38 protein-coding genes and 1 riboswitch are annotated in these 50,450 nt (G+C 64.1%); of the genes, 11 read left to right on the top strand and 27 right to left on the bottom strand.

Going from position 1 to position 50,450, the window contains the following annotated elements; genetic code table 11:
* The 12 genes from H0W47_RS06400 to def form a co-directional block, all read right to left on the bottom strand.
* Positions 1-2,265: dihydropteroate synthase (locus tag H0W47_RS06400; protein WP_296922012.1), on the bottom strand; the 2,265-nt coding region annotated here is incomplete at its 3' end.
* Between the two features lie 37 nt (positions 2,266-2,302).
* Positions 2,303-2,395, bottom strand: a riboswitch (S-adenosyl-L-homocysteine riboswitch).
* A 33-nt stretch (positions 2,396-2,428) separates the two neighbouring features.
* Positions 2,429-3,337 carry a phosphoribosylaminoimidazolesuccinocarboxamide synthase gene (locus H0W47_RS06395; RefSeq protein WP_296922010.1) on the bottom strand — a complete coding sequence of 303 codons (909 nt, stop codon included), beginning with the start codon at positions 3,335-3,337 and terminating at the stop codon, positions 2,429-2,431.
* On the bottom strand, positions 3,334-3,729 hold the full coding sequence (locus H0W47_RS06390; RefSeq protein ID WP_296922007.1) for a PIN domain-containing protein: 396 nt from the start codon (positions 3,727-3,729) through the stop codon (positions 3,334-3,336). The genes H0W47_RS06395 and H0W47_RS06390 overlap by 4 nt, the downstream gene beginning before the upstream one ends.
* Positions 3,726-4,040, bottom strand: a complete 315-nt coding sequence (locus H0W47_RS06385) for a type II toxin-antitoxin system VapB family antitoxin (RefSeq protein WP_296922005.1) — start codon at positions 4,038-4,040, stop codon at positions 3,726-3,728. Before H0W47_RS06385 ends, H0W47_RS06390 begins: the two co-directional genes overlap by 4 nt.
* A gap of 45 nt (positions 4,041-4,085) precedes the next feature.
* The gene (fba, locus tag H0W47_RS06380) at positions 4,086-5,150 is read right to left on the bottom strand and encodes a class II fructose-bisphosphate aldolase (RefSeq protein ID WP_296922003.1); all 1,065 of its coding nucleotides are present in this window, start codon (positions 5,148-5,150) and stop codon (positions 4,086-4,088) included.
* Positions 5,151-5,252: 102 nt separating this feature from the next.
* Complete coding sequence (locus H0W47_RS06375; protein WP_296922001.1) at positions 5,253-6,137, bottom strand: alpha/beta hydrolase; 885 nt, start codon at positions 6,135-6,137, stop codon at positions 5,253-5,255.
* Positions 6,138-6,256: 119 nt separating this feature from the next.
* Positions 6,257-7,690, bottom strand: coding sequence for a pyruvate kinase (gene pyk / locus H0W47_RS06370; protein ID WP_296922016.1), 1,434 nt, complete (start codon positions 7,688-7,690; stop codon positions 6,257-6,259).
* Between the two features lie 355 nt (positions 7,691-8,045).
* Positions 8,046-9,239, bottom strand: a complete 1,194-nt coding sequence (locus H0W47_RS06365; protein WP_296921999.1) for a phosphoglycerate kinase — start codon at positions 9,237-9,239, stop codon at positions 8,046-8,048.
* 180 nt (positions 9,240-9,419) lie between these two features.
* The gene (locus H0W47_RS06360) at positions 9,420-9,755 is read right to left on the bottom strand and encodes an AzlD domain-containing protein (RefSeq protein ID WP_296921997.1); all 336 of its coding nucleotides are present in this window, start codon (positions 9,753-9,755) and stop codon (positions 9,420-9,422) included.
* Entirely contained in the window at positions 9,752-10,426 is a 675-nt protein-coding gene (locus H0W47_RS06355; protein WP_296922014.1) for an AzlC family ABC transporter permease, read from the bottom strand. The genes H0W47_RS06360 and H0W47_RS06355 overlap by 4 nt, the downstream gene beginning before the upstream one ends.
* Before the next feature lie 56 nt (positions 10,427-10,482).
* Entirely contained in the window at positions 10,483-11,463 is a 981-nt protein-coding gene (fmt, locus tag H0W47_RS06350; protein ID WP_296921995.1) for a methionyl-tRNA formyltransferase, read from the bottom strand.
* 219 nt (positions 11,464-11,682) lie between these two features.
* The gene (gene def, locus H0W47_RS06345) at positions 11,683-12,177 is read right to left on the bottom strand and encodes a peptide deformylase (RefSeq protein WP_296921993.1); all 495 of its coding nucleotides are present in this window, start codon (positions 12,175-12,177) and stop codon (positions 11,683-11,685) included.
* 223 nt (positions 12,178-12,400) lie between these two features.
* On the opposite strand from def, the gene H0W47_RS06340 reads away from it, so the two are divergent.
* The 3 genes from H0W47_RS06340 to H0W47_RS06330 are packed head-to-tail and all read left to right on the top strand — an operon-like array spanning position 12,401 to position 15,316.
* Positions 12,401-13,582 (top strand): LysM peptidoglycan-binding domain-containing protein, encoded by a 1,182-nt coding sequence (locus H0W47_RS06340; RefSeq protein ID WP_296921991.1) that lies wholly within the window; start codon positions 12,401-12,403, stop codon positions 13,580-13,582.
* A 32-nt stretch (positions 13,583-13,614) separates the two neighbouring features.
* Positions 13,615-14,736: a DNA-processing protein DprA gene (dprA, locus tag H0W47_RS06335; protein WP_296921989.1), complete on the top strand. Its 1,122-nt coding sequence runs from the start codon at positions 13,615-13,617 to the stop codon at positions 14,734-14,736.
* Between the two features lie 55 nt (positions 14,737-14,791).
* The gene (locus H0W47_RS06330; protein WP_296921987.1) at positions 14,792-15,316 is read left to right on the top strand and encodes a DUF494 family protein; all 525 of its coding nucleotides are present in this window, start codon (positions 14,792-14,794) and stop codon (positions 15,314-15,316) included.
* 173 nt (positions 15,317-15,489) lie between these two features.
* Here H0W47_RS06330 and H0W47_RS06325 read toward each other — a convergent pair whose 3' ends face one another.
* The 5 genes from H0W47_RS06325 to H0W47_RS06305 all read right to left on the bottom strand — a co-directional run bounded on the left by H0W47_RS06325 (position 15,490) and on the right by H0W47_RS06305 (position 25,185).
* Positions 15,490-18,108, bottom strand: coding sequence for a DUF1631 family protein (locus H0W47_RS06325; protein WP_296921985.1), 2,619 nt, complete (start codon positions 18,106-18,108; stop codon positions 15,490-15,492).
* 26 nt (positions 18,109-18,134) lie between these two features.
* A complete protein-coding gene (gene secF, locus H0W47_RS06320; RefSeq protein ID WP_296921983.1) occupies positions 18,135-19,091 on the bottom strand; it encodes a protein translocase subunit SecF in 957 nt (318 codons plus the stop codon).
* A gap of 25 nt (positions 19,092-19,116) precedes the next feature.
* Complete coding sequence (secD, locus tag H0W47_RS06315) at positions 19,117-21,018, bottom strand: protein translocase subunit SecD (RefSeq protein WP_296921981.1); 1,902 nt, start codon at positions 21,016-21,018, stop codon at positions 19,117-19,119.
* 76 nt (positions 21,019-21,094) lie between these two features.
* Positions 21,095-21,427 carry a preprotein translocase subunit YajC gene (yajC, locus tag H0W47_RS06310; RefSeq protein WP_296921979.1) on the bottom strand — a complete coding sequence of 111 codons (333 nt, stop codon included), beginning with the start codon at positions 21,425-21,427 and terminating at the stop codon, positions 21,095-21,097.
* 176 nt (positions 21,428-21,603) lie between these two features.
* Positions 21,604-25,185, bottom strand: coding sequence for an indolepyruvate ferredoxin oxidoreductase family protein (locus H0W47_RS06305; protein WP_296921977.1), 3,582 nt, complete (start codon positions 25,183-25,185; stop codon positions 21,604-21,606).
* A 176-nt stretch (positions 25,186-25,361) separates the two neighbouring features.
* On the opposite strand from H0W47_RS06305, the gene H0W47_RS06300 reads away from it, so the two are divergent.
* Positions 25,362-25,850 carry an Lrp/AsnC family transcriptional regulator gene (locus H0W47_RS06300; protein ID WP_296921975.1) on the top strand — a complete coding sequence of 163 codons (489 nt, stop codon included), beginning with the start codon at positions 25,362-25,364 and terminating at the stop codon, positions 25,848-25,850.
* Between the two features lie 208 nt (positions 25,851-26,058).
* Here H0W47_RS06300 and H0W47_RS06295 read toward each other — a convergent pair whose 3' ends face one another.
* The 4 genes from H0W47_RS06295 to H0W47_RS06280 form a co-directional block, all read right to left on the bottom strand.
* Positions 26,059-27,477, bottom strand: coding sequence for an efflux transporter outer membrane subunit (locus H0W47_RS06295; protein WP_296921973.1), 1,419 nt, complete (start codon positions 27,475-27,477; stop codon positions 26,059-26,061).
* A gap of 24 nt (positions 27,478-27,501) precedes the next feature.
* Positions 27,502-30,735, bottom strand: coding sequence for an efflux RND transporter permease subunit (locus H0W47_RS06290; protein ID WP_296921971.1), 3,234 nt, complete (start codon positions 30,733-30,735; stop codon positions 27,502-27,504).
* A 52-nt stretch (positions 30,736-30,787) separates the two neighbouring features.
* Positions 30,788-32,014, bottom strand: coding sequence for an efflux RND transporter periplasmic adaptor subunit (locus H0W47_RS06285; protein WP_296921969.1), 1,227 nt, complete (start codon positions 32,012-32,014; stop codon positions 30,788-30,790).
* A gap of 104 nt (positions 32,015-32,118) precedes the next feature.
* Complete coding sequence (locus tag H0W47_RS06280) at positions 32,119-32,967, bottom strand: alpha/beta hydrolase fold domain-containing protein (protein ID WP_296921966.1); 849 nt, start codon at positions 32,965-32,967, stop codon at positions 32,119-32,121.
* 261 nt (positions 32,968-33,228) lie between these two features.
* Here H0W47_RS06280 and H0W47_RS06275 point away from each other — a divergent pair, with 261 nt between their 5' ends.
* The 3 genes from H0W47_RS06275 (at position 33,229) to H0W47_RS06265 (ending at position 36,610) form a co-directional block, all read left to right on the top strand.
* Positions 33,229-34,242: a LysR family transcriptional regulator gene (locus H0W47_RS06275; protein WP_296921964.1), complete on the top strand. Its 1,014-nt coding sequence runs from the start codon at positions 33,229-33,231 to the stop codon at positions 34,240-34,242.
* 138 nt (positions 34,243-34,380) lie between these two features.
* Positions 34,381-35,601, top strand: a complete 1,221-nt coding sequence (gene argE, locus H0W47_RS06270; RefSeq protein WP_296921962.1) for an acetylornithine deacetylase — start codon at positions 34,381-34,383, stop codon at positions 35,599-35,601.
* A 25-nt stretch (positions 35,602-35,626) separates the two neighbouring features.
* Positions 35,627-36,610, top strand: coding sequence for a tripartite tricarboxylate transporter substrate binding protein (locus H0W47_RS06265; RefSeq protein ID WP_296921960.1), 984 nt, complete (start codon positions 35,627-35,629; stop codon positions 36,608-36,610).
* Positions 36,611-36,626: 16 nt separating this feature from the next.
* Here the strand turns inward: H0W47_RS06265 and H0W47_RS06260 are convergent, their stop codons facing one another.
* Complete coding sequence (locus tag H0W47_RS06260; RefSeq protein WP_296921958.1) at positions 36,627-36,944, bottom strand: hypothetical protein; 318 nt, start codon at positions 36,942-36,944, stop codon at positions 36,627-36,629.
* Between the two features lie 17 nt (positions 36,945-36,961).
* Positions 36,962-38,182, bottom strand: coding sequence for an MltA domain-containing protein (locus tag H0W47_RS06255; RefSeq protein ID WP_296921956.1), 1,221 nt, complete (start codon positions 38,180-38,182; stop codon positions 36,962-36,964).
* Between H0W47_RS06255 and H0W47_RS06250 the strand changes: the two genes are divergently transcribed.
* On the top strand, positions 38,115-38,264 hold the full coding sequence (locus tag H0W47_RS06250) for a hypothetical protein (protein ID WP_296921954.1): 150 nt from the start codon (positions 38,115-38,117) through the stop codon (positions 38,262-38,264). The two genes, H0W47_RS06255 and H0W47_RS06250, sit on opposite strands and share 68 nt — an antisense overlap.
* On the opposite strand, the gene H0W47_RS06245 is transcribed toward H0W47_RS06250, so the two are convergent.
* The 4 genes from H0W47_RS06245 to H0W47_RS06230 are packed head-to-tail and all read right to left on the bottom strand — an operon-like array spanning position 38,259 to position 45,989.
* Positions 38,259-38,885, bottom strand: coding sequence for a response regulator (locus H0W47_RS06245; RefSeq protein ID WP_296921952.1), 627 nt, complete (start codon positions 38,883-38,885; stop codon positions 38,259-38,261). The genes H0W47_RS06250 and H0W47_RS06245 overlap by 6 nt on opposite strands.
* A gap of 9 nt (positions 38,886-38,894) precedes the next feature.
* Complete coding sequence (locus H0W47_RS06240) at positions 38,895-40,985, bottom strand: ATP-binding protein (RefSeq protein WP_296921950.1); 2,091 nt, start codon at positions 40,983-40,985, stop codon at positions 38,895-38,897.
* Complete coding sequence (locus tag H0W47_RS06235; protein ID WP_296921948.1) at positions 40,982-41,788, bottom strand: carbon-nitrogen hydrolase family protein; 807 nt, start codon at positions 41,786-41,788, stop codon at positions 40,982-40,984. The genes H0W47_RS06240 and H0W47_RS06235 overlap by 4 nt, the downstream gene beginning before the upstream one ends.
* A gap of 1 nt (position 41,789) precedes the next feature.
* On the bottom strand, positions 41,790-45,989 hold the full coding sequence (locus tag H0W47_RS06230; RefSeq protein WP_296921946.1) for a YhdP family protein: 4,200 nt from the start codon (positions 45,987-45,989) through the stop codon (positions 41,790-41,792).
* A gap of 57 nt (positions 45,990-46,046) precedes the next feature.
* On the opposite strand from H0W47_RS06230, the gene glnE reads away from it, so the two are divergent.
* The 3 genes from glnE to H0W47_RS06215 form a co-directional block, all read left to right on the top strand.
* Positions 46,047-49,046 (top strand): bifunctional [glutamate--ammonia ligase]-adenylyl-L-tyrosine phosphorylase/[glutamate--ammonia-ligase] adenylyltransferase, encoded by a 3,000-nt coding sequence (gene glnE / locus H0W47_RS06225; protein ID WP_296921944.1) that lies wholly within the window; start codon positions 46,047-46,049, stop codon positions 49,044-49,046.
* Positions 49,047-49,137: 91 nt separating this feature from the next.
* Positions 49,138-49,845, top strand: a complete 708-nt coding sequence (locus H0W47_RS06220) for a CerR family C-terminal domain-containing protein (protein WP_296921942.1) — start codon at positions 49,138-49,140, stop codon at positions 49,843-49,845.
* Positions 49,842-50,450, top strand: a 609-nt coding sequence (locus H0W47_RS06215) for a TolC family protein (RefSeq protein ID WP_296921940.1), incomplete at its 3' end; no start/stop codon positions are given. The genes H0W47_RS06220 and H0W47_RS06215, both read left to right, overlap by 4 nt.

The following is a 50,450-nucleotide window of genomic DNA, read 5'->3' as shown; positions in this document are numbered from 1 at the left end:
GAACATGCCCACGTAATCTTTTGCCACGCCCCTGGGCGCGACGAAGTCCGCCAGGCAGCGACTGGGGCGCATCACACCGTCAATCGCCTGCATCTCGGTCTGCTGGCGCAGACCCCACCAGGTCATGGCCACCTGGTCGCGCGATTCGTCGGTGTAGAGCGCGATGTCGTCGTCATTCACGGTGTTGGCCGGCCAGAAGCCCATCACCCCGCTGGCTGTGAGCCAGCGCCCCTCGATCAGGCGCTTGAGCATGCGCTTGGCGTCGCCGAACACCCGCACCGCCTCTTCGCCAACCACCTCGTCTTTCAGGATGGCCGGGAAGGGACCGGCCAGGTCCCAGGTCTGGAAGAACGGCCCCCAGTCGATGTAGTCCGCCAGTTCGGCCAGATCAAAGTTCTTGAACACGCGCCGGCCAATGAATTTCGGCTTCGGCGGTGTGTAACTGGCCCAGTCAATGGGCGTGCTGTTGGCCCGCGCTTTGGCCAGCGGCCACATCGGCGTCTGCTTCTTGTTGGCGTGCTGGGTGCGCACCTTGTCGTAGTCGGTGTTGAGCTCGTCAATGTATTTGGCGGCCTGGTCACTTAACAAGCTCTGCGCAACGCTGACGCTGCGGGACGCGTCAGGCACATAAACCACCGGGCCCTCGTAGTGCGGCGAAATCTTCACCGCGGTGTGCACCCGGCTGGTGGTGGCGCCGCCAATCATCAGCGGGATTTTTTTGATGCGGAAGTGGTCGTCCTTCTGCATTTCGCCGGCCACGTACTGCATCTCCTCGAGGCTGGGCGTGATCAGGCCAGACAGGCCAACGATGTCCGCACCTTCGACCTTGGCGCGCGCCAGAATCTCATGGCAGGGCACCATCACGCCCATGTTGACCACGTCGAAGTTGTTGCATTGCAAGACCACGGTCACGATGTTTTTGCCGATGTCGTGCACATCGCCCTTGACCGTGGCAATGATGATCTTGCCCTTGGTCTTGACGTCGCCGCCTGCCGCTTCCAGCAGCAGTTTTTCAGCCTCGATGTAGGGCAGCAAATGCGCCACCGCCTGTTTCATCACACGCGCACTTTTGACCACCTGCGGCAAAAACATTTTGCCCTGGCCAAACAGGTCACCGACGACATTCATGCCGTCCATCAGCGGGCCTTCAATGACATGCAGCGGGCGTCCGCCTTCGGCCTTGATGGCCTGCCAGACCTCCTCGGTATCGGTCACGATGTGTTCGTTCATGCCGTGCACCAGCGCGTGCGACAAGCGCTGGCGCACCGGCAGGGCGCGCCACTCGTTGCGCTTGCTGTCGTCCCTGGCGCCGCTCTTTGCAGTCTCGGCGACCTCGATCAAGCGCTCGCTCGGGCTCAGCTGCTCTTCGCCGTCCTTGTACACCGGTGTGCGATTGAGTACCACGTCTTCGACGCGTTCGCGCAGCGTAGGCTCCAGGTCGTCATAGACCCCGACCATGCCGGCGTTGACGATGCCCATGTCCATGCCAGCCTGGATCGCGTGGCAAAGGAAGACCGTGTGGATGGCCTCACGCACCGGATCGTTGCCGCGGAAGGAAAAACTCACATTGGACACGCCGCCCGACACCTTGGCGCCGGGCAGGTTCTGCTTGATCCAGCGCGTGGCGTTGATAAAGTCCACCGCGTAGTTGTTGTGCTCTTCAATGCCGGTGGCAATCGCAAAAATGTTGGGGTCGAAGATGATGTCTTCTGGAGGGAAGTCGAGCTCGTCAACCAGCACGCGGTAAGCGCGTTCGCAGATCTCGACCTTGCGCTCGTAGGTGTCGGCCTGGCCTTTTTCGTCAAAGGCCATGACCACGGCGGCGGCGCCGTAACGCTTGAGCAGTTTCGCCTGGTGCTTGAAGGGCTCCAGACCTTCCTTCATCGAGATCGAGTTGACGATGCCCTTGCCCTGGATGCAGCGCAGGCCGGCCTCAATCACGCTCCACTTGGAGCTGTCGATCATGATGGGCACACGCGCGATGTCGGGCTCGCTGGCGATCAGATTCAGGAAACGCACCATGGCGGCCTGGCTGTCCAGCATGGCCTCGTCCATGTTGATGTCGATGATCTGCGCGCCGTTTTCCACCTGCTGGCGCGCCACGACCAAGGCCTGCTCGTACTCGCCATTGAGGATCATGCGCGCAAAGGCCTTGGAGCCGGTCACATTGGTGCGTTCCCCGATGTTGACGAACAAAGTGCCTGCGCCTATGGCAACCGGCTCAAGGCCGGACAACTTCATGGGGGGAACCTGGATTTCGGACATTCACTCACCTTGGGTAAGAAAGCTTTGAACAGACTTTCTGAGGTGAGCGCCGTTGCAAAGGCAGGCCGCGTGGGCACTGCTGTCACCCAAGCCTGACGAAACGAGGTTCGCTGCAACGCTCCTTGGGTTGGGCGTATTTTAAACCACGGCCCGGGTCAAAGACTCAAGCCGTCAGCCGCGTCAGCGCTTCCTGATACTTGGCGGCGGTTTTCTCGATAACGTCCTGCGGCACGCGCGGCGACGGCGGAGTTTTGTCCCAGGGCTTGCCATTGACCAGGGTCTGCTCCAGCCAGTCGCGCACAAACTGCTTGTCATAGCTCGGGGGGTTGCTGCCTGCGGCAAACGCCGCCTGGTAACCCTCAACCGGCCAGTAACGCGAGGAGTCGGGCGTCAGCACCTCGTCCATCAGGGTCAGCGTGCCGTTTTCGTCCAGCCCGAACTCGAACTTGGTGTCGGCAATGATGATTCCTTTGGTCAGGGCAAAAGCTGCCGCCGCCTCGTAAATGCGGATGCTGATGTCCCGGATTTGCGCGGCCAGCTCCGGGCCAACGATTTTCACCACTTGCTCGTAGCTGATGTTCTCGTCGTGTTCGCCAACCGCTGCCTTGGCGGCAGGCGTGAAAATGGTCGCCGGCAGCTTGCTGGCATTTTTCAGTCCCGCCGGCAGCGGCACACCACACACCGACTGGCTGTCCTGGTATTCCTTCCAGCCGCTGCCAGCTAGGTAACCGCGCACCACGGCCTCGACCGGGATCGGTTTAAGGCGTTTGACCAGCATGGAACGGCCGGTGACCTGCGGCACCTCGGCAGCGGTCACCACACTTTCGGGCGCCTCGCCGGTCAGGTGGTTCGGGCAAACGTCACCGAGCCGGTCGAACCAGAACAAGGCCATTTGTGTCAGCAACACGCCTTTGCCTGGAATCGGTTCGCCCATGATGACGTCAAAAGCGCTGAGCCGGTCGCTGGCAACCATCAGCAGACGGTCTTTGCCGACGGCGTAGTTGTCACGGACCTTGCCGCGGGCCAGCAGGGGCAGGGAAGTCAGGGCGGAGGTGTGCAGGGCGTTGTTCATGCGAAGGTCAGTTTGGGCTCGATGGAGGCAATGTGCTCGAAGTCGCGGTTGGCATGTAGCAGGGGCTCGCCGGCCTCAATGGCGCAGGCGGCGATCAGGCAGTCGTTGGGGCTGCGGATGGTGATGCCGCGCCAGCGGCAACGTGCGTAAAGCAGGGCGGCATGGCGCGCCGTTTCCTTTCCGTCGTCAGCCACCCAGGGCGTCGCGGCATCGAGCAGGGTTTGCAACTGCAGAAAGTGAGCGGGACTGGCGGCGCCTTGCAGCACTTCCTGGTACACCGCGTCGGGCATCCACACCGTTTTCCGCTGCGCCAAGGCTTCGCGTAAGCACCGATTGGCGTGCGAACCGGTAGCGCGCAGAAATTCAATCCAGGCCGTAGAGTCGGCCATCATGGCTGCGGCTTGGAACGCGCCAGGGGCTTACGCGCTGCCCGGCCATCCTTCAGGTACGGCGGGCGTTCTTGCGCTGCATCAGGCGCCGGCCAGCCGGCACGCTGTCCGTAAAGCTCCTTGGGATCATAGTCATCAGCAACCAGCCGGCTGCCTTCAAGTGCCAGAAGGCTTTCGTAGTCGGGCTTTCGGCGTTTCATGACAAATGCCTTGAGCGCTGCTTCCACGGCGGCCTTCTTGGTCGTAACGCCAGCCTGCTTCATGGCTTGGGCCACGAGCTTGTCGTCAAGAATAATGTTGGTTCGCGTGTTCATTTGCATACACCTTCCGTGTGTATGCAAATTATGCCACCACCTCGCTCAATGAACCACCTGGGCCAGCTCGCCTTTGGCGTAGCGCGCAGCCACAACTTGCAGCGTGTCGCCCTTGATCCTGGCGCCCTGGCCTTCGCAGCCGAACTCGATGTAGCGCTGTTTGCAAATCGCCTTGGCGGCCTCGCGTGCAGGTTTGAGCCATTCGCGGGCATCAAACTTCTCGGGGTTTTCAGCCAGAAACTTGCGCACCGCCGCTGTCATTGCGAGGCGGATGTCGGTGTCGATATTGATCTTGCGCACGCCGTGTTTGATGGCTTCCTGAATTTCCTCCACCGGCACCCCGTAGGTTTCCTTCATGTTGCCGCCGTACTGGCGAATGATGGCTAGCAGGTCCTGCGGCACGCTCGACGAGCCGTGCATCACCAGGTGCGTGCTGGGGATGCGTTTGTGGATTTCCTTGATGCGGTCAATCGCCAGGATGTCGCCGGTGGGCTTGCGGGTGAACTTGTAGGCGCCGTGGCTGGTGCCAATGGCAATGGCCAGCGCGTCGATCTGGGTTTGCTTGACGAAGTCGGCAGCCTGCTCCGGGTCGGTCAGCAGTTGCTCGCGCGTCATGGTGGCGTCGGTGCCGTGGCCGTCTTCCTTGTCGCCTTTCATGGTCTCCAGCGAGCCGAGGCAGCCAAGCTCGCCTTCGACCGTGACGCCGACCCTGTGCGCCAATTGCGCGACCTTGCGCGTGACATCGACGTTGTACTCGTAGCTTGCAATCGTCTTGCCATCGGCTTCGAGCGAGCCGTCCATCATCACGGACGAAAAACCCAGGTTGATTGCGCCCTGGCAGACATCCGGGTTCTGCCCATGGTCCTGGTGCATGACCAGCGGGATATTTGGGTACATCTCGATGGCCGCTTCGATCAAGTGCTTGATGAAGGGCTCGCCGGCGTATTTGCGGGCGCCGGCACTGGCCTGCAGGATCACCGGGGCGCCGGTTTCCTTGGCGGCTTCCATGACGGCCTGGACCTGCTCGAGGTTGTTGACATTGAAAGCTGGAATGCCGTAGCCGTTGAGCGCTGCATGGTCCAGCAGCTCGCGCATGGAAACGAGTGCCATAGATAGATCCCCGGGGAAGTTGGTAACTGGTTGGTAACTGCCAGCATTTTACCTGCAGGGTGTGGGCGCTGCCGTGCATCTCCCGCGAAGACCCCGGCACACTCAGGCGCGCGGCTTGCGGACAAACGCCTCGATGTCGTCCAGCACCGGCGCCAGGCCGCGCAGCGGTGTGGCCAGCGCGGCCACCAGCGTGACATGGTTGACCCGCTCATAGATATGCAGACCCACTAGCACCCCGGCGGCCTGCAGGCGGCGCGCCAGCGCTTCGGTGTTGCGCACCGGGTTCACGGTGGTGTCGCCGTGCGCGGCCAGCAGCAAGGCTGGCGGGGAATTTTTCGACGCATGCACCATGGGCTGTGAGTCGGCAGGCGTGCCCGGCCAGTCAAACGCCACCTGCACATCCCGATTGCCTATCGGCAAAAAGTCATACGGTCCGGCCAGGCCAATCCAGCCCGCCAGCTGCGCGGGACTCAGACCGGTGCCGGCCAGCCAGCGCGTGTCCAGCGCCAGCATGGCGGCGTTGTAAGCGCCGGCGCTGTGGCCCATGACAAACACCTGCCGCGGGTCAGCGCCCAGTTCGCCCAGATGGTCCATGGTCCAGCGCATGGCCTGCGCGCTGTCCTGCAGAAACACCGGGTATTTCACCGCCGGGCTGAGCCGGTAGTCGGCCACCACCACGGCAATGCCGCGCGACGCCAGCGCCTCGCCGACAAAACGGTAGCTCGCGCGCTCGCCGTTGGTCCAGCTTCCGCCGTAGAAAAACACCACCACAGGCCCGGGCGTGCGCCGCTCCAGCGGCAAATAGACGTCGAGGCGCTGGCGCGCCTGCGGCCCATAAGCCACGTCAGCGCGCAGGCTGTAGTTGTCACTGGGCACCAGGGCATTGAGCGCGCCGGAAGCCGAGCAGCCGCTCAGCGTGGCCAGGCCGGCGACCGACAGCAGGCCCAGCCAGCCACGGCGGGAAAACGGGGGAATTTCCAGAGTCATCCCCTGACTACGCCGCCGGAGCGCCTCCGGATTCAGGGACAGGCCGTCGCCAGGTTCAATTTAGCTATGATTTTGATAGCTGTTTGCGCATACTGGACGAGGGCTAGAGGCTGATTTCATCACTCAACGCGGCAGATTTTCAGCATGTTGGTGCCACCCGGCGCGCCCATGGGTTCGCCGCAAGTGATGGCGTAGACGTCACCGCTGGCCACAATGCCGCGCTTTTTCAGGTGCAGTTCGGCCTCGCCCAGCGCCATGTCGCGCTCGACGCTCTGGTCCATCAGCAGCGGCCGCACATTGCGGTACAGCGCCATCCTGCGCTGGGTCGCGAGTTTGGGCGTCAGCGCATAGATCGGGATGTGGATGCGATGGCGGCTCATCCACAGCGCCGTCGAGCCCGAATCCGTCAGCGCCACGATGGCCTTGCAGCCCAGGTGGTAGGCGGTGAACAGCGCGCCCATGGCAATCGACTGGTCGATGCGCCCGAAGGTCATGCCGGTGAAGTCGGCGTCGAGCTTCACGTCCTCGGCCTTTTCGGCCTCGGCGCAGATGTTGGCCATCTCGATGATGGTCTCCAGCGGGTAACGGCCGGCTGCAGTTTCGGCCGAAGTCATCACCGCGTCGGTGCCGTCAAGCACCGCGTTGGCGACGTCGCTGACTTCAGCGCGGGTCGGCACCGGGTTGGTGATCATGGACTCCATCATGTGGGTGGCGGTGATGACCACCTTGTCGAGGTCACGCGCCATCTTGATCATGCGTTTTTGCAGTGCCGGCACCGCCGCGTTGCCGACCTCGATGGCCAGGTCGCCACGCGCCACCATGATGCCGTCGCTGGCCCGGCAGATCGCCTCGAGGTTGGGGATGGCCTCAGCGCGCTCGATCTTGGCGATCAGGCCGGGCTTGTGGCGCCACTCGGCGCCGGCCACATTGCAGAGCTGGCGCGCCATCTCCATGTCGCTGGCGTTCTGCGGAAAGCTCACCGCCACATAGTCGGCCTGGAAGCTCATGGCCGTGCGGATGTCTTCCATGTCCTTGGCCGTCAGCGCCGGCGCCGTCAGGCCGCCGCCCTGCTTGTTGATGCCTTTGTTGTTGGACAACACGCCGCCTATCTTCACGGTGGCATGCACTTGCTCGCCGCGCACCGCGTCGACCGTCATCACGATCAGGCCGTCGTTGAGCAGAAGGGTGTCGCCGGCTTTCACGTCGCGCGGCAACTCCTTGTAGTCCAGGCCCACACCCTCGATGTCACCGGGTTCGGTGCGCGAGGCGTCGAGTACAAACTTCATGCCGGTTTCCAGCTGCACCTTGCCCTCGGCAAACTTGCCGACGCGGATCTTCGGGCCTTGCAGGTCGGCCATGATGGCGACCTCGCGGCCGGCGCGGGTGGCGGCCTCGCGCACCAGTTTTGCCCGGTCGACGTGGTCCTGGGCCGTGCCGTGGCTGAAGTTGAGCCGCACGCAGTTGACACCGGCACGGATCATCTGCTCAAGCAGGGCCGGCTCGCTGGACGCGGGGCCCAGGGTGGCAACAATTTTGGTACCGCGGGTCTGCATCTTCATGGTGTCTCCTGTAATTTAGTTTCTGATTTTCCCACGAAAAAGTTACATGCCGGTTACCACCGCCCTAGCCGCAACCCGGGTATGCACGGCCTGCACGCAGGGGAAGGGTACAAACTCATCCCATCCCATCCCATCCCATGCACTTGTGTTCATCCATGTCAGAGCCCGCTGCCGCGCCGGCCCTGGGGGTTGACTTCACGCGCCAGTGCTGGACGGATTTTTCGGGCCGGGCCACCCGCCCGCCCGCCCGCCCGCTGCGAACAGCGCATTCGCCCCACGCCGAATTTCAAGCCAAATCGGGCATTAGCCCTTGCGGGGCAAGCGTGAACAGCTATAAAAACAGGAGCGCTTAGCCTTCTGCGCGCTTCTGCAAAATCTCGAAAGCCGGCAGGGTTTTGCCCTCCAGCACTTCCAGGAAAGCGCCGCCGCCGGTGGAGATGTAGCCCACGTCTTTGTCAATGCCGTATTTGGCAATCGCGGCCAGGGTGTCGCCGCCGCCGGCGATGCTGAAAGCGCTGCTGGCGGCAATCGCTTCGGCGATGGTTTTGGTGCCTCCCTCGAAAGCGGCGAACTCGAACACGCCGACCGGCCCGTTCCAGACAATCGTTCCGGCAGCCATCAATTGGTCTGCCAGCTTTTTCGCGGTTTGCGGGCCGATGTCGAGAATCATGTCGTCGTCCGCCACATCGGCGGCGGCCTTGACCGTCGCAGCAGCGTCGGCCGAAAAGGCTTTCGCTGTCACCACATCCGTGGGCACCGGCACCTCGGCACCGCGCGCCTTCATCGCTTCCATCACCGCGCGTGCTTCGTCCAGCAGTTCACGCTCGGCCAGGCTTTTGCCGATCGGCAGACCGTTGGCCAGCATGAAGGTATTGGCAATGCCGCCGCCAACGATCAGCTGGTCCACCCTGCCGGCCAATGCCTTCAGGATGGTAAGTTTGGTGGACACCTTGCTGCCGGCGACGATGGCCACCAGCGGGCGTTTGGGATTGGCCAGCGCCTTGGAGATCGCGTCCATCTCGGCGGCCAGCAGCGGGCCGGCACAGGCGGTGGGCGCGAACTGCGCGATGCCGTAGGTGGAGGCTTCGGCGCGATGCGCCGTGCCAAAAGCGTCGTGCACAAAGATGTCACAGAGCACAGCCATTTTGCGCGCCAGCGCTTCGTCGTTTTTCTTTTCGCCCTTGTTGACGCGGCAGTTCTCCAGCAGCACCAGTTCCCCAGGCTGCACATCAACGCCATCCACCCAGCCGGACTTCAGCGGCACCTCGCGGCCCATCAGTTCGCCCAGGCGCGCGGCCACCGGCGCCAGTGAATCTTCGACTTTGAAGGCACCTTCGGTGGGCCGGCCCAGGTGCGAGGTCACCATCACCGCCGCACCGGCATCCAGCGCCATCTGGATGCAGGGAATCGAGGCGCGGATGCGCGTGTCTTCGGTGATGTGGCCCGCATCGTCCTGCGGCACATTGAGGTCGGCACGGATGAACACGCGCTGGCCCTTGACGAGGCCCTGGGCGCAGAGATCGGAGAAACGGATGAATTTCATGGGGGCTCGCAATGGAAAGTTGGGGTCGCTGGCAAAGCTTCAAATTGTAGGCGTCACTGCCTGCGCTTCCCTACCAGCAGGGGCCGCAAAACCGGCTTCGCTGGGCCGCAGGCGCAGTGCCTCTTTTGTCGTGCGAGGGGCAGGGAGTTGCCGCAGGCTCTCAGTCAGCAAACGTGGGGGCTACCAACCCAAGTGGACATGCAGCGGTAGGTACACCACCATCCCGGCCACGATGGTGCCGAGCACGCTGCGGCGCCAAAAGAACCATGCAGCGCCGGCGAGGGCAGCAAACACACGTGCATCCTTCCAGGTGGTGATCAGCGCGCCTTGCGTCATCACGATCTCGGGCACGATGACCGCTGCCAGCGCGGCAATCGGCGCATAGTGCAGACCGCGCTGGGCCCAGCCTGGCAAGGTCCAGGGTTTGCTCGACAGGAAAAAGAATGACCGCGTGAGAACCGTGACCACGGCCAGGCCAAAGATGGTAAGCACGGTCCAGCCATCGGTCTGTGTCATGTGGTCTCCCCGGATATGGGTTTTTCAAGCATCAGGCACACCGCCACAGCCGCTGCAATGCCGACCAGAATGTTGAGCTTGAGGGGCAGCGCGAAGGACGCAACCGCAGCGGCGCCAGCCACACCGGCGGAGACCAGGCGTAATCGGCTGCTGGCAAGTGACAGCGTGATGCCGAGCAAGGCCAGAATGCCCGCAAAACCCAGGCCCCAGTGCAACGGCACGGCGTTCGCCATGGCGATACCGATCAGGCTGGGAGCTATCCAGGCGACCCAGGTGACGGCGCAGTTTCCGGCCAGGCTGGCCTCCTGCGCGCGCAATGCCTGAAGGTCGCCGGGCGGCACAGGTTTGGGATGCCGGGCGGTGAACATCACATAACTGAGGTCGGTGGTGAAGTAACCGCCGGCCATACGGCGCCACAGGGGCTGGTGCATCATGTACGGCCGCAGGTGGGCGCTGAACACCACAAAACGCAAGTTCACGCAGGCAGCGGTGGCGAGAATCACCCACATGGGCGCGCCGGCCACGATCAGCGGCACGGCAGCGAGCTGGGAACTGCCGGCAAAGACCACCAGCGTCATCAGCACACACTCGAACACGCTGAGGCCGGACTTGGCCATGGCCACGCCCGTCATCAGGCCCCAGGCCGCGGTGCCGGCGGCAATCGGCGCCATGTCGCGCACGCCCTGGCGGAACTCGGGGTGACGCCACAGCGGCTCATTCAGGGGATTCAAGACGCGGCCTCCGCTGCCGGCCCGAACACCATACCCGGCGCCAGCGCAAAGCCACGCAAAAATTCGGCGGCATCCAGCGGTTTGCCACCTGGTTTTTGCAGGCGCGTCAGGCGCAGCACAGCGTCTGCCGCAGCGACATCCACCCCCCGTTCACTGACGGCCACCACCTCGCCCGGCCGCGCACCTGCAGGCAGCTGTCCCGGCAACACCGCAGACTCCCAGATCTTGAGGCTTGCACCGGCCACCGGGCTGGCGGCGACCGGAAAGGGATTGAAGGCACGGATGCGGCGCTCAATCGCCGTTGCGCCATCTGCCCAGTCAATGGCGGCCTCGTGTTTCTCGATCTTGTGGGCGTAGCTGATGCCTTGATCCGGCTGCTTGACGGGAGCCAGACCACCGCAGGCCGCCAGTTCCAGCGCTTCCACCATCAGGCGACCGCCCAAGGCCGCCAATCGGTCGTGCAGGCTGGCCGTGGTGTCGGCCGGCAGGATGGCGACTTTCTCCATCAGCAGCATGTCGCCGGTGTCCAGGCCCGCGTCCATCCGCATGATGGTGATGCCGGTTTCGTTGTCGCCGGCTTCAATGGCGCGGTGAATCGGGGCCGCGCCGCGCCAGCGCGGCAGCAAGGAAGCATGGATGTTGAAGCAGCCCAGCCTGGGTGTGGTGAGCACCCACTGCGGCAGGATCAAACCATAAGCGGCAACTATCATGGCGTCGGCCTGCGCCGCTTCGATGGCCGCACGTGCGGCAGCGGCATCTTCGGGGTACTTGCCATCCAGCCGCAGGCTGCGCGGCTGCGTCACCGGAATGTTGTGCTCCAGGGCGAACTGCTTGACGCTGGACGCCTGCAGCTTCAAGCCGCGGCCCGCAGGGCGGTCGGGCTGGGTCAGGACCAGGGGAATCTCAAAACCGGCGGCGTGGAGTTGTGCCAGCGCCACACGGGCAAATTCAGGGGTACCGGCAAAAATAATGCGCATCAGCTGATTTTCGCCGAAGACCGGCAGCAGGGCACGAAGCGGGCCAACTGTGGTCGCGTCAGGGGCATCCTTCGACAAGTTCAGGACGAACGGAAAGAAGAAAACCGCCGGTAAAGGCCTCTCTTTTCAGGCAGGGCCGCGGGTCCGGCTTTGCCGGCCCGCAGACGCAGCGGCCCCCTCGGGGTGGGAAGCTACGCGAAGCGAGCGACCGTGGGGGCTCTATTTGTTTTTGAGCATCTTGGTCTTGATGCGGTTGCGCTTGAGCGGCGACAGGTATTCAACAAACACCTTGCCCATCAAATGGTCCATCTCGTGCTGCACACACACCGCGAGCAGGCCTTCGGCGTCATGGGTTTGCTGCTGGCCGTCCAGGTCCAGCGCCTGGACCTTGATGGCGCTGGCGCGCTCCACACCGTCGTACACGCCGGGCACCGACAGGCAGCCTTCGTCATTGATCTGGGTTTCAGGACTGGACCACACAATCTCGGGATTGATCAGCACCAGGGGCTGGTCACGGCCTTCACTGACATCAATCACGACCACCCGCTCATGAACATTGACCTGGCTGGCGGCCAGGCCTATACCCTCGGCGGCGTACATGGTTTCCAGCATGTCCGCCACCAGGGTACGGATGCGCGCGTCCATGCCAGTCACGGGTTTGGCCACAGTGTGCAAGCGCTGGTCGGGATAACGAAGAATGGTCAGTTGGGTCATGGGGCAAACAATCAGGTGTCGCTATTTTCGCTAATTTTCGCTAATTTTCGGCATCGGAGCAGTTCCGAAATCGCATATTCGTTGCCTAATCAAGGGCTTAAGTACAAAATCGCTAGTGATTTATCAAGTTACAAACACGGCATCCGGCCCCCTCACCACCGGCCATGCCAGCCCCAAGGGCCCCAAGATGCAAACTATGTCTGGTCGTTTCACTCGAATTTCAATGGCCGCCGCCCTGCTGCTCAGCGCAGCAGGTTTGCATGCCCAGAATTTCCCGATCACGTCTGGCCAGCGCGCCACAGCCAATCAGGTGGCGCAAGCTGGCGTGCCCCTGACCGAGCTGGTGCCCAATGCCCCTGACGAATACACCGTCAAGCGCGGCGACACGCTGTGGGGCATCTCCGGCATGTTTCTCAAAAGCCCATGGCGCTGGCCCGAGCTGTGGGGCATGAACCTCGAAGACATCCGCAACCCGCACCGCATCTATCCGGGCCAGCAGCTGTACCTGGAGAAGGCCAATGGCCGCGCCATCTTGCGTACAACACGCAGCGGCGCCGACGGTTTGCCCGGCGGCACGGTTCGGGTGTCGCCCCGCACGCGTTACGAGTCACTGTCCGATGCTGCGGTGCCCACGCTGTCGCCGCAAGCCATTGAGCCCTTTCTTTCCGAGGCGCTGATTGTTGACGAAGCCGCCTTTGCCCTGGCACCCCGCATCGTGGCCACCCAGGAAGGCCGTGTGCTGCTCAGCCGCGGTGACCGCGCCTATGCGCGCGGTGTTTACAGCAGCAAGGAAGGCGGCAAGCCCCTGAGCGACGCCAGGGGCGAACCCATCGACTACCGGGTTTTCCGCAATGCCACCCCGCTGAAAGACCCGACCACTGGCGAAATTCTGGGCTACGAAGCGCAGTTTGTAGGCAAGGCCGAGCTGGTACGTGGAGAAAGCATCGCCAATGTGACGGGCAAGGACGGCAAGGTATCAACCGAAATCGTGCCCGCAACCATAGACATCGTGGTGGCCAAGGAAGAAATGCGCATCGGTGACCGTCTGGTGGCTGAGCCCCCGCGTGAGCTGCTCAGCTATGTGCCGCGTGCACCGGCAACGCAGATCGAAGGGCAGATTGTGTCGATTTATGGCAGCGCCGTACGTTATGCGGGGGAAAACCAGGTCGTGGTGCTCAACCGCGGGGCCCGGGACGGCCTGGAGCGGGGCCACGTGATGGCCATCCAGCAAACCGGCGTCCAGATGACCGACCGAACGGATTCGCCCCGCACACAGATCAGGCTGCCCCACGAACGCAACGGCCTGCTGATGGTTTTCCGCACCTTCGAAAAGGTGTCCTATGCGCTGGTACTGCAGGTGGTCGATGGCGCGAAAGTGGGCGATCGCTTCATCAACCCGAACTAAAGCAAGCTCCCCCTCACGCCACCAGTGCAGCCATGCAAGCCGCGGAACTTGGCGCTTGGTTGCGTCTGGCCTTGACGCCCGGTCTGGGCAACACGACTGCTCGCAAACTGCTGGCCACTTTTGGTTCGGCGCAAGCCATTTTTGAGCAGTCGGCCGGCACCTTGCGCCAGCTCGGCCCCGACAAGGTCGCCAACGCCCTGCTGACTCCACCGGAGAACCTGGCCAGCCAGCTGGAGGCCACGCTGCAATGGCTGCAGGCTGGCGACGATCGGCAGGTGGTGACCCTGGGCGACCCCGGTTATCCGTCCGCACTGCTCGACATCGAAGACCCACCCTCCATGCTTTATATGCTTGGAGCCCCCGATTCGCGGGCGTGGTCAGCTATCAATAACAGAGCACTTTGCCTGGCCATGGTAGGCAGCCGCAACCCAACGCCGCAGGGCGAGCACAACGCCCGGCAATTTGCCAGGACCTTCGGCGCCTCGGATCTCTGCGTGGTGTCGGGCCTGGCACTCGGCGTGGATGGCGCAGCCCACGACGGCGCCTTGCTGGGTGGCGGCACCACCATTGCCGTGGTCGGCACCGGGCTGGACCGGGTCTACCCCAAGAAACACCTGGACTTGGCGCACCGGATCGCCCAGCAAGGCCTGATCATCAGCGAGTTCCCGCTAGGAACGCCACCGCTGACGGCCAACTTCCCCAAGCGCAACCGGATCATTTCGGGGCTGGCGCAGGGTACGCTGGTGGTCGAAGCGGCGCTGAAATCGGGGTCTCTGATCACCGCGCGCCTGGCCGCCGAACAGGGCAAGGAAGTGTTTGCGATTCCGGGCTCCATCCACTCAACGCAGTCGCGCGGCTGCCATGCATTGATCAAGCAGGGCGCCAAGCTGGTTGAATCGGCGCAGGATGTGCTTGAAGAACTTCAGCTCCCGCACGCGGGCGCGGCTACGGGTGCCTGGTCTGACAGCCAGCCCGAACCCGAAGAGTCGCCCTTGCTGTCAGCCATGGGGTTTGACCCCGTGAGCCTTGATGCATTGCAGGCGCGCACCGGGCTGCCCACGCCAGAGTTGCAGGCACAACTGCTGGCGCTGGAACTGGCCAACCGCGTGGCGAGGCTGCCCGGTGGCCTGTTTCAGCGCATGTCCCTGGGCTGAGCCAGGCCCTGCAGCGCGAACGACCGGCCCTAACAAACTGCGTTATATTGGACGCATGTTTGAAGTGCTGGTGTATGTTTACGAAAATTATTGGCAAGGCGACGCCTGCCCGGAGTTGCACCAGCTGAGCCGCAAACTCACCGCTGTTGGCTTTGAAGCCGATGAAATCGAGGCGGCGCTGGTCTGGCTCAACGGCCTGAATATCGCGGCCCAGAACACCCAGCGTGGCACGCCCGAGGCGGCTTCGATGATCAATACCGGCGCGGTAGCAGCGCTTTCCGCCGCACCGGGCTTCCAGGCCCAGTCGGCCGGGAGCCTGCGCGTCTACTCGGTCGCCGAGCAGGAACACCTGGGTGCGCAAGCCCTGGGCTTCGTCAGCTTTCTCGAGTCCTCGGGCGTGTTGCCAGCGCACATGCGGGAAATCGTCATGGACCGAGCCATGGCCGCCCCGGGCGACCCGCTGGCGCTCGACGACCTCAAGATCATCGTGCTGATGGTCTACTGGAGCTTTGGCGAAGAGCCCGACGCCCTGGTCCTCGACGAGCTCTGTGACGACGCGGACTTCCGCATTGCACACTAGCCCCCACGTTCACTCACTGCGGAAGTCGCCATAAGGTTGCTTCGTCAAGCGGCCTGCCGGGCCGCCTCTTAACCAGCCGGGGCCGCGGATCTGGCTTCGCCAGTCCGCAGGCGCAGCGGCCCCCTTGGGGGGCAGGGAGCTACACGCAGTGAGCGACCGTGGGGGCGATATTTTCAGCCGAGCAGGCGCTCCGGGTTGGCATCGAGCTTGGCCAACGCATCGCGCGTGGCGCGCACCGTCAGCGCCTCATCTTCGGTGGGCACCAGCAGGCCAGCCTGCAGGTAGGCCGCCAGGCGGCGTGCCTGGATCAGGAAGTTTCGGCCATCGGTGGTCGCGAACAAATGCAACTGCTTGCGGTCGCTACGCCAGGCGAACTGCACGTGGCTGAGCTGGCCGTTGTGGTCCAGACTGAACCATGCGCCGAGCTGAAGTTCCTGCGCCCAGGCGCGCATGGCCTCGCTGGGCCGGCTGCCGCCGTCGGCAATCACCGCCAGATCGGAGGCGTCGATGCCTATCATCATGACCAGGTTTTCAGTGTCCAGCGGGAGATCGCCCACGTCCTCATCGGAGAGGTAATCCTCCAGGTTGGCCAGGCGCTTGGCCATCTCGTCGATGCGTTCGACAGAAATCGCATCGGTCTTGGACATGAAGGCATCGGCCAGGGTGTCGCTGATGGTCTTCAGGTGCTGGTCCTGGACCGGCGTGGCCATGCCCAGCATGGCCATGCCCATTCGAAGAAGTTGTAACAGCTTGGGCAAATCGGCGATCACGCGCGCACGGTCATTGCGGTTGGGCTTGGCGCTCGCCGCCCAGACCAGATCAGCTGCGGCCTGCTTGAGCGTGATCGTGTCCTTGTGCTGGGGACCGTTTTTCATCGCGGCGATCGCCAGCACTTCAGCCCATGTCTTGAACAGGAATTCGCGGATCTCCTCGCGCACCGGCATGTCATTGAGCATGCTGCGCATCTCAATCGTGTACTGGATGGCCATGGTCTCTTTTTGCTCGAGTTGCTGGGCCAAGGTGACCACCCGAGCGGCACTGCCTTGCTCGGAAAGAAACTTCGACAGAAATTTCTGGAATTCGTCGTAAACCAGCTGAAACACACGGCGCCCGGTCTCGGGGTACTGCTCGATTACCTGCACCACACGCTTGACCTCGATTTCAAGCGCGCCGCCCGACACCGTGGCGTCGAAGCCCAGCACGCAGGATCCCATTCGGTCGATCAGACGGCGAGCCGGGTGCTGCAGCGATCCAAAAAATTCAGGCTCGGAAATTGCCACGCGCAGCACCGGCATCTGCAGCCGGGCAAACCACACCCGCATGGCGGGCGGAATGCGGTCCTCCGCCAGGATGCTCTGAAACATCAGCGCCACGATTTCGATGGTGGCCTTTTCACTGGACGTGGTCGCCGCCTGCTTGAGGGCGGCAGTGCGCTGGCGCAGGGCGCCAGCCACCTCCTCGACCTGCACCGCGCCGTAAATCTGGTCCGGTGCATCGACCATGGTGCCTTCATAACTGGCGCCGCCCTCACCCCCGCTACCGCCAGACGGCACCCTGGCCAACGCCTGCGCCAATTGCGGCGAAGGCTGGTGCGATTGGGTCTGGTCAAACTCGACGGCATGGTCCGACAGCAGCCGCTTGAGGTGCCCCATGACACCCTGTGCCCGCATGCGCGCTCGCGCCAGCGGCGAGGTGCCGGTTTGCATGCGCGTTTCGTCCTGGATGTCGAGCCTGGTGGCAACCGTTTCCGAGCCAGCCCTCGCGCCGCCGGATCTGCCGCCCCGCCCACTGCCGCCACCGGCCCGAGCGCTCCTTCCCGGGCCGCCGGTACCGCCACCTCCACTGGCACCGCCCGACGCCGTGCCGCGACTTCCTGAGGTGCCATCGGAACCACCGACACCCGAAGATGCTCCATAGCGACCCGCGGGCTCCGCGTCGGGCCCGCTGGAATCCGACACAAAATCATTCGCAGTGTCCCAACCCGTGTCCTCCGATCCGCCGCCGTTTCGACCGGATCCGCCTGATCCACTCGACCCGCCATCTCCGGGCCTGCCGCCCGGGGAGGCTTCCAAGAGGGATGCCCGCTCGCCCGCCGATAGACCTGTCGGCCGGGGCGGCATGGTAGCTGGGGGGTTGAGCGCTGCAGAGGGCGTGCGTTTGACAAGCGCCCGGCGGTCGATGTCGACCATGACATTTTCCTTGATCAGGAATTCGTTAGCTGCGCGGTACGCTTCCAGCAGATGCGCGGTCAGTCGTTGCTGGATCAGGTCCTGGACCGTCAGCCACAACTCCCGCGACAACGGCGCCAGTGTCCACTGCTCGACCAGGTTTTGTGACAGCACCTCGGGCCGCAGGATGTCTTCCTTGGGCAATTCGGAGACGCCCTCCAGGCCCTGAATACGCAGGCGCAGATCATTGAGTTCCCAGCTGGCACTGTCCAGCAACCGCAGGGCCAGCCGCGAGGCGAGAATCTTGTTCTCCATGACCTCGTTGCCCATCAGCTCGAATTTCCCGCTGTCCAGCGGCATGGAATAGGTTGCCTCCGGGGCGGCCAGTGCTTTCTTCCAGGCGTCCGTGGTGGCGTTGATCCAGATGATTTCGTTTTCCTGAAAGGAAATCCAGCCGTCGCGACGGTCCTGCATCTCGCGGGCATTGCCCGCTTCATCCATTGCTGCCGACAGCCGGGCCTTGATCTCTGACGCCAGGGCGGGCATCACCTCTGCAGCACAAGCGACAAACTGCTCACGCGCCTGCCGTGCGAGGCGAAGGTCTTGTTTGTTGTTTGCAGCCACGGCCGTGTCAATTCTGGAGCATCAGCTTACACCGCGGCTCCGGCATTGGGATCGTTCGGGTTCTCGTCCTTTTTGCCCGAAGACGGTTTGACCAGGTCTTCACGCTTGATGCCCAGCCACATCGCAATCGCGGCGGCCACAAACACGGATGAGTAGATGCCGAACAAGATACCAATGGTCAGCGCCAGCGCAAAGTAAAACAGCGTCGGCCCGCCGAACAGCAGCATCGACAGCACCATGATCTGCGTGGAGCCATGGGTGATGATGGTGCGGCTGATGGTTGAGGTGATGGCGTTGTCAATGATCTGGACAGTGTCCATCTTGCGATAGCGACGGAAATTCTCGCGGATCCGGTCAAAAATCACCACCGATTCGTTGACCGAATAGCCGAGCACCGCCAGCACCGCGGCCAGCACCGCCAGTGAAAACTCCCACTGGAAGAACGCAAAAAAGCCGAGGATGATGACGACATCATGCAAGTTGGCAATGATGGCTGCCACCGCGTACTTCCACTCAAAGCGGAAAGCCAAGTAAATCATGATGCCGACCACCACCATGGCCAGCGCCTTCAGACCATCCTGGGCCAGCTCCTCCCCGACCTGCGGACCGACAAACTCGGTCCGGCGCAACACGATCTGTGGGTCCCCGGTCCTCAAGGCTTCCATCACCTTGTCGCTTTGTTGCGCGGTGGTCACGCCTTTTTGCGCCGGTAGTCGAATGATCACGTCCCGCGTCGTGCCGAAATTCTGCACTTGCACATCAGTAAAGCCGAGACCGGCGACGGTACCGCGAACCTTCTCGACATCAGCGGGCTGGGAGTAGCTCACTTCCATCACCGTGCCACCGGTGAATTCCACGGACAGGTGCAGTCCGCGCGAGAACAGGAAAAACACCGCCAACGCAAAGGTCGTGAACGAGATCACATTGAAGACCAGGGCATGCCGCATGAACGGGATGTCCTTGCGGATCTTGAAAAATTCCATGAGGTCCTCTTTCTTGTTCTGTTGTCTAGGCCGACGGTGCTGAGGTGCCGGACTTGGCGGGAACCCCGGCGTCGCCAGCCGGACGCCAAATCGTACCTATGGACACGGATTTGAGCTTTTTTTGCCGACCGTACCAGAGATTGACCAGTCCGCGCGAGAAAAATACCGCCGAGAACATGCTGGTCAGGATGCCAATGGTGTGGACCACGGCAAACCCTCGCACAGGCCCCGATCCGAAGGCCAGCAGGGCCACGCCGGCAATCAGCGTCGTGATGTTCGAATCCAGAATGGTGGCCCAGGCGCGCTCGTAGCCGGTGTGAATGGCAGCCTGCGCCGATGCGCCATTGCGCAACTCTTCCCGCACGCGTTCATTGATCAGCACGTTGGAGTCAATCGCCATGCCCAGGGCCAGCGCCATTGCCGCCATGCCCGGCAAGGTGAGGGTTGCCTGCAGCATGGACAACACGGCCACCAGCAGCATCAGGTTCACCGCCAGCGCCAGCCCGGAAAACAGGCCGAACAACATGTAATAACCCGCCATGAACGCGACGATCACCAGGAAACCCCAAGCCACGCTGTTGAATCCCTTGGCAATGTTTTCTGCGCCCAGGCTGGGGCCAATCGTGCGCTCCTCGATGATTTCCATGGGCGCTGCGAGTGAACCGGCGCGCAGCAACAAGGCCAGATCGTTGGCCTCAACCACACTCATAGAGCCCGAAATCTGGAAGCGGTTGCCCAACTCGCTCTGGATCACCGGCGCCGTCAGAACCTCGCCCTTGCCTTTTTCAAACAGTACGATGGCCATGCGTTTCTTGACGTTTTCACGGCTGGTGTCGCGCATGATGCGGCCACCCTTGGCATCCACAGTCAAATCGACCTTGGGCTGCTGGCTCTGCGAATCGAAGCCGGGCTGGGCATCGGTCAGGCTTTCGCCGGTGAGGATCACCTGCTTCTTGACAATGACGGCCCGGCCGTCACGCTCGAGAAAACGCTCCGAGCCGAAAGGCACGGCCCCGGAGCCAAGTTCAGCCGCCCGGCCTTCGCTGCTTTCATCGACCAGGCGCATTTCCAGCGTGGCGGTGCGACCCAGGATGTCCTTGGCCTTGGCCGTGTCCTGCACCCCGGGAAGCTGCACCACGATGCGGTCCACGCCCTGCTGCTGGATCACCGGCTCGGCCACACCCAGTTCATTGATGCGGTTGTGCAGCGTCACCATGTTCTGCTTGAGTGCCTGGTCCTGGACCAGCCTGGCCGCTTCCGGTTTGATGCGTGCCACCACACGGTATTCGGCACCGTCAGGGGTCTCCACCATCTGCAAGTCTGCAAACTGGTCCTGAAAAATCCGCTTGGCTGCTTCCAGCGCGGCGGTATCGCGGAACTTCAGTTCGATGGCCTGGCCGTTGCGATTGATCCCGCCGTGGCGGATATTCTTCTCGCGCAGCACCAGCCGCAGGTCACCAGCCAGCGACTCGGCTTTTTTCGTCAGCGCCGCCTGCATGTCCACCTGCAGCATGAAATGCACACCGCCGCGCAAATCCAGTCCCAGGTACATGGGCCGCGCGCCCAGCGCGGTCAGCCACGCAGGTGAGCGCGACAGCAGGTTGAGCGCCACGATGTAGGAAGGATTTGAGGGGTCAGGCGACAAGGTCTTTTGAATCGCATCCTTGGCCTTGAGCTGCGTGTCGGTATCGCCAAAGCGCGCCCTGACCGACGTGGCGTCAAAATTCACCGCTTCGGGGACGATGTTGGCGTCCTTGAGGGCCTGCTCCACGCGCGTCACCGTGGTGCTGTCAATCTTCACGCTGGTTTTCGCGCTGGACACCTGCACGGCTGGCGCTTCGCCAAAAAAGTTGGGCAGCGTGTACAACGCGGCAATCAGCAAGGCGGCGACGATGATCGCGTACTTCCAGACCGGATAACGATTCATGAGCGTACTGTTCCTGGGAAACGAAGGGACTGGACGGGCCAGCGCGGGCCGGCCCTGAGGGGAAACCGTCTTCTGCTTACTTGATGCTGCCTTTTGGCAGGACCTGCACGATGGCGCTGCGCTGCAGCTGGATTTCAACCCCGCTGGCAACTTCAACACCCAAGTAGGCTTCACCCATTTTCGTGACCTTGCCGAGCAGGCCGCCTGCCGTCACGACCTCGTCGCCCTTGGCGATCGCATCGATCATGGCGCGGTGCTCCTTCTGCTTTTTCATCTGCGGGCGGATCATCACGAAGTAAAGCACCACAAACATCAGCACCAGCGGCAACATGCTGGTGAGCGAAGACATCATGCCGCCTTCGGCAGCAGCAGCGGGGGCGGTTTGGGCAAACGCGGAAGAAATAAACACAGCAGACTCCACAACAAGGGTAAGGCACGCCCGGTCACACCGCGGGCGCAGAGGGCCTGATTGTATGCGGCCGGTTACGGGTAAGAAGCTGTAACCCGTGGCCTGGCGGGGGCTCTGCACCCGAAACGGGCGGGCGCGGGGAAAACACTGCTTTTCTGCGCCGGGGGCGTACGGCGTCAGGCGGCCAACTGCGGCCTGACAGCCTGCGGCTGGCGGAATGCCGCCAACGCAACGGTCCACTGCAGCTGCGCCTGCTCGACATGACGCGCCTTCACATGGCCATAACCCTTGATCAGCTCAGGGATACGCGCCACATCCACCGCCGCCGCATGGTTGCCGGCGGTCAGAGAATGCAGGATCTCCTCAATGCAGCTTTCATACTGGACGATGAGCGCCCGCTCCATCCGGCGCTCCTCAGTCCGGCCAAAGGGATCCAGTGCGGTGCCGCGCAAACCCTTGAGCTTGGCCAGCACTTTGAAGCCGGTCAACATCCAGGGGCCAAACTTCTGCTTTTGCAGCTCACCCCTGTCATTGGTTTTGGCGATGATGGGCGGCGCCAGGTGGTAATTGAGCTTGTAGTCGCCTTCAAACATCGCCCCCACCTTGTCATGGAAGCTGCGGTCGGTGTGCAGACGGGCCACTTCGTACTCGTCCTTGCAGGCCATGAGCTTGAACAGGTAGCGGGCGACGGCCTCGCTCAATTGAGTCTTGCCCAGCGCCGATTCAGTCTGCTGCACGCGGCCTACCAAATTTTCGTAACGTTTGGCGTAAGCCGCGTTCTGATACGCCGTGAGAAATGCCACCCGGCGCGCGACCAGGTCCTGCAGACCCTGGCGCGGAGCCGGCATGGCAATCACTTGCGCAGAGGCGAACAGCTTTTCCATTGCGGCCAGGTCGTGGGCCGCGCGGCGGCCCCACTCGAAAGCCGTCTTGTTGTTCTCCACGGCGACGGCATTGAGCTCGATGGCGCGCATCAGCGACGCATATTGCAGCGGGATCCAGCCCTTTTGCCAGGCGTAGCCCAGCATCATGGGGTTGGTGTAAATGCTGTCGCCCATCAGTTTGGTCGACGCCGCGTCGGCATTGAAGGCGCCGACGCCAGCCACCCCCACCGCCTTGACGATCTCTGCGGCACAGGCGTCGGCCGGGTTCTGCCAGTTGGCGTTATGCACAAATGCCGCCGTCGGCGTGCTGTAGGAATTGAGCGCCACATGCGTGCGGCCCTCGCGCATGCGCAGCACCGTCTCCTTTCCGGCCGTCACGATCGGGTCGCAGCCGATGATCAGATCGGCCCCAGCCATGCCAACGCGGGTGGTGCGGATGTCCCCCAGGCTGGCGCCGATCAGCACATGGCTCCAGGTGGCGCCGCCTTTTTGCGCCAGGCCGCCAGCGTCCTGGGTAACGATGCCCTTGCCCTCGATGTGGCCGGCCATGCCCAGCAACTGGCCGATGGTGATGACGCCGGTGCCGCCGACGCCGGCCACCACGATGCCCCAGACCTTGCCGTCCACGCCTTCGGTGGCGGGGATGCGCGGCTCGGGTAGCGGACCCATCTCGAAGGGCGAAGGCGTCTTGCCCTTGGCTTTTTTCTTGAGTTGACCACCTTCAACCGTGACAAAGCTCGGGCAAAAACCCTTGAGGCAGGACATGTCCTTGTTGCAGGTGGACTGGTTGATCTGGCGCTTGCGGCCGAATTCGGTTTCCAGCGGCTCCACGCTCAGGCAGTTGGACTGCACGCTGCAGTCGCCACAGCCTTCGCAGACCAGCTCGTTGATGACCACACGCACGGCGGGATCGATCAGGGTGCCGCGCTTGCGGCGCCGGCGTTTCTCGGTGGCGCAGGTCTGGTCATAAATGATGACGGTCGTGCCCTTGATCTCGCGGAACTGCCGCTGGATCGCATCGAGCTCGTCGCGGTGGTGCACCGCCACGCCTTCGACCAGCGTCACGTTGTCGTATTTTTCCGGCTCGTCGGTCACCACCACAATTTTGGCAACACCTTCGGCGCGCATGGACTGGGCAATCTGCACCACCGAATGGCCTTCGGGCCGTTCTCCCACCTGCTGGCCACCGGTCATGGCCACCGCATCGTTGTAGAGAATCTTGTAGGTGATGTTGACGCCGGCGGCAATCGACTGGCGCACCGCCAGCGAGCCGCTGTGAAAGTACGTGCCGTCACCGAGGTTGGCAAAAATATGCTGGTCGGTGGTGAAAGGCTGCTGCCCGACCCAAGGCACGCCTTCGCCGCCCATTTGGGTGAAGCCGATCGTGGAACGGTCCATCCAGGTGGCCATGAAATGGCACCCAATACCACCCATGGCGCGTGAACCTTCGGGCACCACAGTCGAGGTGTTGTGCGGGCAACCCGAGCAGAACCAGGGCGCGCGGTCGCCCTTGACTTCCAGTACCTGCATGGACCGCTCTTTGGCTTGCAGGATGGCAAGCTGCGCGTCGATGCGCGCGGCCATGTCGCCATCCACGCCCATCTTTTTGAGGCGCTGCGCAATCGCCCGGGCAATGATGGCCGGCGACAGGTCGGCATTGGCGCGCAGCAAGGTGTTGGCCATGGGGTTGGGCATGGACCATTCACCGCCCGAAAAATCGCCCTCAGGCTCGCTGAACTTTCCCAGCACATTGGGCCGCACGTCCGGGCGCCAGTTGTAGAGCTCTTCCTTGAGCTGGTATTCAATGACCTGACGCTTCTCCTCGACAACCAGAATCTCCTGCAGGCCGGTGGCGAACTCGCGTGTCAACTGGGCTTCAAGAGGCCAAACCACGCCGACCTTGTGCAGGCGGATGCCCAGCTGGCGACAGGCATCGTCGTCCAGCCCCAGGTCGATCAAGGCCTGGCGCGTGTCGTTGTAAGCCTTGCCGCTGGCGATGATCCCAAAACGGTCGTTCGGGCCTTCGATCACGTTGTAGTTCAGCCGATTCGCTCGGATGTATGCAAGCGCGGCGTACCACTTGTAGTCAAACAAGCGCGCCTCCTGCTCCAGCGCATGGTCGGGCCATCGGATATGCAGGCCGCCCGGCGGCATCTGGAAGTCGGTCGGCAGCTTGATCTGCACGCGCACGGGGTCAATCATCGCCGTGGCGCTGGACTCGACAATTTCCTGGATGGTTTTCATGCCGGCCCAGACGCCTGAAAAGCGGCTCATCGCAAAGGCGTGTACGCCAAGGTCGAGAATCTCCTGCACATTGGCCGGGAAAAACACCGGTAGACCGCAGGCCTTGAAGATGTGGTCGCTCTGGTGCGCGGCGGTCGAGCTTTTGGCCACATGGTCGTCGCCGGCCACGGCAATCACGCCGCCCCAGGGCGTGGTGCCTGCCATGTTGGCGTGTTTGAACACGTCAGAGCATCGGTCCACGCCCGGGCCCTTGCCATACCAGATGCCAAACACACCGTCGAACTTGTTGGTACCGGGCGGCGAGAAGCCCAGTTGCTGCGTGCCCCACAGTGCGGTGGCAGCCAGCTCCTCATTGACACCCGGCTGGAACACGATGTTCTGCGCCTTCAGGAAAGGCGCGGCTTTCACAAGGGACTGGTCATAACCACCGAGCGGCGAGCCGCGGTAACCGCTGATGAAGCCTGCGGTGTTTTTGCCCTGCAGGGCGTCGCGCTGGCGCTGCAACATGGGCAGCTTGACGAGCGCCTGGACGCCGCTCATGAAAGCCTGACCATAGTCCAACGAATATTTGTCGTCCAAAGTCACCGTCTCGAGCGCCTTGCGGATGTGTTCAGGCAGGGGTGCGTTCATCTTTGTCTCCAGTCGTGGGCTGAGCCGCCTTGTGGGCGGGGGAAGAAGCTGGTCACCCGGATAGGGCGGCGCCTCTATATATGAACAAAGTGTAGGCGCGATGCGTGGATAAGTCTTTGCTTTTTATGCCTCGTTTTCATGGGTTTGAGAAAGATTCTTGCTCATAATGCCTGGATATGGAAACACTTGACAAGTTTGACATCGCCATCCTGAATGAATTACAAACCGACGGCCGCCTCAGCAATGCCGAACTCAGCGTGCGCGTGGGCCTGAGCGCCGCGCCCTGCTGGCGGCGGGTGCGGGCGCTGGAGGAAAGCGGCTTCATCAAGGGGTACCGGGCCGAGATCGATCGCCAGAAAATCGGTCTCGGCGTGCTGGCCTTTGTGCGGCTGGACGCCGACCGCAACACTGGCGACGCCACCAGCGTGATGGAAGAAGCCATCCGCAAGCTGCCGGAAATCATTGCCTGCCACTACATCAGCGGCACCGGCACCTTCGAGCTGCAGGTGGTGGCGCAGGACCTGGACAGCTTTTCGCGCTTTGCGCTGAAAAGCCTGTTGAACCTGCCCAATGTGAAAGACATGCACACCAGCTTTTCGCTGGGTGAGGTCAAGGCCAGCAGCGCGCTGCCGCTGGGCCATCTGGCAGCCGGCAAGCCGCCGTGAACCCAGACTTATGAATCAAATCGGCCTCTAGCCCTTATTCAGCGGGCGCAAGCAGCTATAAATTACATAGCAATAAATGGCATGGGCCTCAACAGGGGGTGTGCAAATCTTCACCAGCAGGGGCCGCGGGACCGGCTTCGCCGGACCGCAGGCGCCTGCCCCCTGCAAGGGAAAAGGCGCTACACGACGTGCGCGCCGATAGGGATGCTCAAACTGACCAGCCGCCGCCCAAAGCACGGATCAGCCCCACCGTGGCGAGGTACTGTGCTGCGCGAACCTGCAGCGCCTCGCGCCGATTCCGCAGTTCGCTGCGCTGGGCATCCAGCAGTTCGAGCTGGCTGACAAAACCGTTGCGGTAACGCGCACCTGACAGCACGGTGGCGCGTGCGGCCGAAGCGACCGAGCGCGACTGCGCCTCTGACTGCCCGGCCAGCAGGCGCAGCGCCGACAGCTGATCCTCGACCTCCCGGAAGGCCACCAGGATCTGTTCGCGGTAGTTCGCCAGCGCGATGTCGAGTTCGGCATTGGCGTTCTGCACGCCTGCCTCGCGCCGGCCCCCATCAAAAATCGGCAAGGACAACAAGGCGCCCACACCCCAGGCACGCGTCGCCAACTTGAACAAGTCACCGATTTCAGGCGCCGCGTAGCCACCGCTGGCGGTCAGCGCAAAGCTCGGAAACCAGGCGGCTTTGGCCACGCCGGCGCGCGCCTGGGCCGCCTGCATGCTGGTCTGCGCCGCAGACACATCGGGCCGCCGAACCAGCACCCTGCTGGGCACGCCGGCCGGAATCACAGGCAGAGCCGTGGACCATTCGGCCGGCTTCACTTCGAAGCTGGAGGCCACCTCGCCGACCAGCACGGCCAGCGCGTGTTCGAGCTCGGCGCGGCGCCGGTCCAACGCCAGCGCTTCCGACTCGGTGGCGGCGACTTCGGTGCGCACGCGTGCCACGTCCAGTTCTGCCACGTCCCCTTCCCGGAAGCGCACCTCGGTCAGGCGCAGGGTGTTGCTGTAAGCCTGCAGGGTGTCCCGTACCAGCGTGCGTTCGGCATCGAGGGCGCGCAGCTGCAGGTAGGTCTGTGCCACATTGGCCTGCACCAGCAACTGCGTGCTGCGCAGCAGCGCCTCGCGAGACAGGGCATCCAGCGATGCAGCATCGGAGGCCAGTGACAGCCTGCCGATCAGATCCACTTCATAGGAAAAATTGGCCCCCACACTGAGCACGGTTCGCGGCCGGTTGCCGGTTGTGCTGTTTTGCTGGCGCACTGCGCCGGCGCCGAGGTCGATCTGCGGTAAGCGGTTGGCATCGGTGGACCGCAACAGCGCACGCGCCTGGGTCAGTCGGCCGGCCGCGACCTGCACGCTGGTGTTGTTGCGGCCGGCCTGCTCGACCAGCTGGTCGAGCACCGGGTCGGCAAATGCCGTCCACCATCGGCCCTGGGTGTGTGCCTCTGCACTGGCGGGCGCCGTTGCCAGCACGCGCGAAGGGTCCTGCTCCCCCCTGAAGATCGGCGGTGTGGCCGGCAAGCTGGCGGGATCGACGGCTGCGGGCGTGGCGCAACCGGCCAGCACCAGGGCGGCGAGCAAAGGGACCAGCGCGGTGCGCAGTAGGGAAGAGGTGTGGTTCATGCTGACTCCTTGGCTGTTTCTGATTTATTCGTGGTGGGCGATGCGTGCGGCCGGCTGACCATGCAGCGGTGCACCACCACCGCCGGCAAAGGCTTCGATGTGCGGTACCTCGCCGTGCAATTTGAGCGGGCGGTTGCCGGCCATGCGGCGCAGCGCCACGTAAAACACCGGTGTGAGGAACAGGCCAAAGGCCGTCACGCCAATCATCCCGGCGAATACCGCCACACCCATGGCCGAGCGCATTTCCGCCCCAGCGCCGGTGGACAACACCAGCGGCAGCACGCCCATCACAAAAGCAAGCGAGGTCATCAGGATGGGGCGCAGGCGCAGGCGACTGGCTTCGATCGCGGCTTGCACCGGCGTGCGGCCGGCAAACTCGAGCTCGCGCGCAAACTCGACGATCAGGATGGCGTTTTTTGCCGACAGCCCTACCAGCACCATCAGCCCGATCTGCGTGAAGACATTGTTGTCACCGCCCGAAATCCACACGCCCGTCATCGCCGCCAGCAGGCCCATGGGCACGATCAGGATGATGGCGATCGGCAGTGTCAGGCTCTCATACTGTGCAGCCAGCACCAGGAAGACCAGCAGGATGGCCAGCGGGAACACCAGCACGGCAGAGTTGCCGGCCAGGATTTCCTGGTAAGTCAGCTCTGTCCACTCGAAGCTGATGCCCTTGGGCAGGGTCTGGGCCGCGATGCGTTCGATGGCCTGCTGCGCCTGGCCCGACGAATAACCGGGCGCCGGGCCACCGCTGATATCGGCCGACAAATAGCCGTTGTAGCGCATGGCCCGTTCGGGGCCGAAGCTGGACTGCACCTTCATCAGCGCGGACAGCGGCACCATCGCGCCGGTGGTCGAGCGCACCTTGAGCAGGCCCACGTCCTCGGCGCGCGCGCGGTAGGGCGCATCAGCCTGCACACGCACGCTGTAGGTGCGACCGAACTTGTTGAAGTCGTTCGCGTACAGGCTGCCCAGGTAAATTTGCATGGTGTCGAAGATGTCGGTCACCGGCACATTGAGCTGGCGCGCCTTGGTGCGGTCAATGTCGGCGTACAGCTGTGGCACGTTGACCTGCCAGCTCGTGAAGGTGCCCGCAATTTCGGGCGCCTGTGACACTTTTTCCATGAAGGCCTTCACTGCGCCATCCATCGCGTCGTAACCCAGCGAGGCGCGGTCTTCCAGCTGCAACTTGAAGCCACCAGTGGTCCCGAGACCCTCCACCGGCGGCGGCGGGAACATCACGATGAAGGCGTCCTGGATGCCGGCAAACGCGCCGTTGAGCTGGCCCGCCACTGCGCCACCGCTCTGGTCGGCCCGCTTGCGTTCGGCAAAGGGCTTCAGCGTGGCAAACACAATGCCCGAGTTCGAGCTGTTGGTGAAGCCGTTGATGGACAGGCCCGGGAAGGCAATTGCGTCTTCCACGTTCGGGTTGGCCTTCATGATCTGGCCCATGCGCTGGATCACGTCTTCGGTGCGGTCCAGGGTGGCGCCGTCGGGCAGCTGCGCAAAACCAATCAGGTACTGCTTGTCCTGCGCCGGTACAAAACCGCCGGGCACCAGTTTGAAGACACCGACCGTCGCCGCTACCAACACCAGATACATCACCAACATCAGTGCCTTGCGCGAGATCGCACCCTTGACACCGCTGCTGTAGGCAGTGGCGCCCCGGGCGAACAGGCGGTTGAAGCCGGCGAAGAAGCGGCCGAAGATGCGGTCCATGCCGCGCGTCAGCGCGTCTTTCGGCGCGTCGTGGCTTTTCAGCAGCAGGGCTGCCAGCGCTGGCGAAAGGGTCAGCGAATTGATCGCTGAGATCACGGTCGAGATCGCTATCGTCACTGCGAACTGGCGGTAAAACTGGCCGGTCAGGCCACTGATGAAGGCCAACGGCACAAACACCGCCACCAGCACCAGCGCAATCGCGATGATGGGCCCGGAGACCTCGCGCATGGCGCGATAGGTCGCCTCGCGCGGCGTGAGCCCGGCTTCGATGTTGCGCTCGACGTTTTCCACGACCACGATGGCGTCATCGACCACGATGCCGATGGCCAGCACCAGTCCAAACAGGCTGAGCGCGTTGATCGAAAATCCCAGCAGGTGCAGCACGGCAAAAGTGCCAACCACCGACACCGGCACCGCGAGCAGCGGGATGATGGAGGCGCGCCAGGTCTGCAAAAACAGGATCACCACCAGCACTACCAGCGCCACCGCTTCCAGCAGGGTCGTGATCACCGACTTGATCGAGGCACGTACAAACTGCGTCGGGTCATAGGCGATGCGGTATTCCACACCTTCGGGCATGTTTTTCGCAAGTTCATCCATGGTTTGGCGCACGGCGCCGGAAATCTCCAGCGAGTTGGAACCCGGCGCCTGGAAAACGCCTATGCCGACCGCAGGTTTGTTGTTCAGCAGGGAACGCAGGGAATAGTCGGAAGCGCCCAGCTCGAGGCGGGCGATGTCGCGCAAACGCGTTACGGCCCCGTCGCTACCGGTCTTGACAATGATGTCGCCAAACTCCTCCTCGTTCTGCAACCGGCCCTGGGCATTGATCGACAGCTGCATGTCCACACCCGGCAGACCCGGCGAGGCACCGACCACACCAGCGGCCGCCTGCACGTTCTGACCGCGGATCGCCGCCACCACATCGCTGGCCGAGAGGCCGCGCTGCGCGACCTTCTGCGGGTCGAGCCAGACACGCATCGAATAGTCGCCACCGCCAAAGATCTGCACCTGGCCCACGCCCTGGATGCGCGCCAGTCTGTCCTTGACGTTGAGCACCGCGTAGTTGCGCAGGTAGTTGATGTCGTAGCGGTCATTCGGCGAGACCAGGTGCACCACCATGGTGATGTTGGGCGCGCTCTTGACCGTGGTTACGCCGAGCCGGCGCACTTCCTCGGGCAGGCGCGGCTCGGCCTGCGAGACGCGGTTCTGCACCATCTGCTGCGCCTTGTCAGGATCGGTGCCGAGCTTGAAGGTCACCGTCAGCGTCATCACGCCGTCGGTGGTGGCCTGACTGCCCATGTAGAGCATTCCCTCAACACCGTTGATGGATTCTTCCAGTGGCATGGCCACGGTTTCGGCAATCACCTTGGGGTTGGCGCCGGGGTACTGGGCGCGCACCACCACCGAGGGCGGCGCCACCTCCGGGTACTCGGAGATCGGCAGCCCGCGCAACGCGACCAGGCCGGCGATGAGCATCAGCAGCGACAACACGCCGGCAAAAATCGGCCGGTCGATAAAAAATCTAGAAAGATTCATGGGAGTTCTTCTTGTTCAGGCAGAAGCTGGTGCCCCTGCGTTCATTCATTAATTACTTCGCGGCTACCTTGACCGGCTTGTCGGCATTGAGCAGTTCGGCCTTGGCGGACATCTCGACCGGTTGAGGCACCACCAGCGCGCCGGGGCGCACACGCTGCAGGCCGTTGACCACGATGCGTTCGTTGGGTGCGAGACCGTTCTTGACGACGCGCAAGCCGTTCACCGAAGCGCCCAGCGTGACTTCGCGGTACACCGCCTTGTTGTCGGCCCCGACCACCAGCACGAATTTCTTGTTCTGTTCGGTCCCGACGGCGCGTTCATTGACCAGCAGGGCCATGACCTGCGTCGCTTGACCCATGCGAATGCGCGCGAACTGGCCGGGCATCAGCTGGCCGTCCCTGTTGTCGAAGACCGCGCGGGCGCGCACCGTGCCGCTTTTGGCATCAACCTGGTTGTCCACCAGCTGCAAGCGGCCCTGGAACGGCGTGTCAATCGTAGCGGCGGTACCCATCTGGACCGGGATGCGCTCGAGCTTGCGTTCGCCGCCGCCGCTCACATCGCGCAGGGCTTTTGCCACCACCTGCTCGTCGGCGTCGAAGCTCGCATAAATCGGGCTGACCGACACCAGCGTCGTCAGCACCGGCGCGCCCGGGCCGGCGGCAACCAGGTTGCCGACAGTGAGCTCGAGCTTGCCGACGCGGCCGGCCACCGGTGCGCGGACCTGCGTGTAACCCATGCTCAGTTGCGCGGTATGCAGCGCGGCCTGGACAGCGCGCAGATTCGCATCAGCCTCTCGCTGGCCGTTGCTGCGCTCGTCGAACTCACGTTTCGAGATGGCCTGCTCGCTCCACAGGCGTTGCGAACGTTCGTACTCGCCCTTGGCCTGGGCCACCCGCGCCTGCGCCGCGCCGACCTGGGCTTCGGCCCGCTGTACCTCGGCGGCGTAGGGCGCGGGATCAATCGTCAGCAGCAACTCGCCTTTTTTGACCAGCGCGCCTTCGCGGAAATGCACCGCCTGGAGAGTACCGGCCACACGCGGACGGATATCTACGCGCTCGACGGCCTCGAGCCGTCCCGAGAACTCATCCCAGGCGGCCACCTCGCTCTGCACGACGGTGGCGACCGACACCGGTGTGGCCGGCGGCCCGGCCGGCGCGTCCGACGAGGTGGCGGAGCTGGAGACACCAAAGGCGGTGGCGGTAATGCCGGCGATGGCCAGCACCGCCAGCCCCCCGGTCAGCAGGCGACGCTTGTTGTCGTTTGAATGCTTCAATGGCATGGTGAACACCCTTCGTGAATTGATAAAAAATGCGAATCTGCGTGGAACTGTCAGGCTTTCCGCCATGGCAAGGTCAAATCACTGACCCCAAAAACCTTGGCGGGTCAAGGGCAATCGCGATCGACCATCGGCCAGGGGCGTTGTGGCCCTGCAAGAGCAAGCTGCCGATCGGGTAGCGCCGTGGCTGCGCTTGAGAAAAAGTCACTGAACTGCCGCCGGACCACCGTGGTCCAGTCGGTCGTTGCGCGACCAGACTTCAGATAGCTGCCAGGCCAGCCTGTTTCAAAGGGCAGCACGACCTCGCGCACCTCCAGCCCGGCGGCGCGCAGGCGCGCGGCATACGCCAGCGTCTCGTCGCGCAGCGGATCGTCCCGGGAAGTCAGCAGCAAGGTCGGTGGCAGGCCAGCCAGCCGCAGCGCCGTACCGGGCGTAGCGTACGGATGGCCCGCATCTTCTTGCCGCGGCAGGTATTGGTGCCAGCCGTCCGCCCAGGTGCAGCCGACCGGGCCGGCATGTACATCGCGCAGCGAGGCCGTGGCCATGCAGGCGTCCAGCATGGGTGACAGCAGAAGCTGGCCGGCAAGCCGGGGGCTATCCCGGTCGCGTGCCACCAGCGCAAGGGCGGCTGCGAGATTGCCACCGGCCTCTTCACCGGCAACAAACAAGCGCACACTCCTGCCAGCCAGCTTGTTCCTGGCTTTCCAGGCCCACGCCAGCGCCGCGTAAGCTGTTTCAACCGCCTGGGGAAAAGGATGGGCAGGCGCCAGCGGATAGTCCACGGAAACCACCACGGCGCCGGCGTCAGCCAGCAAGCCGGCAACACAGGCGCCCTGGCTGAGCGATCCGGCCACAAAGGCCCCGGCATGAAAGTGCAGCACCAGCGGGACGGGGTCGGTGACGCTGTCGGGGTGCCTGCCGTAAATCCGGACATCAAGCCCGCCATCCGGCCCCATAGTGATGTGCTGGTCCCGTCCATCAGGCCAGGCGCCGGCAGCCAAAGACGATAAAAGGTGCGAACCAGACATGGGGTGTGCCGCCGCGCGGCGCCGTTGTTGCAATGCAGCAGAATGTAGGTTCGAGCGAGCGCTTAATAAATACCCATTCTGGATATTGTTTGTTTCACCACAGAAACAATGAACGGAAATACGCGGCAGAATCATCCCCAGGCGTCTTTCAACCTACCTCTTTTTCCCATTCAGCTCAGGACAGATTTCATGGACAAGTTCTCCGCCATGCAGGCTTTTGTGCGCGTCGTGGAAGCCGGCACCTTCACCAAGGCGGCCGATTCCATGAACCTGCCCAAGGCGACCGTGACCCGGCTTATCCAGGACCTTGAAAAAGACCTGGACACCAAGCTGCTGAACCGGACCACGCGCAAGGTGGCCGTCACGGTGGACGGCGCCGCCTATTACGAACAGGCCAGTCGCCTGCTGGGAGAAGTGCAGGAACTCGAATCGAGCATGTCGCGCGCCAAGGCCAGCCCGCGCGGGCGGCTCAAGGTCGATGTGCCCTCCTCGCTGGGCCTGACGGTGATCATCCCGGCCTTGCCGGACTTCTACACGCGTTACCCCGACATCCAGCTGGAACTCGGCGTCAGCGACCGGCAGGTCGACATCATTGCGGAGAACGTGGACTGTGTGGTGCGCGGCGGCGAACTGACCGATCAGTCGCTGGTGGCGCGACGCATCGGAGAGTTCTACCTGGTGTCCTGCGCCTCGCCGGCATATCTGAAACGCCATGGCAAGCCCAGGCACCCCAGAGAACTGGAAGACAGCCACAAGCTGATCCGCTACGCGTCCCCGCGCAACGGCAAGATGTACAACTTCGAGTATTACCGCGACGGCGAGACCATCACGCTAGACGGGCGCCACCGGTTGTCGGTCAACGATTCACGGGCCGGCGTGGTCGCAGCACTGGCAGGCCTGGGCGTGTTGCACACGGCCACTTTCCTGGTGCAGGACCACATCAGCAGCGGCGAGCTGGAGCCCCTGTTCACCGAGTGGTGCGGTGGCGCCGTGCCCCTGCACGTGGTGTATCCGCCGAACCGGCACCTGAGCAACAAGGTGCGCGTGTTCGTCGACTGGATCGCCGAACTGTTCGCCAAAAACGACCTGATCCAGCGCAAAAGTTCGCTGCCGGCAGAAATGTGCAGCGCCTGGGCGGGCCGCACGGACGCGGCGGCAGGCAGCGTCGCCGCCGAAAAGGCCGAATCTGCAGAGATAGCCTGAATTTCAAGTGTTTTGGGGCTCCAGCCCCCGCCAGACGGGAGTGTGTAGCTATATTATTGATAGCAACCCGGGTCTGCCCTACAATTTTGCAACCCCTCCCGATACGCCCTGGTCCAGGGCTTCTTGCAAAGGCCTCCAATGAACGCCCCCCTCCCCACCGCCATCCTGGGTACCGTGCAGGCCGCCGACCTGGCCGCGCTGCCGTTGATTGAAAAATGGGTCTCGTTTGCCTCGGTCTCGCGCGACAGCAACCTGCCCATCATCGAGTGGACCCGTACGCTGCTCGAAGCCCAGGGCATTGAATGCCACCTGACTTACGACGACAGCGGCAAAAAGGCCAACCTCTGGGCCACCTTGGCCGCCGCAGATGGCGAAACCAAAACCGGTGGCCTGGTGCTGTCCGGCCACACCGACGTGGTGCCGGTCGATGGCCAGCCCTGGGACACCGACCCCTTTGCCGCGCAGGTCGTCGGCGACAGGCTGTATGGCCGCGGCGTGACCGACATGAAAAGTTACGGCGCCACCGCGCTGATGATGGTGCCCGAGCTGCTCAGACGCAAACTCAAGCGCCCTGTGCACCTGGCTTTCAGCTATGACGAGGAAGTCGGCTGCATCGGGGTGCGCCGCCTGATCGCCGACATGGTGGAACGCGGCTACAAACCGGCCGGCTGCATCGTTGGTGAACCGACCGGCATGCAGGTGGTGATCGCCCACAAGGGCAAACACGCTTACAAGACCTCGGTGCGCGGCTTCGAGGCGCACTCCTCGCTGACGCCACAGGGTGTCAACGCGGTCGAGATCGCTTGCGAATTTGTCACCAAACTCAAATCCATGCACCGCCGCCTCGTCGCCGAAGGTCCGTTCGATCCGATTTACGACGTGCCGCACACCACCATCCACACTGGCGTGATCGCCGGCGGCACCGCGCTCAACATCATTCCGCGTGATTGCGACGTGACCTGGGAGATCCGCCACCACCACATGAACTCGCCGGTGTTGCTGTTCAACGAAGCGAAAGAGTTCGCCGACAGCCTGATCCCGGCCATGCAGGCGGTGGCGCCCGACACCGGCATCACACACAAGCTCAATTCGGTGCTGCCGGGTTTTGCTACGGATGCCGACAGTGACATCGCGCGCCTGTGTTTCAAATGCGCCGATGTGAACGCCGACTCCGGCGCCGGCAAGGTCTCGTTTGGCACGGAAGCTGCCTTGTTTCACCAGGTCGGCGTGCCCACCATCGTCTGCGGGCCCGGCCATATCGCCCAGGCACACCAGCCCAACGAATGGGTCACGCTGGATCAACTGGCCTGGTGTGAACGTTTCATGCGCCGGCTGGCCGACGAAATCTGCATCAACTGAACTATCAACACAACAAGGAAATCACATGATCAAGCGTAGAACCCTGCTGGGCGCGGCCATCGCCGCCGGGCTGGCCTCCTTCAGCAGCCTGGCGACCCTGCCGGCCTGGGCCCAGGCCAGCGGCAAACCCGTGCGCATCGTCGTGCCCTACGCCGCGGGCGGTGTGCAGGACATCCTGGCGCGCGCCATGAACGGCGAACTGGGCACGGCGCTGGGGCAGACCGTGATTGTCGAAAACCGCGCCGGCGCGGGCGGCACCATCGGCACCGGTTTTGTCGCCAAGGCCGAGCCGGACGGCACAACCATGGTGATGGCCGCGGCCAGCCACAACATTGCCGGCTCGCTCTACACCAAGCTGGCCTATGACCCGCAAAAAGACTTTGCGCCGCTGGCCCATATCGGCACCGCCGGGTATGTGCTGATGATCCACCCCGACGTGCCCGCCAAAAACGTGGCCGAGTTCATTCGTTATGCCAAGGCCAACCCCGGCAAGATGAACTACGCCACAGCCGGCATGGGCAGCGCGACGCATCTGTCCATGGCCTACTTCAACGGGCTGGCTGGCATCGACCTGGTGCATGTGCCGCTCAAGGCCACCAGTGAAGCCATCAACGAAGTGATCTCGGGACGCGCCCATGCGGTGATCGCCGCCAGCATAGGTGCGCTGGCCTTCACCAAGGACAGCCGCATCCGCCTGCTCGGCGTGACCTCGCCCCAGCGCAGCAAGTACCTGCCCGAGTTGCCGACGATTGCCGAAAGCGGCCTTCCCGGTTATGCCTTCGACTCCTGGTTCGGCCTGCTCGGCCCAGCTGCCATAACCGCCGTCGAGGCCACGCGCATCAACACAGCCATGGCGAAACTGCTGAAAGACCCGGTGATTCTGGAGCGCCTGGACAAGCAGGGCATCGAGCCCAAAGCCATGAGCAATGCCGACTTCGGCAAGCTGCTGGCCGCCGACTACAAACGCATGGCCGATGTCGTAAAAGCCTCTGGCGCGAAGATCGAGTAGCTGCGTTGCGTGCGCTTCAGTCGCGCACGCAACGCGCCTTCAGGGGCAGCGCCGGGTAGCTGAGCAGCGCCTCACGGCCATGGGCACCGAGGCCGAATTCGGCGCGCATTTTGGCATTGCGGTAGACCGATTGCTGCGGGCCCTGGCCGCCCGCGTCGCGGAACAACACTTCATTGGCACGCGTGCCCTCCAGCATCGCGCTGTCGTCGACAAAACGCACGCGAAAATCGATGCCGTGTTCGCAGCGCCAGGATTGCTGGCCGGACGGTGCGCCCGGACCGGCGCATGCGGCCAGCACCGCGATCACAGGCAACATGCACCGCTTGATGCTCATCGCGACTCCTGCTTGCTTCATTTGGGCCACAAGGCCCACAAACGCAGCGGCTGGTTGACGCGGGCGGCCAGCAGCCCGGCCTCCGGCCCCGTCCCCGCAAAATAATCGGCGCGCACGGCCCCCACGATGGCACTGCCGGTGTCCTGCGCCATCACCAGTTTTTGCAGATCAGCGGCCGGGCCGCGTGAAGCCAGCCAGACCGGCGTGCCGTAAGGAATGCTCTCGCGGTCCACCGCGATGGAGCGGCCCGGTGTCAGCGGCACACCCTGCGCGCCGCGCGGGCCGTAGAAGGCATCCTGCTCGCGGAGCGCTTCCTCGCGGAAAAAGATGTAGCGCGGGTTGCTCCAGAGCAGCTGCGGCAGGCGCTGCGGGTTTTGCGCCACCCAGGCTTTGGTGGCGTCGGGCCAGGGATTGATTCTGGTCACGCCCTGCTCCAGCAGCCACTGGTTCACGCTGCGGTAGGGCCGCTCGTTGGAGCCGGCAAACGCCACACGCACCGTGCGCTGGGACCCGTCGGCCTCCGTCAGCTGCAGCCGACCCGAGCCCTGGATGTGCAGCATCAACACGTCGATGGCGTCGGCCATGAAGGCAATTTCGCGGCCACGCAAGGCCGCCTGGGCTTCGGGCAAGGTGTCAATCTCCTGGCGTGTGTACCAGGGCTTTCGGCTGGCCAGGCCCACCGGCAATTGGTACAGCGGCACAGTGTAGCCGTTGCCGCTCTGGCGGCTGGCCTTGAATACCGGCTCGTAATAACTGGTCAGCAGCCCGTCGGCGGCACCCTGCGGCGTCTCGACGCGGTAGGGCTGGAGCCGGCTGACCATCCAGGCGCGCTGCTCCCCGGCGCTGGCGATGCTCAGGCGCCTGACCTCGCCGCACAAGGGCGCGAAGGCCGGGGCCGGCCGTTCGCAACTCTTGAGCCAGGCGTTCCAGGCCTCAAACAGCGTGTCGCTCTCAAAGCCCGGCAGTTCCGACCACGCCACCGGCACCCAGCGGCTTTTGCCCTGGGTTCTCGGCGGCAAGCTGGCGCCTTCCACCGGGCGCGGCGCACCGGCAACCGGGGGCGGCGAGGCCGGTGGTGCCGACAGGGGCGGCGGCGCGGTGGCGCAGGAAGCCAGCAGCCAGGCGAAGGCGATAATGGCGGCGGTATGTGTTGCGCGGGAAAAAACAGTCATGACCTTACTTTTACTTGAAGCCCTGGGGGCCCTGCTGATTCTGGTGTTCATTGTCTGGTGGACCATGTTCTCAGGCCGCAAGAATGGCGAACTCAAGGACGACGCCCGGTCCGATCCGCGCCCCGGAAACCCGGACGAACCGCTATAAATTCCGTAGCAAATTAACCAGCTCCACCGCCGACTTTACGCTCATTTTGTCAAAAACCCGGGCACGGTGGACCTCCACCGTGCGCACGCTGATGTCAAGCTGGTCGGCCACCAGCTTGTTCGGCAAACCCTCCACCACCAGCCGCATCACGTCGCGTTCACGCTCAGTCAGGCCGGCCAGTCGCGCGCGCAGGCTGGTGTACTCGCTGCGCTGGGCCAGCGCCGCCGCCGACTGGGCCAGCGCTTGCTCGATGCGGTCCACCAGCACATTGTCGGAAAAGGGTTTCTCGCAAAAGTCGAAGGCCCCGCGCTTGACCGCGTCCACTGCGGTGGGCACGTCGGCGTGACCGGTCAGAAAGATCACCGGCATGGCGGGCAGCAGGCCGCCGGCAATCAGTTTTTCGAACATCGCCAGCCCGCTCATGCCGCCCATGCGCACATCGAGCAGCGCACAGGAGGGAGCGGTGACCTGAAACGACCCGGAAATGCGCTCGTCAAAGGCTTCAGCGCTGTCGAAGCACTCACTGGTCAGGCGCCGCGAGCGCAGCAGCCAGGCCAGGGCTTCGCGCACACTGGCATCATCGTCAACGATATACACGGTAGCGTTCTGGATCGGTTCCATGGCGATTCCTTATGACGCCGGCGCCGCCTGCACAGCCAGCTCCGGTGGTTTGCCGGGGCTGGTGGCCTCCGGCAAGGTGAAAGTGAAAATCGTACCTTGAGGCGACACCGCTTCGAAGCCGAGAAAGCCCCCATGCTGCTCAATCACCGTGCGGCACAGGCTCAGACCCAGCCCCATGCCTTCGGCCTTGGTGGTGAAAAATGGCGTGAACAGCTGTTGCGCCAATTTTTCGGAGATGCCTTCGCCGTGGTCGATCACGGCGAACTCCACCCAGCGGCTCCAGGCATTGGACGCGGCCGGGCGCACCCGCAGGGTCAGCACCTTGTCGGCGCGGCGGTTCTTGTCCAGCGCCTGCATGGCCTGCATGCCGTTGCGCGCGAGATTGAGCAGCACCTGCTCGACCATGGTCCGGTCGCACAGTACCGGCCCGCAACCCGGATCCACCTCGATCAGCACACGCACCGCGAGCTTTCGCGCCTGCAGGCTGACCAGCGGCATCACCGCATCGAGCAGCATGCGCGGCTCAATCGGCTCGCGCACCTGCTCGCGGCGGCGCACGAAATCGTGCACGCTCTTGATGACCTTGCCGGCCCGCTCGGCCTGCTCGGCAATGCGGCGCATGGCCAGCTGCAGGTCCTCATTGCTGGAGGGTTGCCGGACATCGGCGGCGGCACTTTGCAGCAGGTTGAGTGACCCGGTGGCGTAGCTGGAGATCGCCGCCAGCGGCTGGTTCAACTCGTGGCTCAGCAGGGAAGCCATCTCGCCCACCGTGGCCAGGCGCGCCGTGGCCTGCAACCGGTCCTGGCTGGCGCGCGACAACTCCTCGATACGGCGCTGCTCACTGACGTCAAGGATGGCACTCATCCACCCGGTCTGCTTGCCCACGGCATTGATCAGCGGTGCCTCGATGATCAGCACCGGAAAACGCGAACCATCGCGCCGCATGAAGACAGACTCGAACCCCTCGCGCGGCAAGGTGGCGCCAAGGGCCAGCCGGCTCGCCTGGCGCTGACCGTATTCCTCGACCCGCTCGGGCGGCCAGTAGGGTGGTGGCACGCCGTTGTTGAGCAGTTCACCGGCTTCCATGCCGACCATCTGACAAAACGCCGGGTTCACGTAAGTCACACGCCCCTGCAGGTCACGGGCCCGCATGCCGGTCACCAGCGAGTCCTCCATGGCCTTGCGGAAGGCCAGCGCGTCGGCCAGATCGTGCTCCACCTTGAGGCGTCGCCGCATGTCGCGTCCCAGCAGGGCCAGCACCGCCACCAGGGCCATCGACATGGCTGTGACCAGCGCGGTCAGCAGGTTGGGGAACAGCGCCTGTGTGCTGCGCTGGCTCTCCAGCCTCAGCACCAGTGTGTTGCCCGGCAAATCGAGCAGCTGCTGGGCAATGTAGGCCCGGCTCCCGCGCGTCGGGTTGCCATACATCGCCAGGCGTGTGCCGTCGGCCTCGGTGAACGCCAGCCCCTGGCCGCGCGCGACCCGCCGCCCCACCAGTTCCGACAGAATGCCCGGCAGGGAATAGGTCGCCACCAGATAGCCCGCCAGCTGGCCAGACACCAGCACAGGCAGGCACATGTCGAGCACCTCCAGGCCCAGCCCGTCGGCCTGAGGCAGAAAATAGCTGGTCGAATAGGCCGGACCGCTGAAACGCTGGGCGGCAGTGCAGGCAAACCTGACATCGCTCCGGGTGGCACCCCGGCCCAGGCGCTCGAATACCGAAGTGCGGTACGGTGTTTCGGCGAAGGCCACCAGGTCCAGCGCCTGGTCGCGTGACTCCAGGCGCATCATTTCGCGGTTTTCACGCAGCAGGTCCGCCGCGAGCAAGCGCCAGACCTCAGGGCTCGGGCTGTTGACCTGCAAGGCCTGAAAACTCTGCACGTTGCGGGTCAGCGCCGCGCGGATGTCCGTGGCCATCTGCGCTGCATCCTGCTCCAGCCGGCTTTGCACCTGGCTGACCTCATAGCGTCCCGCCAGCCAGACCAGCGTGGAAAGCAGGGCGACCAGCAAGGCGACCAGCAGGGTCCAGAGCACCCAGCGCCGGCTCCGGCTCCGGCTCCGTGCCTGCCAGCTGTAACTCGCTTGCGGCGCCGAGTTCACAACACCCCGTGCTTGAGCGCAGGCAGCTGCCGCCGGACGGCGCTCAGGCGATCAGCGCGCAGTTCGGCCAGCACCACCCCCGGCCCCTGGGCGCGCTGCGAAAGAACCTCACCCCAAGGATCGACGATCAGGCTCTGCCCCCAGGTGCGGCGCTGATTCTCATGCAGCCCGCCCTGGGCCGCAGCCGCTACATAAGCCAGGTTTTCGATAGCGCGGGCACGCAGCAAGGTCTCCCAGTGCGCCTGCCCGGTGTTGTAGGTGAAGGCGCTGGGCACCAGCAGCAGATCAGCCTTCAGGGCGCGATAAAGCTCCGGAAAACGCAGGTCGTAACAGATGCTCAGACCGATGCGGTAGCTATGCCCGTCCAGGGACGGCAGGTCAAAGCTGACCGGTGCTGCGCCGCTCTCGATAACACGCGACTCGTCGAACTGTTCCTGACCATTGTCGAACCTGAAAAGATGAATCTTGTCGTAACGCGCCACGCACTGCCCCGACGGTGCGTACACCAGCGCGCTGTTGCGCACGTGTTGACTGTCGCTGGCACGAAGCGGCACGGTGCCGCCCACAATCCAGAGCTTGAGCTCGCGGGCAGACGTTGCCAGAAAATCCTGGATGGCGCCCCGGCCCGGGGTTTCCTGCACCGCCAGCTTGTCGCTGTCCTTCCAGCCCATGAGGCAAAAATATTCCGGCAACACTGCCAGTTCGGCCCCTTGCGCGCTGGCCTGTTCGAGCAACTGCCTGGCCGCGTCCAGATTGGGCTGGACGCTGGTGCCGGAAACCATTTGCAGGGCCGCGACAAACATGTCATTTCTCCACGGTTTCTTCGCCTGCCCTGATAGCGGCCGGCCGCTTGCGGTCAAGCTTGGTGATTTTGGGGTTTGACCAAGTGCCGTCGATGCGGAACTCCTGGGTCGCGGCCTGCGTCAGTGGCTGGCGCAGGAAGTATTGCGCCAGAAAGGTGCCTATACCTATTGCCGGGTTGATCACCGTGGCAATCAGTGAAGCAGTGCCGGCATTGATTTCGGGGACCACCACCACGGTCAGGTTTTGGGTCTCCTTGGCAATATCGGCCGTGCCTTCCATCAGTACGGCCGCATTGACGCCTTTCATCTGCAGGTTGTTGGTGAACGCCAGCCCCTGGGTGATGCTGACATCACCGCGCACAAAATCGAATGAAAACCCCTCGGAAAACACATCCCGGAAATCCAGGGCCAGCCGCCTGGGCAGCGACTGCAGGCTGAGGACGCCCAGCAGCTTGGCAATACCGGGATCCGCCTTGAGGAACTGGCCTGAGGCCACATTCACGTTGAACTGGCCGTTCAGGCTGGGGTAGTCCAGGCTCAGGGGCGAGCCTATCCAGGCTATCTGGCCTTCCAGCCGGCCCTTGCCGCGGCGGATCACCCCGGGCATGCCGAAACGCCTGAGCAACTCGCCCGAGTCATCGATGTCTAGCCGGAAGTTCATCATCGTGCGCCGACGTTCGGCCGGTGTCCGGCCGCCGGTGGCCACACCCGTCGCCGGCTGTGCACTGACGGCCACCCAGTTGCCGTTGGCCGTCAGTGTGGCTTCCGGCATGATGATGTTGAGTTTGTTCAGGCGCCACTCTCGCACGCCACCTTCGCGGGCAACGGCGGCGGCGCCACGGTTGATGGCCTCGACTTCCACCCGTCCGAGTTTTTTGCCGCGCAGCTCCAGGTCCTCGACGACGATGTCGAGCGCCGGAATGCCGGCTGGCTGCTCGTCCAGAATTGCTTCGACCTCCTTGGCCGTGCTCTGCCCGAGGCTCAATCGCGACAGGCGCGCGTACAGACGGCCAGAGCCGGTGCCGCCGGGCTGGCGGAATTCAACATACCCATTGAGTTCGGTCGCATCAATGTTGGCACGCCAGGTCAAGCCATCGCGCGAGCCGCCCAGCACCACGTTGTGGAGTGTGCGGCCCTCCACCTGCAGTTCCTTGGCGCGGATGGCGATGGTGGTCGGCAGGTAGCTCAGAACGGCGCTCGCCGGGGTCAAGCGGGTCGGCGCAGGCGCAGGCGCCGCCGCCGGTGCCGGATCGGCGGCGGCGTCCAGCACCTTTTCCCAGGCATCGATGTCCACCCGCGTGAGATTGATGTTGGCGGCGACCCCGCTATCGGGCAGGGGCGCGCTTTCGCCCGCTTCCAGGCCGATCGCCATGGAACCACGCAGCACACGCGGCTCGGTGCCGCTGATGTCGCGCACATACAGCACCGAGGCCAGTCTACCCACGCTCAGCGACACCTGGTCCTGGGTCGGTGGCCCGACACCGGGCGCTGCACGGACGGCCGTGTTGTCAAGGCGCAGCGGCAAGCTGCTCTCGGCGCTTTTTGCCAGCGGTGCCGGCAGGCTCAGCGCCATGCCCTGCAGGTTGCTGGCTACACTGATCTCGGTCATGCCTTTCCTGAACCCGAGGTTGGCGGTATAGGCCGTGCTGCCGCTGGCATGCGCGCCCAGGCGCGCTGCCATGCCGAGTTCCTTCGCCTGGCGCAGACCCTCGGCAGTCATGGTGCCCTGCGCCCGGATCACCACGGCCGCATCGGGAAAGTCCTGTGCCCCAGATGCCGGCCGCACAGCAGCGGAGGCGGGGGCAGCGGCGCGGGTGCCGCCCTCCAGCCGGACATCCCCCCCCAGCAGGCGGGCCTGTCCGCCCGAGATCGAAAAACCGCTGTCGCTGAAGCTCACCAGACCCTTGAGACGGCCCAGTTGCGGCGTATCAGGTGTGAACTGCACATCGTTGCCGGCCAGGCTGACCGTTCCCTGCACTTTGGTTTTCGCCATGTCGGCCAATGGCAAGGTGAGCTGGAACTTGTAGTCAGCGCTGCCGCTGGCCACGGTTTTGGCCAGCGCCTTCTCAGTGATCTCCCCGAGTGGCGAGGTATGGACGAAGCCCAATGCGTCACTGAGCGGCCCCTTCAGTTCGGCGCTGACCTGCACTGTGGCCGAGTGCATCAGGTCCGCAATCCGCGCCTGCGCCTTGACGACCTGCAGGCCCGGCAGGCCGGTCAGCCGGCCGGTGGCGGCGTTGATCTGAAGCGAGGCGCGGTCAACCACGAGGTCGCCGGACAGCTCACTCAGGACAGGCCAGGGCGCGGCTTCGCGTGGCTGGATGGATCTGGGCACGTAGGCATAGGCCACATTGGCAAGCTTGGCGGTCACGCGGAACTCGCCCAGTTTCGGATCGGCAAACGGCAGATCCTTCAAATTTCCCTTGACCCTGAACTTCACATCCGAAAGCTCGCCCCGGGTCACCGCATCACGCACGTAATGCCGCACCGTGTCCGGCAGCACCAGCGGCAGGTAGCGGTGGACCTTGCTGCCATCGCCCCGGCTGAGAGCGCCTTGCAAATCCAGCACGCCGGGAAAACGGCTGCCCGCCCCGACGCCGGCCGTCGGCGCATCCGCGGTGTGCCAAGCCGCCTGCGCTGTGCCCTGGGCGTCGGCATTGGCGAACGTCAGATTGCGCAGTTGCACGTCGATCCTGCTTCCCGCCAGCTTCCACTGGGCATCCGCCGAAAACTGGTCGAAACGCAATCGGGGATCTTCAAACACGCCGGGCAGGTCCAGCCCGCCACCGTTGATCCTGAGCTTGGCCTGCCCGCCCTGCTGGGTCAGGTCGAAGTCCACCGCCGCGCCGCGTACACCGGGCCGACCGATGGGTGCACGCGCGCCTGCGCCAACCTGCGACGCGATTTCCAGCCCGCTAACGCGTCCTTTGGCGGAGTAGGCGCTCGGGGCATCCAGCGCCCCCTGCCAGCTTGCATCAACTGCTTCCACCAGGCCTTTGGGTGTCAGTTCCGCGATCAGGCCATGGGTGGCCTTGCCCAGTGGCAGGCGGTTGGCGATCAAGGCCAGCGCCGCCAGATCCAGCTTGTCAGCCTTGATCTCGCCGCGCGCCGGCGACTTGCCTTCGGCGCCGGTATAAACCAGCGCCGCATTGCCGCCCGGCCACTGCAGCCCGTCGCGCGTGCGGAACTGCAGGTTTTCGGTGGCGATATCAAATCCATTGGCCAATTGCCTGCCGCCAAGCCGACCCGTCACGGCCTGCAAGGCCAGCGGCTCCAGCGCCCGCCCCAGCCTGGCATCGACCTCAAGCAGGGCCAGGTCCGCCGTGCCGCCAGTGAACTGCCCTTTCTGCACATCCACCCATGCGCGCAACGCGCCGGTGCCGGCCTTGAGGTCGATGCCCAAGCGGTCCAGGCCAACGTAGCGCTTGACTTCGGACACATCCACACGGCTGAACTCGGCATACAACTGGCCCGCCCACTGGTTCCAGCGACCAGCCCCACCCGACAGGAAGGGCTCGCGGAACACCCCGCGCAGACTGAAACGCTCTCCCCAGGCCGGCGGCGGCGTGGCGTCCAGCCGCATCAGGTGGCGCTGGCCGGGGTTGCGCGAAGTCCAGTCCACCTGGGTCAGGGCCAGCACTGGCGCCTGCCGCAGGTCATCGCGCCAGCGCACGGTGCCGCCGCGAATCACCACTTCGGTCTGCGAAAAAAACCAGTCCGCAACGGCACTGTCGTCGTCGCGGGTCTGCAGGACATCCAGCCCGGCCACATGGATTTTTCCGTCTGCCGTACGGCGAATATCAAGTTCCGGCTGGTCGATGTAGATCTGCTCGAAGCCCAGTCGCCACAGCGACGAGGGCGACACCGCCGCAAGCACCCGCGGCAGGCTCAGGGCAGTCTGCCCCTGGGCATCCAGCAGGGCTACATCGCGCAGTTCGAACGAGGGAATCAAGCCCCCGGAACGGGCACTGATCTGGCCGATGCGGACCGGCACCCCCAGCGCTTGGCTGGCCGCGATTTCCAGGCTCGGGCGGTAGTCGGCGATTCGCGGCACAATCCAGCCGTGAAGCACGGCCCAGGCCGCAGCCAGCAGGACCCAGAATGCCAGAGCCAGCGCCAGCGCGATACGTGCAGCTGCGGCGGCAATTTTCAGACGTCGGGTGGGAAACACGGGCTGGAGGGTCGATTGATCCATTGACATGAGAATTATGACCTTCAGCGCCGCCGTCCGTTCAATGCCCCACAAGGGACCCGTGTCATGCATGTGCCGCTGAACGCCCCTATGGCCGCATCCGACCATTCGCGTTTTGTTCAGCGCGTACGCCGGCGATATGCCGGCCAGCTGGCGCTGCTGCCGGCCGGCGAGCCGGTGCGCGCCAGCATGCAGGCCGCCTACGACGCCCTGCAGACCCTGGAAGCCGACACCGGCGTGCGCCTGCGCATCCTGCGCCAGCTGGTGCTGGAACGACTGGTCGTGCTGGATTGTGATCATGAGGCCCCCACGCTAGAACATGGAGCCCCCACGCTTGCCACTGCGTGTGCGTCGCTGCCCCCCGGGGGGGCGCTGCGCCTGCGGCCCGGCGAAGCCGGTTCCGCGGCCCCGACTGATCAGGGAGGGACCCGCGCGTTGACCACTGCAGGGGTTCCGCTAGCGGTAGTGACGCGCGCCATGACCGAACTCGCCGAACTGGCGCTGGATATCGCGATCTGCGAATCACGTGGGCCGCTGGACGCGCAGTATGGCCCGCCGCAGGCGCTGACATCGGAAGGCGCGCCGGCCGGCCGCGCCCAGCTCTGGGTGATTGGCATGGGCAAGCTGGGCGCGCGTGAACTCAATGTCTCCAGCGACATCGACCTGATTTATGTTTATGACCACGATGGCGAGACGGCGGGGCGGGACGACGGCCGGGGCATCATTTCCAACCACGAATATTTCGCGCAGCAGGTCAAGGCGATCCACACCCTGATCGGCGACACCACCGAGCACGGCTTTGTGTTCCGGGTGGACCTGGCGCTTAGGCCCAATGGCAACTCGGGGCCTGCGGCGGTGTCGCTCAATGCACTGGAGGAATACTTCCAGGCACAGGGCCGTGAGTGGGAGCGGTTTGCCTGGCTGAAAAGCCGGGTGGTGGCGCCACTCGAATGTATCCACAGCGGCTCGGCCCAGGCCTTGCGCAGCTCGGTCCTTCCTTTTGTCTTCCGCCGCTACCTCGACTACAACGTGTTCGACGCTTTGCGCGTGCTGCACCGGCAAATCCGCGAACACGCGGCCAAACGCGCGGCCGGTCACCCCGAACGCGCCAACGACGTGAAGATGTCGCGCGGCGGCATCCGCGAGATCGAGTTCACCGTGCAGCTGCTGCAGGTGGTGCGTGGCGGGCAGTACCCGGAGTTGCGCACGCGGCCCACGCTGGATGCACTGCAGCGCGTGGCCAACGCCGGGCTGATGGCCCAGACGACGGCCGAGGCGCTGATGCGGGCCTACGACTTCCTGCGTCGGGTCGAACACCGCATCCAGTACCTGGACGACCAGCAGACCCATGTGCTGCCGACGCGTGATGACGACCTGGCCTGGATCGCCCACACCATGGGTTACGGCAACTGCTGCCCGTTTTTAAGCGAGCTTGATGCCCACCGCGAGCTGGTCGCGCAGGAATTCGACACCCTGCTGGGTCAGAAGACTGATTGCAAGGGCTGCGGCAAGTCGGCGCCGGCCGCGCCCCTGGACATCGACGAACTGCTGGAAAAGCTGGCGGCCCAGTGGCCCGACAAATTTCGCGCACGGCTGGCGTTGTGGCGCGGCCACCCGCGCGTGCTCGGCCTGCGCGACGATGCACGCGCTCGACTGGCGCGGCTGGTGCAGCGCACGGCACAGTGGCTGGTCGAAGGCAAGGCCAGCGAGGAAGCCGCCGTGCGCATCATCGACTGGATAGAGCCGCTGCTGCGCCGCGAGAGTTACCTGGCGATGCTGCTGGAGCGGCCGTCCGTGCATGAGCGCCTGCTGCGCCTGCTGGGCGCGGCCAGGTGGCCGGCGCGTTACCTGCTGCAGCACCCCGGTGTGATCGACGAACTCGCCAGCGACGCCATGCTGCACGAGCGTTTTGATGCCGCCGTCTTCAGCCAGGAACTGCAGCAGCGCCTGGCCGCGCTGCGCCGCACTGGCGAGGACGACGGGGAAAGCTGCCTGAACCTGTTGCGCCGCGCCCACCATGCCGAGGTCTTCCGCACGCTGGCGCGCGACGTCGAAGGCCAATTGACGGTAGAGCAGGTGGCCGACGACCTCAGCGCGCTGGCCGAAACCGTGCTCAAGGTCACCGCCGACTGGTGCTGGGAGCGCCTGAAAACCCGGCATCGCGAAATTCCACAGTTCGCCATCATTGCCTACGGCAAGCTGGGCGGCAAGGAGCTCGGTTATGGCAGCGACCTGGACATCGTGTTTGTCTTCGAAGACGAGGACGAGCAGGCCTCCGAGGTGTATGCAGCCTTTGTGCGCAAGCTGATCAACTGGCTGACCATCAAGACCGCTGAAGGCGACCTGTTCGAGATCGACACGGCGCTCAGGCCCAACGGCAACTCCGGCCTGCTGGTCACCAGTTTTGCGGCCTACGCCAACTACCAGCAGCAGCGCGGCAGCAACACCGCCTGGACCTGGGAGCACCAGGCCATGACACGTGCGAGATGTTTGGCCCCCACGCTTGTCGCTTCACATACTGCGCTGCCCCCCGAGGGGGCGCTGCGCCTGCGGCCCGGCGAAGCCGGTTCCGCGGCCCCGGCTGGTGAAGATGAAGCCCCGGCGCTGCGCGGACTGGCGCACCGTTTTGATGAGGTACGCCAAGCGGTGATCAGTGCGCCGCGCGACGTGCCGGCGCTGGCGCGGGAAATCGTCGCCATGCGGGAAAAAGTCCGGGCAGCCCACCCCATCAAGGGCGGAAATTTTGATGTCAAGCACAGCCCCGGCGGCATGGTGGATGCCGAGTTTGTAGTGCAGTTCCTGGTGTTGTCGCAATCCGCCAGCCACCCGGAACTGATAGACAACGTTGGCAACATCGCGCTGCTGCAACGCGCCGAAGCCGCGGGCCTGCTGGCTCCCGGCGTCGGTCAGGCGGCGGCAGATGCCTACCGTGAACTGCGGCGGGTGCAGCACCAGGCGCGGCTCAACGAAGAGCCCACGCAAGTCAGGCTGTCCATGATTGATGCAGAGCGTCAAGCCATCCTGACACTGTGGGTCGCCGTTTTTAGCGGCCCCAGGGCATCCTGAGCTAACCGGCCTGCCCCGGGAAATCGAACAAAACTTAAAACAAACGTTTTAGTTAAATCAATCGTTTGATTTGTGTGCTCTAATCGGCGCCATGAAAACCGGTCCCCGCCTGCCGCCGCCTTCGCTACCTGAAGCCCGCAAGCAGCGCTCCGACGGCGCCGAAGCCCGCAGCCACTTGCTGCTGGCCGCCTTGCGGCTGTTTGCCGAAAAAGGCTTTGCCAAAACCTCCACGCGCGACATCGCCCATGCGGCCGAGGCCAATGTGGCAGCCATCAGTTATTACTTCGGCGACAAGGCTGGGCTGTACCGCAGCGTCTTCACCGAGCCGCTGGGCGCCTGCGACGACATCGCGCGTTTCCAACCGGCGCACCTGAGCCTGCGCCAGGCGCTCGAAGGCTTCATCGGGGGGTTTCTGGAGCCGCTCAAGCAGGGCGACCTGGCACAGCAGCTGACCCGGCTGCATTTCCGCGAGATGCTGGAGCCCACCGGGCTGTGGGCCGAGCAGATCAAGCTGCAGATCAAGCCGGCGCATGCCGCGCTGGCCGAGGTGCTGGCCCGCCATCTGGGTGTCACGAAAATCGATGACGATGTGCACCGGTTGGCCTTTTCCATCACCGCCCTGGCCATGCAGGTGTTCATCAGTCGCGACGTGATTGAAAACGTGCGGCCCCAGCTGATCGCCACGCCCAAAAGCATAGACCTGTGGGCAGCGCGGCTGGCGGACTTTGCCGAGGCCATGATTGCGGTCGAGGCCGCGCGGCGCCGCCAGCCAGTTTCTGACAAGAAAAAAACACCATGAAAAATTCACGCTTTCTTCCTTTGGCCCTGGCGCCGTTGCTGCTGTCGGCCTGCGCGCTGCAGTCGCCGCCGTCGGCCGTTTCCACGCACCCCCCGGCCCGGTGGTTCGCGCCGCTGCCCGCTGCCCAGCCAGTGGCTGGTCTGCCGCACGGCGGCCAACTGAGCGACCTGAGCCGCTGGTGGCAGCAGCAGGGCGACCCCTTGCTGGTCGAGCTCATCAGTGCCGCCCAGGCGGTCAGCCCCTCGGTCGCCAGCGCACGATCCCGCATCGAGCAGTCGCGCGCCACACGGGTGGCGGCCGGTGCGGCACTGCTGCCCTCGCTAGACGCATCGGCCAGCACCAGTCGCGGCCGCAGCCAGCCGGTGGGTGCGGCACGCGCGCCGATTGGCACCACCTCGCAGGTCGGGCTGCAAACTGCCTGGGAGATTGATGTGTTCGGCGGCCGGCGTGACAGCCGCGACGCGGCGCAACTGCGTTACGAAGGCGCGCAGGCGCAATGGCACGACGCACGTGTGCTGGTGGCGGCCGAGACGGCAAACCAGTACTACCGCCTGCGCAGCTGCGAGCAGTTGCTACGGGTGGCACGCTCCGATGCGGCCTCGCGC

This window comes from Polaromonas sp. (genome assembly GCF_013817205.1).
Classification (GTDB): domain Bacteria; phylum Pseudomonadota; class Gammaproteobacteria; order Burkholderiales; family Burkholderiaceae_C; genus Polaromonas.
This window is presented reverse-complemented; position numbering and strand designations above follow the sequence as displayed.

What these genes read in the sequence shown, in the direction of transcription:
- H0W47_RS06395 (WP_296922010.1), bottom strand. Translation starts at nt 3,337, where the DNA reads ATGAACAACGCCCTGCACACCTCCGCCCTGACTTCCCTGCCCCTGCTG.
- H0W47_RS06390 (WP_296922007.1), bottom strand. Translation starts at nt 3,729, where the DNA reads ATGATGGCCGACTCTACGGCCTGGATTGAATTTCTGCGCGCTACCGGT.
- H0W47_RS06385 (WP_296922005.1), bottom strand. Translation starts at nt 4,040, where the DNA reads ATGAACACGCGAACCAACATTATTCTTGACGACAAGCTCGTGGCCCAA.
- fba (WP_296922003.1), bottom strand. Translation starts at nt 5,150, where the DNA reads ATGGCACTCGTTTCCATGCGCGAGCTGCTGGACCATGCAGCGCTCAAC.
- H0W47_RS06375 (WP_296922001.1), bottom strand. Translation starts at nt 6,137, where the DNA reads ATGACTCTGGAAATTCCCCCGTTTTCCCGCCGTGGCTGGCTGGGCCTG.
- pyk (WP_296922016.1), bottom strand. Translation starts at nt 7,690, where the DNA reads ATGCAGACCCGCGGTACCAAAATTGTTGCCACCCTGGGCCCCGCGTCC.
- H0W47_RS06365 (WP_296921999.1), bottom strand. Translation starts at nt 9,239, where the DNA reads ATGAAATTCATCCGTTTCTCCGATCTCTGCGCCCAGGGCCTCGTCAAG.
- H0W47_RS06360 (WP_296921997.1), bottom strand. Translation starts at nt 9,755, where the DNA reads ATGACACAGACCGATGGCTGGACCGTGCTTACCATCTTTGGCCTGGCC.
- H0W47_RS06355 (WP_296922014.1), bottom strand. Translation starts at nt 10,426, where the DNA reads ATGGCGCCGATTGCCGCCGGCACCGCGGCCTGGGGCCTGATGACGGGC.
- fmt (WP_296921995.1), bottom strand. Translation starts at nt 11,463, where the DNA reads ATGCGCATTATTTTTGCCGGTACCCCTGAATTTGCCCGTGTGGCGCTG.
- def (WP_296921993.1), bottom strand. Translation starts at nt 12,177, where the DNA reads ATGACCCAACTGACCATTCTTCGTTATCCCGACCAGCGCTTGCACACT.
- H0W47_RS06340 (WP_296921991.1), top strand. Translation starts at nt 12,401, where the DNA reads ATGGCCGCCGCCCTGCTGCTCAGCGCAGCAGGTTTGCATGCCCAGAAT.
- dprA (WP_296921989.1), top strand. Translation starts at nt 13,615, where the DNA reads ATGCAAGCCGCGGAACTTGGCGCTTGGTTGCGTCTGGCCTTGACGCCC.
- H0W47_RS06330 (WP_296921987.1), top strand. Translation starts at nt 14,792, where the DNA reads ATGTTTGAAGTGCTGGTGTATGTTTACGAAAATTATTGGCAAGGCGAC.
- secF (WP_296921983.1), bottom strand. Translation starts at nt 19,091, where the DNA reads ATGGAATTTTTCAAGATCCGCAAGGACATCCCGTTCATGCGGCATGCC.
- secD (WP_296921981.1), bottom strand. Translation starts at nt 21,018, where the DNA reads ATGAATCGTTATCCGGTCTGGAAGTACGCGATCATCGTCGCCGCCTTG.
- H0W47_RS06305 (WP_296921977.1), bottom strand. Translation starts at nt 25,185, where the DNA reads ATGAACGCACCCCTGCCTGAACACATCCGCAAGGCGCTCGAGACGGTG.
- H0W47_RS06300 (WP_296921975.1), top strand. Translation starts at nt 25,362, where the DNA reads ATGGAAACACTTGACAAGTTTGACATCGCCATCCTGAATGAATTACAA.
- H0W47_RS06295 (WP_296921973.1), bottom strand. Translation starts at nt 27,477, where the DNA reads ATGAACCACACCTCTTCCCTACTGCGCACCGCGCTGGTCCCTTTGCTC.
- H0W47_RS06290 (WP_296921971.1), bottom strand. Translation starts at nt 30,735, where the DNA reads ATGAATCTTTCTAGATTTTTTATCGACCGGCCGATTTTTGCCGGCGTG.
- H0W47_RS06285 (WP_296921969.1), bottom strand. Translation starts at nt 32,014, where the DNA reads ATGCCATTGAAGCATTCAAACGACAACAAGCGTCGCCTGCTGACCGGG.
- H0W47_RS06280 (WP_296921966.1), bottom strand. Translation starts at nt 32,967, where the DNA reads ATGGGGCCGGATGGCGGGCTTGATGTCCGGATTTACGGCAGGCACCCC.
- H0W47_RS06275 (WP_296921964.1), top strand. Translation starts at nt 33,229, where the DNA reads ATGGACAAGTTCTCCGCCATGCAGGCTTTTGTGCGCGTCGTGGAAGCC.
- argE (WP_296921962.1), top strand. Translation starts at nt 34,381, where the DNA reads ATGAACGCCCCCCTCCCCACCGCCATCCTGGGTACCGTGCAGGCCGCC.
- H0W47_RS06265 (WP_296921960.1), top strand. Translation starts at nt 35,627, where the DNA reads ATGATCAAGCGTAGAACCCTGCTGGGCGCGGCCATCGCCGCCGGGCTG.
- H0W47_RS06260 (WP_296921958.1), bottom strand. Translation starts at nt 36,944, where the DNA reads ATGAGCATCAAGCGGTGCATGTTGCCTGTGATCGCGGTGCTGGCCGCA.
- H0W47_RS06250 (WP_296921954.1), top strand. Translation starts at nt 38,115, where the DNA reads ATGACCTTACTTTTACTTGAAGCCCTGGGGGCCCTGCTGATTCTGGTG.
- H0W47_RS06255 (WP_296921956.1), bottom strand. Translation starts at nt 38,182, where the DNA reads ATGGTCCACCAGACAATGAACACCAGAATCAGCAGGGCCCCCAGGGCT.
- H0W47_RS06245 (WP_296921952.1), bottom strand. Translation starts at nt 38,885, where the DNA reads ATGGAACCGATCCAGAACGCTACCGTGTATATCGTTGACGATGATGCC.
- H0W47_RS06235 (WP_296921948.1), bottom strand. Translation starts at nt 41,788, where the DNA reads ATGTTTGTCGCGGCCCTGCAAATGGTTTCCGGCACCAGCGTCCAGCCC.
- H0W47_RS06230 (WP_296921946.1), bottom strand. Translation starts at nt 45,989, where the DNA reads ATGTCAATGGATCAATCGACCCTCCAGCCCGTGTTTCCCACCCGACGT.
- glnE (WP_296921944.1), top strand. Translation starts at nt 46,047, where the DNA reads ATGCATGTGCCGCTGAACGCCCCTATGGCCGCATCCGACCATTCGCGT.
- H0W47_RS06220 (WP_296921942.1), top strand. Translation starts at nt 49,138, where the DNA reads ATGAAAACCGGTCCCCGCCTGCCGCCGCCTTCGCTACCTGAAGCCCGC.